Here is a 57,671-nt window from a genome sequence, read left to right on the forward strand (position 1 = left end):
CCGATGCCTATCAGCACCACGCCGCCGAGCACTTCAGCCCATTTACCGATAGCCGCACCTAGAAAACGGCCAAGTAGCATGCCGGTGGTCGCCATAATGGTAGTTGCTGCGCCGATCGTTAACGCCATCGCCACAATATTCACCTGCAAGAATGCGAGACCTACGCCTACGGCCATTGCGTCGAGGCTGGTGGCAATCGCCGTAGTGACGAGAAGCCAGAATCCGTGACGGCGCGGCACGTCACACTCTTCGACTTCCTCTTTTCGAACCCCTTCCATGATCATGCGAATACCCAGCACCAGCAGCAGCACGAAAGCGACCCAGTGGTCCCAGCTCATTATGAACTGACTAGCGGCAAGTCCGATACCCCAACCGATAATCGGGGTTATCGCTTCGATAACGCCAAAAATGAGGCCGGTACGCAATGCTTCTTTGAGCGGCGGGCGATGCAGTGCGGCGCCTTTGCCTATTGCAGCGGCAAATGCGTCCATCGACATACCAAACGCTAGAATCAGAATTGCATAAGTGTTCATAAAACAGACCAATTAAGCCCAGGTTGATGAAAAAAGGCTATTAGTGAAAAGAGGCGGCTATACTGCCACAAAAGTTTAAATAAAAAAACCATATTTTTCATGCACTTATAGCAAGTGGTAAGATACATAGCACAGGCTATACTTGGGCAAAACATCCGCATTAGTGATGAATTTTAACCAGCAAGCTAGTCAAAACATTCAGTAATTAGAGAAAGTTAGCCAAGAAGCACGTAATCCCGATTATTTGTGGGGAATAACGGGAAAAGCGGGATATCCACGATACCCCTAATCTTTGTACAGATACAAAAGACAAATAAAAATGCGCCCTGGTTACTGACAAAACGCATTTTCAAAGAGTGGGTGCCGATTTGTACTGCTAATGACGAGAGAGCGGAATAAAGGAAGAGAAGGTGCCTTTGACGATTTGTTGCATCTGTTGTTGCGGGATTTCGAACTCGACAAACTCTCCGGGCTTTCTTGCCATTCCCGGCAACATGTTGCGTTTCATATGCTGGCTTTCTGACAAATCGACCTCACCGTTCGGCATAATCGTGACCTGTCCTTTCGGGCCTCTATAATGCACAAAGTGACTTCTCACCAAATAATGATGGCCTTCCTGGTTTTTCATCGGTACCTCCACCGCGCTCGTGGTCTCTCTCACCTTTATCTTTCCTCGATCTCCTTTGCCAATAAGATGTTCGAGTATCTCTTCTTCAAACGGCGTATTTGCAGCGCGGACAAGCCGTGACTCTCCGGCAACATAATTTTTGTTCAAACCAAATGAGTCTAAATAGGAAAATGCGTACTCCTTTTCCATGGGTGACGGCGCGGGTGCCTCGGCATATACCGTGGTCGGCTTTATTAACGTGAAAGCGACATGCAGGATCTTGCTAATGAAATGATTACTGGTGGTTGAAAAAGAGGGCAGAGGACGTTGCGCGTTAGTTGCGCTTTTTAGCGTAAAAATATTTGTTAGCATTAAAGCTGCTCCTGATGATAAATAATAATTAATAACAATGGGTTACGCTTATTATCTTATCAGGCGCTATTACATTAATCAGAGAGCAGCATTACAAATTCGCTTACTGGACAGGCAGCTATCGTCGATTCCAGAAGTTCAGCAACGGGGTCACGGTAATTCCGTGGATCAACACGCTGGCGGTGATAATAGTCAGCGCATAGTTGGTCATGGTGTCCGCTTCTTTACCCTGCATGCCGTGCATATAGGCATAGGCGATGTAGTTTAAACTGCCAATTCCACGAATGCCGAGCCAGCCGAACAGCAAACGTTGCTGTTTGGAATAGGGTGAACCCATGGTTGAAATATAGACTGCCAGAGGACGCACGATACAAAAGAGAATAAAGGCCAGAATCAGCGCCGACGGATCCCAGTGCAGCGCCAGAGTAATACCCAGCACAATAACAATCGCCGCCGCGAACAGTCTTTCAAGCGTATCGCCAAAAGAAAGCGCGTCACCAATCACTAATCCCACCACTTTTAACGGGCTGCGTTCTTCAATCGAATGACGCAAATGTGGGTTTATCATCATCTCGGCAGGCGGATTATCATCTTCTTCTTCGTCAGTCGGATTTCTTCTTTGCACCTTGATTTCAGCACTGCGTAACCCGACGCCAGCCGCGAAAGCTGCCAAAAATCCGGAAGAATCCACCGCCAGCGCGAGAGAATAACTGAGGCAGATCAGTGCCAACGCAATAAAATCACTGGGTGCATCTTCCCCCTGCACGTGTCGCCAATGGGTCGAAATCAGGCCGACAATTCGACCAAGACCATAGCCGATGCCGAGACCGGCAAACAGCGCCCAGATGACGTCGACGGAAAACCAATGCAACAATTCTCCGCCTGAAACGACACCGTCGGCGTTGTACCACAATAAGGCCAGCATCAGCAGCGGCAACGCCGTGCCGTCGTTTAATCCGGCCTCGCTCGAGAGTGAAAGACGCAGCGAGTCATCGTCACGCGAATCATTAACCGCAATCAGGCTGGCTAATACGGGATCGGTGGGAGCGATAATGGCCGCCAATGCCAAAGAGATTGGCCACGAGAGTCCGGCAAAATAGTGGGCAATGAGCATTAAGCCGCCCACGGTCAATACCATCGCGGGCACGGCAAGCCTAAATCCTATTCGCCAAATGCTGGCCCTTAAAGGAACGCGTATTTTCAAGCCGGTAATAAACAGCGAGGTTGCAATCGCAAATTCGGTAATGTGACTGACTAGCTCGGAGTGGGCGGTAATATCCAGACGCAGTAAGTCAAAGCCCCAAGGCCCGCAAAGTACGCCAACCAGCAGATAAATACCGAAGATAGGGATCGGCGTGCGGTTTATCCAGCCGAATGATAATGACATTAATAGCAGCAAACCCCCGGCTGCGGCGGTCCATGCGAGATAACTCATAATTCCCCTAGGTAAAAAATAAAAAAAGCGATCTTATTTATCCCATTATAGTTCAGCAAAAAAAATACCCGCGCGAGGCGGGTAAGTCGCTTTTATGACATCAAAAAATATCAGTAAGCGCTAAGACAGGGGAAACTAACGTTAAAAATTAGCACAAGATTGTGATTACACGAGAGTAGAAGGGAAAATTTCAGTGAACTGGGATTATTCTTACCCGCGCCATTCTGGAATCCCCGCATTCAACGGCTACGCTTTAATAACAGGAATTTAGCGTTATTAACGCTGGCTCTGCATAACAAAAAGATCGCAAAACAAATGATCAAACGCGTTTCAACCTTTATGTAGCTTTCAACTTTTATGTAGCAATGTCGAGTGGTGAACAGGATGAGCAATGAAACTTGCACAATAATATTCAATGGCAACAGGTTAACAGGTGAAAGTGGGAAACCGCTGATCGATTTTCTTGACCAGCAGGGTGAGAAGCTGCCACACGTGTGCTATCACGAAGCGCTTCAGCCACTGCAAACCTGCGACGTTTGCTGGGTGACGCATCAAGACGAGCTGGTGCGAGGGTGCACACTCGAAACTTACGAAGGCATGATTATCTCCAGTCTCGATAATCATTCGAAAGCCGCGCAGGAAGAGGGGATGGATCGCATCCTTAATCGCCACGAACTTTACTGTACGGTGTGTGAACATAATACCGGCGACTGCACGCTGCACAACGCGGTCGCGGATATGCACATCCCGATTCAATATTACCCTTACGAGCCTAAGCCCTCGGCTAAAGATTTTTCCAACCCGTTTTATACCTACGATCCCGATCAGTGCATTCTCTGTGGTCGCTGTGTCGAGGCCTGTCAAAATGTTGAAGTTAATGAAACGTTATCGATAGATTACACCAGCGAGCACCCACGCGTGCTGTGGGACGGCGGCGAGCAAATTGCCGGTTCCAGCTGCGTTAGCTGCGGTCACTGCGTCACAGTGTGTCCGTGCAATGCGCTGCTCGAGAAAACCATGCAACCAGATGCGGGGCCTTTCACCTCCACGCCGCCGGACCTGAAACGTCCGATGATCAACTTTGTAAAATCTCTCGAGAACTCCATCGGCATGGGGCCGATTACCGGCATTTCGATCATGGACATGGCGATGCGCCAGCATGAGATCAAAAAAACCAAAACCGTTTGCACCTATTGTGGAGTCGGTTGCACTTTCGAAATGTGGACCCGCGATCGTCATATCCTCAAAATTCAGCCCGTGGCCGACGCGCCGGTCAACGGCATCTCAACCTGCATCAAAGGCAAATTCGGCTGGGATTTCGTGAATAGCGAAAAACGATTGACCACGCCGCTCATCCGCGAAAACGGACGTTTTCGTCCGGCAAGTTGGGACGAGGCACTGTCGCTGGTGGCGAGAAAGCTGACGGAAATAGCCGATCGTGACGGTGGCGATAGCATCGGTTTTATTGGATCAAGCAAAGCCAGCAATGAAGAAGCCTATCTGACACAAAAAATTGCCCGACTGATTTTCGGCACCAACAACGTCGATAATTCATCGCGTTATTGTCAAAATCCCGCCACTGAAGGACTGTTTCGCACCGTAGGCTATGGTGGCGACGCGGGCAGCATCAGCGATCTTTATCAATCGGAACTGATTGTCATTGTCGGCAGTAACTTGGCCGAAAATCATCCGGTTATCGCGACTCGCATCAAACAGGCGCACAAACATAACGGCCAGAAACTGCTGGTAGTCGACCCGCGTCAGCATGAAATGGCCGAGCGCGCCGACTGTTATCTGCGTATTCGCCCCGGTTCTGACATGGTGTGGGCCTCGGCGATGTCGCGTTACATGTTTGAGGCCGGCTATGCCGACGAGACATTTCTTGCCGAACGCGTCAACGACGTCGAGAGTTATCGCCAAAGTCTTGCGCCTTTCACGCTGGAATTTGCCAGCGACTGCACGGGATTATCCGTCGAAGCGTTACGCACCGCCGCTGAGATGATTGGTCAGGCCAAAAGTATGTGCATTCTCTGGGCGATGGGCATTACCCAGCACAGCCACGGCGCAGACACCAGCACCTCGTTGTCGAATTTGCTGCTGGTAACCGGCAACTATGGCCGTCCGGGCACAGGAGGATATCCGATGCGCGGACATAATAATGTGCAGGGTGCCAGCGATTTTGGCTGCCTGAGCAATATGTATCCGGGTTATGAAAAAGTGACCGATCCCGCCATGCGCGAAAAATGGGCGGCGGCGTGGGGCGTTGCGCCAGAACATCTTTCGGATAAGGCCGGAGCCGATAACTTCTTGATGGTGAAAGAGGCGCACGAGGGCAAGGTCAAGGCGATGTATGTGATTGGTGAAGAAACTGCCTTTGCCGATGCCGACTCCACGACCGTTCACGAAGCGTTTACCCGCCTCGACTTTATGGTGGTGCAGGATATTTTCATGAGTCGCACCGCCGAATATGCCGACGTGGTGCTGCCAGGCTGTCCGAGCGTGGAAAAAGAGGGCACCTTTGTTAATACCGAACGCCGCATTCAGCGTTTTTACGAAGTCATGCCGCCGTTGGGCGACAGCCTTCCCGACTGGCGAATTTTGACTGACCTCGCCGCGCGACTGGGCCATCCGTGGTATTACACTCATCCTTCACAAATTATGGACGAAGCAGCGGGTATCGCTAAAGCATTCGCGGGCGTCAGCTATCCGCGCCTTAGCAGCTGGCAGTCGCAGCAGTGGCCGGTAAATGCCGACGGCACCAGTACGCCGCTGCTTTATACCGATAAATTTAAATTCCCCGACGGTAAGGCCAAGCTGCACGCGCTGGAATGGAATCCGCCGCAGGAACAGCCCGATGATGAATATAATCTCACCTTGAATAACGGGCGCATGCTGGAACACTTCCAGTCGACCAATCAGACCGGGCCTGGCGGACGCATTTTATCAATTTCGCCTTACTGGTTTGTCGAAATCAGCCCTGAGTTGGCGGCTGAACGTCGATTAAACGAAGGGGATTGGGTGACGCTAACCTCACGCCGCGGATCGGTCGAGGTGCCGGTGGTAATTACCGATCGCGTAGCAGGAAAAGTGCTGTTTATTCCGATCCATTACGGCGAAAACGGGGTGAATCCGCTCACTGGCGATCATCACGATCCAGACGTGAATACCCCGGCCTATAAAGAGCTGGCGGTAAAAATGCGCAAAAGCGGGCAGGAGAATAAAGGCTCGCCGCTGCCGGCACATAACTTCCGTTACGGTAAACGAACGCCGCTTTCTCACGTGCCGGTGGAAGACAAATGGCAGCAGGAAGGTTACACCCTGCCGCCCGAACACACCCAGCATCCGGAGAAATTTTAATGGCCGAGAAGATGCGTTACGACGTCCCGCCCACTCAGACGGAGCCCGATGCCAACGAGGCGCTGGGCACGCTGATTGAAAACTTACACAAACACGGTTTTTTGCGACTGGCGAACGATCTGGTGTGCGCCAACACCCAAATTGCCAAAGTACTGGTCGATGGCCTGTCGCAGCCCGGTTCGCAAACGACGGTGCAAAATATTTCGCTGTTATTGATGGCGCTTTCACGCGTGCCGCCGGAGCGTTTTAATCAATTATTAATGGCGCTGACTGACGGGGCTAATGCGCTAAGCGAAGCGTCGCAGGATAAGCCGCAGGGCAAAGCGCCGGGCATTCGCGGGGCGATAAAAATCTTGCAGGATGACAAGCTGTGGGAGGCGATTTCTCCCTTATTGGCCGGCATGAAATCATTTTCAGCAGGCATGGCGCAAGAGGCTGACAAACCGATTACCCGTTATAGCGGCAAGAAAACGCAGGAAGAGAATTAACGGCGAACGCTGTAGAAGGATAGGAAGAGAGCGGGAGAGGAGATAAAAAGAAGGGGAGTTTGCGTCGCGTCGCAGGCTCCCCTTTTTCATTTATATCTCGGCTTTTACTGCCTAAAAGTCGCTGATTGTTTAGTCAGCGTGGACGGCATCAACGGCGATAAACATATGGCCGTGCTCGTTTTTCAGGTGACCGTTGATATTAACCAGCGTGTTAGGTTTAACCTTGTGGCCGCGCCATTTGTCATGCGGGATCATCAAATCGATGCTGCCGGTTTTATCTCTAAACTGATAGGTGTTGTCACCGGTTTTTTTGATGATGTTACCTTCCAGTGAAACCCAGGCATTTTCGCGCTGTGGTTTTGAAGTCAGCATGCGAACATTGCTGCCAATACGGGCATCGTCGGCACCTTTAACGCCAGCATCCTGTTTGTGCGGCGGCGGTGGCGCGGCTGAAGGATCAAATCCGCCGTCGGTAGGCGGCGCAGCAACGGCCGAGAGACTGAACATTGCGCCAATCAGTGCGAGTGTAGCCTTTTTCATCTTTGTCATCCTTTTACAAATGGGTCTAATTACAAAGGGGTCTAAATCAGGCCGGGCCTGATAATGGTCAGCGTCAAACTGCCATGCCAACATCATTTCAAACCGCCCGAAGGTAACAACAATTTTAGGTCAGTATGTGACATTTGGCTATTATCCGAGGATTAATAAGGACTTTCGTGCAACCGAGTTCACAGTTGCGAGAAATTATTTTGCGGAGTTCAAAAATTGAAACATCATTACCGACAAAATGTCGGGTAAAATGTCGGGTAAAATGTCGGGTAAAATGTCGGGTAAAATGTCGGGTAAAATGTCGGGTAAGTCTGAGGATCGATTAACCAAAACGGCCATTATGCTTTGCGCTCTATTGCAGGATAATCCCCACATTACTCACGCACAGCTTGCAGAGCATCTTGCGGTAAATGTCAGAACTATTGAACGTAACTTAAAATTGCTGCAAGAAAAAAACAGGATTCTTCGGCACGGCTCGGCCAGAAAAGGGCATTGGCAGGTGTTATAAAACGTTTGCTCCAGCCCAATAATCGAGCCGGAGCAGGTTAATTCGTTATCCTTATCAATAAATTACCACTTCACCGCGCTTTGCTGCCACGCCAAAACTCTGTCACGCACGGCGAATAATAGGGTGATAAGCGAAGAAAATAGCAGTGCCATCACAATTAGCGCGCCGTACATATTGGCGTAGGCCGCCCAGCCCTGCGCCCACTGCAAATACCAGCCCAATCCTGACTTCACCCCCATCATTTCGGCCGCCACCAGCACTGAAAACGACGCGCCCAAACCCATAAACAGCCCCACGAAAACGTGCGGTAAAGAGGCCGGAATGGCGACGCGCAGGATGAGAAACAGATTGCTGGCACCCAGCGTTCTGGCAACATCGTAATAACGCGAATCAACACTCGATACGCCAGACCACGTCAATACGGTGACCGGGAACCACGTCGCCAGCGCGATGAGAAAGATTGCCGCCGAGAAGCTCGAAGGGAAAAAATAGAGCGATAAAGGCAGCAGCGCGGTAGAAGGCACCGGGCCTAAAAAGCGCAAGATAGGATGCACCCAATAGCCTAATCCTCGCGACCAGCCGATAGCCACGCCGGTAACAAAGCCACTTAAACTGCCGAAAAGGAAGCCCAGCGCCAACAGTCGCAGCGAATTAAGCACGCTGTCGCCAAGGCGATACCAATCGGTGGCATAAGCTTCAACCAACGCGCGCGGCGGGGCAAAAAATGGCGCGGGCAATAGCGCCAGTTTGGCGGTCGCCGTTTCCCAAATACCGATCAACACGGCCAGCGCGATAAGCCAGCGGGCCGAACGTTGCAGAGGAGAAATCAGCAGCCGCCACTGTAAAACGCGACCCAGCAACGCACCGACAGTAAAGACAGCGGCAACGACCGCAAATAGCCGATGTGTTTCACCGACAAACCTTGGCGGCGCGAAGCCAACCTGTTGGTCCGGCCAAAAAATCATTAATGCAACCAGCGCCCACCAGGCGAGTAGGGCGATAATCAAGGTCGGCGTGATCCCCTGTTTCTGCCGTAGAACGGCCGGATTAAGCCTGTCGAGAGTTTCACTGGACATGGGAATTCCTTATCAGCTCATTTTCATGTGGTCATGCGACGCGGGTTGAAGGTTTGAGACAAGCAGGTTTGGAACATAGTGGTCGGCGAACTTTTGCGCGTCGGTATCAGGGCGAATAACGTTGATTAACTTAAGTTCGTTGACGTAGGTCGCCACCTCGCTACGCAACTGATCGCCAGTTGAATGGTGATTGTGGGTGTGCTCTTTAAGCATCGCGGTAATGTCTTCAATCGGCACATTGCCCGGCACATAAGGCGCGAATATCTTTGCCGTTTCGGCAGGATGATCGGCGGTCCACTGCTGGGCATCGACAATAGCCTGCGTAATCGCCTTCGCCACCGCCGGATTGTCACGTACCAGCGAGCCGCGTAACCCGAGCACGCAGCAGGTCATCATGTGATATTCGCCGTTAAGATTGTTGTCGACCTCAACCAGATCGTAGCGTTTTTTAATGAGCCACCCCTGTGGATCATCACTTGCGATGGCCTGCACTTCGCCTTTACGCAGCGCTTCGCCAAACAGATCGGCGGGATATTGCACCCAGTTAACCTGTTTGTCTGGGTCGATTCCCTGCTTAGCCAATTGAATAGCAAAGAAATTACGCAGCGGACTGGCCTGATCGCTGACTGCGACGCTTTTTCCCACTAAATCGCGCACGCTGTTGATGCCGGACGTTTTAGGCGTCAGCAGTCGCATACAGCCGCCGTGCGTACCTACGGTGAGGTCGACATCAAAACCCTGTTCTAGCGGTTTCAACCAGCGCAAGGCCATACCAATGCCGCCGTCGGCCTGCCCTGTAGCTATCGCCTGAAGCAAAGAATCGGTAGGACCACTAAAATTGACCGGCTCTACGTTCAGCCCATATTTCTTAAAGAATCCCTGCTTTAAGGCCACGGAAATCGGTGCCTGACAGACCGCCGTTTGCCCCCATGCCAGCTTGACGGTGGTTAACTTTCCTTCATTGGTTACCGGACCTTCGGCCCATGCTGGAAGTGAAGAGGTCAGGCCAATTCCTGCGCCAATTAATCCTATCCGTTGAATAAACGAACGCCGTGAAGAGTCGGTAAATCCTGCCATTTTGCCATTCCTTATTTTTCTATTTGTAAAGTTTTGTTAGTTGTTTACTGTGGCAAAAATAGGCGTCAAGTTGAAATAACAAAAGTGCATGACTAAATGCGCGGCAAGCTTATTCATTTTCAAGGTTAGCTTTGCTGTTATTGAGCATTTACCTTTGTGCAGAAACGCGGAATATTTTATTCCATATTCACGATGGAAGAGGTAAGCCATGCTTTCAGGCGAAGCAAATAATTACTCGAATAAAGCTGACTCAAGAGAAGCTAATTCCAATAAAGCTAACACCAACAGTGCTACAAGCTCGGTAGGAAGTGGCGTTACAAATAATAATGCAAAACCGACGACGGGATTAGCGCTTACCATTGATCAAGTCAGTCATGCTTTTTATTTGGAGGGCAAAACGCTGGCAGTATTAGATAATGTCTCGTTAAAGGTTGAGCCCGGCGAGTTTGTTGCTCTATTGGGGCCTTCAGGTTGTGGAAAATCGACCCTGCTGCGCTTGGTCGCGGGTCTGGAAAACCCCAGCGTGGGCACTATTTTTGAAGACGATCGCCCGTTGCGGTCGCCCGATCCGAGCCGCGTAGTGGTGTTTCAAGACCCGACCCTTTACCCGTGGCGCAGCGTGTGGGGCAATGTCTCGCTTGGCCTGCAAACGCGAGGGAAACTGACCCCAGAGGGCAAGCAACATATTGATAATACGCTAAATAAAGTCGGCCTGAGTCAGTTCGCCAATGCTTGGCCGCATCAGCTTTCAGGCGGGATGGCGCAGCGTACCGCGTTGGCCCGCGCGTTGGTCAATCATCCGCGACTGCTTATTCTCGATGAGCCATTGGGCAAGCTTGATTCATTAACCCGAATTCGTATGCAGCAAGAGTTGGTGTCGCTTTGGCGCGAGCAGAAATTTACCGCGCTGATGGTGACTCACGATGTTGAAGAGGCGCTGCTGATGGCAAATCGAGTGGTGATATTTAGCCCACGTCCGGCGCGTATTATTGAAACTATCGACGTGCCATTACCTTATCCGCGCCGTCGCGACGATCCGCGATTAGTCGAATTACGTACCCAGGCGCTGCAATTATTAGGTGCCGACGTTCCCGTAGCCTGATGAAATATGGAGCTCAACATGACAATTCATAACAGTATTACCGAACTGGTCGGCAGCACGCCGTTATTACGCCTTAATCGCTTTAGCCAAACCTATCATTTAAACGTCGATCTCTTGGCCAAGCTCGAATATTTCAATCCCAATCACAGTATTAAAGACCGTATTGCGCTCGCCATGATTGAAGAGGCAGAACGCTCGGGGAAATTAAAACCCGGCGTCACCTTGGTGGATACCACCAGCGGCAATACGGGAATTGGTCTGGCCGCCATTGCAGCGGCGAAAGGCTATAAGTTTCGGGTTTATTTACACGACAAACTCAGCGAAGAGCGTTTTGCCGTGTTAAGCGCCTTTGGCGCAGAAATCATTCCGTTTAGTCAGGTCCCCGGATTCGACAAGATTCTCGAAGAGAGCGACGGCGATTTCGTGGCCGCCGCAAAATGGCTGGCGGATAATGTCATCCGTAAAGAACCGAACATCTATTTTACCTATCAGCTTGAAAATCCGGCCAATCCATTGGCGCATTATCAAAGTACCGGTCCAGAAATCTGGCAGCAAACGGCGGGACAGGTCGATATTGTTATCGCTTCAGTGGGTACGGGCGGCACTTTATCTGGGGCGGGGAAATTTCTTAAGCAGTTGAAACCCGGCATTAAACTGATCGCCGTCGAGCCGGGAGTGCATTCGATTCCGGATCGCGACAACCCTGAGGCCAAAGAGATAACCGGCGTTCACGCTTTTAGTACCGTTCTCCCCGAGCGCGTGCCGTTAACGCTGGATCGCGAGTTGTTTGACGAAGCGTTTGCGGTTGAAAGCTGGCAGGCGGTGCAGGTTGCGCGTGAGGTCGCCACAACGGACGGGATTCTGGTCGGCGAATCCTCTGGGGCCGTGCTATTTGCGGCCCGTGAAATCGCGCGGCGACCAGAAAATCAGGGCAAGCGTATTGTGACGATTTTGGCTGACAGCGGTCTGACCTATCTTTCAACCGGTTTATACAATCCGCATCTCAGCATTGAGCAAATCAAAATCACCGCGCTGTTGAAAAGTCAGGTGACCGCGTAATAAAACTCTCCAAAATAACCTTGTCTAGCAGAGGATTAAGCTGTCTTGCGAGCTATATAAGCCTTGCAGACAGCTTGCCTGGATTTTACTTTTTATCTAAGGACCAGGTCGCGCTGCTGACATTGACGGCCACCGGCAATAAACCCACCTGCTTGAATTTATCGGCCAACACCTGCTGCTCTTTAAACACCTCTGGCGTCATTCGCTCCGCGCCAAACGGCATTCTCGCCAACGCCTTCGCCCAGATAGCCTTATCCAAACCGGTCGATTTAGACAAAATTCCGGCGGTTTCATCACTATGTGCATTGGCCCAATCGCTGGTGGTTTTCAGCTCGTCGACCAGCTTTTCGGCCGTTTGCGGATAGGTTTCGGCAAATTTACGGCTCGCCAGGAAGAAGGTGTAATGTGGCACCAATCCTTCGGCGTTGGTGACTTCGCGCGCCTTGGCGTTGCTCTCGACTTCGGACAGGAACGGGTCCCAAATCGCCCACGCGTCAATTGCGCCGCGCTGGAAGGCGGCACGCGCATCACTCGGCGTCAGGTAAACCGGCGTGATATCTTTATACGTCAGCCCGGCCTTTTCCAGCGCGGCGACCAGCAGATAGTTAACGTCTGAACCTTTGTTAAGTGCAACGCGCTTGCCTTTAAGGTCAGCCACGGTTTTTACCGTTGAGTTTTCAGGCACTACAATCGCCTCTGTTTTCGGACTGGCAGGGGAATGGGCCAAATAAACCAAATCAGCCTGCGCCGCCTGCGCAATCACCGGCGGCGCGTCGCCCGTGGCGGCCAAATCGATACTGCCCACGTTGAGTCCTTCGAGCATTTGTGGACCCGCGGTGAACTCAACCCAATGCACGTCGATACCCTGTTTTTTGAAATCGGCGTCCAGCGTGCCACGATATTTCAGCAAGGCAAAAATATTGGCTTTTTGGTAACCAATGTTGACCACTTTTGGCGCGGTCTCGGCAAACGCCGCCGGAAGAGAACCCATTAATACGGCGGTGGTGACCGCGCTAAGAAGCAATTTTTTCATTTTTATATTCCTAAATGACATGGTGTGCGCAAAACATAACAAAACTTGTAATAAGCGCTTAATAGATAAAATTCATAACTTAGATGGAAGTGAAGCAGGTTGATAAAGTTAATCCGCCCAGACCGCGTCGCGCACCTTAATAGCACGAGGGATTAAGCCGAGAGCAAAAAAGCGATCGGCGATAGCCTGCTGGCAGCGAATAATTGCCAAGTCCATTCGTTGAGTTTGATGACTACGCCGCGTCAGCGCATGAGTAAGGGAGTCGGTGGCTAACCCGAGTTCGGCAGAAAGCAGGCCGGCGGCCTCGTGGCGATTGGCGTCAATATAGCGGCCGGTTTGAACCAGCGCGGCCAAAAGCTGATGCAGCAGGTCGGCAGAATGGTGGGCAAAATCGCGATGCGCGAGGTAAAATTGATGGTTATTTACCCGCCCACTGCCATTGGCGATCACCCGCAACTCGCCGCAGCGCTCGGCGTCGCTAAGCAGCGGATCCCACATCATCCAGGCATCGACCGCGTGATGATCGCTGGGCGTTAAAGGATATTTTGGTGGCGAATAAACGATGCGGACATCATCAAGCGTCAGTCCGGCCTCATCCAGAATCTGCACCAGCAAATAGTGAACGTTGGAGCCTTTATTGACCGCGATACGTTTACCACGAAGGTCAGCGAGACTGTGAATCGGGCTCTCTTTGGTAACCAGCAGCGCGACACTTTGCGGCGCGGCAGGCTCCCAAGCTACATAAAGCAGCCGATTATCATTGGCTTGCGCAAATAAAGGCGGCACCTCACCGGTCGTACCAAAATCAATCTCGCCATTGCCCAGCGCATGCAGTAACTGCGGGCCCGCCGGAAATTCGCTCCACAGCACGCTGATACCGCTGCCGGCAAACTGCGCCTCCAGCGACTGTCTGGCTTTGAGAATGCCTAAATTGCCGAATTTTTGGTAACCAATGCGCAGTTCGCGCTCGCGCGGCGGCCCGTTTTGCGGCAGGCGGTGAACCGATGACGTGCCGTTACGGCGAGGTTTTATCATGCCAAGATGAGCCAAATGGGTGCGCAGCGTATTACGACTGACATCCAGCAGGGCGGCGGCCTGTAGCTGGTTGTTGCCGCTCAGCTCGAACGCATTACGCACCAGTGCATCGGTAATCCGTTGATAAAGCGCTTTTTCTCCGCATTGCAGCCGCTGGCGGATAAAATCGTCCAGCGCCTCTTCGCCCAAAGGCAACGCTTCGTTACCGATTGGCGTTAGCCGCAACTGGCGCGGCGTAATGAGGGTTTCTCGGCTCAGCAACACGGCATTGTGCAGGGTGTTTTCCAACTCACGGATATTACCGGGCCACGAATAGTCCATTAAGGTCGCGAGCGTCTCGTTACTCAGTTGCAACTGTGGACGCCCCAATCGTCGGCCATAGAGCCGCAAAAAATGTTCTGCCAGCAGCGGAATATCTTCACGGCGCTGGCGCAGCGGCGGCAGCGTGACCGCGGCTACGTTAAGACGATAATAGAGATCTTCACGAAATCGGCGTTCACGAATGGCCTGCGCCAAATCCACATGGGTCGCGGCAATCACTCGGACATTCACCTTCACGGCCTTGTGCGATCCCACCCGCGTCACTTCGCGCTCCTGCAATACGCGCAACAGCTTGACCTGCAAAGGTAAACTCAACTCGCCAATTTCATCTAACAGCAGCGTGCCGCCTTCTGCGGCTTCAAACCAACCCTGATGTCTCTCCCGCGCACCAGTAAATGCCCCTTTTTCATGGCCGAAAAGCTCAGATTCGGCCAAACTTTCAGTCAGCGCGCCACAGTTTACCGCCAGAAAAGGCTGCTGCTGGCGTGGGCTGTGATGATGAAGATAGCGCGCGACCAGCTCTTTCCCGGTGCCGGTTTCGCCAATAATTAAAACCGTCGCATCGGTGGGGGCGAGCTGGTCAAGCACGCTTTGAAAGGCGATCGACGCAGGATCAATAAGGGTTGGGCCGTGCTGTTGCATCTCGATTACTCCAGTCGATTTAGAAATAAACCATACCGGCCTGCTGATGATTCTACGAGTGGGAAAAAAACCAGATTTGTTGCAAATGCAGCAGAGGTGGCGCAGTCGTTGTTGCTATTGCAGCAGCCAGAAATCGAAATATTATTTTAAGTGTATGAAAATTAAGGATAAATAAAATGTTCAAAGCTGGCATGCTTCCTGCTAACTTCTATATAACCGAAGTTTGATAATCTTTTTATAAAATAAAGATATAGTTATATAGGAAAGTGATAATGAGCGAGTTAGAACAGGACAACATCAACGTTTTCTGGTTTTTGCCGACCCACGGCGACGGCCGCTATTTAGGCACCACTGAAGGTGGGCGTCCGGTAGATTTACCTTATTTACAACAGGTTGCATTGGCAGCGGATAACCTTGGTTATTACGGCGTACTGATCCCAACGGGCAAAAGTTGCGAGGATTCCTGGCTTATCGCCTCCGCGCTGGCACCCATTACCCGAAAACTGCGCTATTTGGTTGCCGTGCGTCCGGGCCTGCAACCGCCGACGCTGGCGGCGCGCATGGCGGCCACGCTGGATCGCCTTTCGGAAGGGCGTTTACTTATCAACGTTGTGACCGGCGGGGATCCGGTCGAGAACAAAGGCGACGGCATTTTCTTGAATCACGCCGACCGTTATAAGGTCACCCGCGAATTCCTCGATGTCTATTCACGCCTAATGAAGGGCGAAAAAGTCGATTATCACGGGGAACATATTCGTGTCGAAGGAGCAGAGGTTCTGTTCCCACCGGTGCAGCAAGAGGGCCCGCCGCTCTACTTTGGTGGCTCCTCCGACGAGGCCATCGACGTCGCCGCCAACCAGATTGATACTTATCTGACTTGGGGCGAGCCGGTGGAACAGGTTGCCGAAAAATTGGCCGTGGTGCGCCAGCGGGCCGAAGCGCGAGGCCGCACGCTGGATTACGGCATCCGTTTGCACGTGATTGTTCGTGAAACCGAAGAAGAAGCGTGGGCCGCCGCCGATCGTCTTATCGCCCATCTGGATGAAGAAACCATCGCCGCCGCGCAGAAAATTTTTGCGCGCATGGACTCGGCGGGACAGGCGCGAATGAGCGCGCTCCACGGCGGAAATCGCGACAGTTTGCGTATTGGCCCAAATTTATGGGCAGGCGTTGGGCTAGTGCGCGGCGGCGCGGGCACGGCGCTGGTCGGCAATCCACAGCAGGTTGCAGAGCGAATTCGCGAATATCAGGCGCTCGGCATCAAGAACTTTATTTTCTCGGGTTACCCGCATCTTGAAGAGGCGCACCGTTTCGCTGAATTGGTCATGCCACTCTTACCCCTGGCGAGCCATGCTGAAAAGCGTCAGCGAACGGTCAATACCGGACCCTTTGGCGAGACGATTGGCGGCGATCGTCGTCCGCAAAAAGCGTCGTCAAAATCGTGAGGAGCAAGCCATGAGTCAACCTTCGTCTACTCATCCGCGCCACATTGTTATCGTTGGCGGTGGATTTTCGGGCACGGCGCTGGCAATAAATCTGGCGCGTCTCGGCGGTGAAAACCTGAAGGTTACCGTAATCGAACCGCGCGAACAGCTTGGGCGCGGCGTGGCTTATGGCACTGAAGATCCCGCGCATCGTATTAATGTGCCCGCAGAGCGGATGTTTCTTTCCAAGGCCGAAGAGGGGGATTTCGACCGCTGGTTCCGCGCTACGCCCGCTTTCGTTCAGGATACTGAGGCACGTTGGCACGACGGTAAACTTTATCCGCAGCGGGGTGAGTTTGGCGCTTATCTGGCCGAAAAGTATCAGCGCGCCAAACAGGTTTCGAAGGTGCAGCTGAACCACGTTTGCGACCTTGCCGTCGCGCTGGAAAACGGAGAAGTCGTCACCGCGAAAGGTGAACGTTATCAGGCCGATGAACTGGTACTGGCGATCAGTCATCCTCCGCCAGCCTTACCTTCGGCGCTTCATCCCTTGCAAAATCATGCAGGGTTGATTGCCAATCCGTGGCGGGCTGGCGCGCTTGAAAGCGTCGAGAATCATCATCGTGTAGCGATTATCGGTAGCGGACTGACAATGTCAGACGTTGTGGCCTCGCTGCATCGGCTCGGGCATCGCGGTGAAATTATGGCGTTTTCACGACGCGGACTGCTACCGCGCCCCAATCTGAGCGGCCAGTTTGCGGCGTATCCGCTCAACTATTCACGTCCACAGGTCAACACGGTTCGCGGCTGGCTGCGCCGTATTCGCCAGGAAGTGGCACAGGCCGCGACGCAAAACCTGCCGTGGCAGCTGGTACTCGACGATATCCGTTTCAACGGCCAGCGGCTCTGGCAGCAATTTCCCCTTAAAGAACAACGGCGTTTTCTTCGCCATCTTCGCCCATGGTGGGACGTTCATCGTTATCGCATTGCGCCGCAGGTCAGCGCCGTGATTGAACAGTGGCAGCGGGAGGGGCGTTTACAGGTCAACGCGGCGCGGCTGTTAAATGTCTCGGCAGCGGGCGAGCAAATGGTGTTAACGCTGCAACCGCGCGGCGGGCCATTGCCTTCCCTTGCTCAGCCATTTTCTGCTCGGCAGCAGCTGACTGTGGACAAAATCATTGTGACGACAGGTCCCGCGCACGGGGCATTGATTGCGCAAGATGCCTTGTTATCGCAGCTTGCTCGCGACGGAATGATTCAGGCTGACCCTCTTGCCTTGGGTATCTGGGTTAATGCGCAATCACAAACTTTAAATCACGAGGGCGCGGCCAACGCACATCTGTGGGTCGTCGGTCCATCGGCGCGCGGCCAATTTGGCGAATTAATGGGGCTGCCGCAGGTGGCCGAACACGCCGAGTTTGTTGCCCGGCAATTGCTTGGTCTATCTGACCTTAAGGCGCATGAGCGATGTCCAGTTTCACAAAAAGTCACCTGATTTTTATCTGATTTTTTTCCTGATCTTCCTGATCAAGAACCTGAATTTACCTTAAAAGGGCTGAGGAAGCGCAAAACGCGCCTTCAGCTCGCGGAGAGAGCTATGTCTTTAACACGAGAAATTCGCTTAAACGCTTTTGATATGAACTGTGTCGGCCATCAGTCACCGGGACTTTGGGCGCATCCGCGCGATCGCTCATGGCAGTATAAAGATCTGGAATACTGGACGGATTTGGCACGTTTACTTGAGCGCGGCAAGTTCGACGGCTTGTTTATTGCCGACGTGCTTGGCGTATATGACGTGCTCGACGGCAATAACGATGCTGCAATTCGTAACGCGACGCAGGTGCCGGTCAACGATCCGCTGGCGCTTATTACTCCGATGGCGCTGGTGACCGAGCATTTAGGTTTTGGCCTGACCGCCTCGCTCTCTTTTGAACATCCTTATCCTTTCGCCCGCCGTCTTTCAACGCTGGATCACCTGACCAAAGGGCGAATTGGTTGGAATATCGTGACCTCTTATCTTGAAAGCGGCGCGCGGAATATCGGCCATCAAGCGCAAACCGGCCACGATGCCCGTTACGACTATGCCGACGAATATTTGCAAGTGGTGTACAAACTGCTGGAAGGCAGTTGGGAAGAGGGCGCGATCCTGCGTGATCGTGAGCGGCGCATCTTCTCGGACCCTTCTAAAATTCATCCGATAAATCATGAGGGTACTTTCTTTCAGGTGCCGGGAATTCATCTCAGTGAGCCTTCTCCCCAACGCACGCCCGTGCTGTATCAGGCCGGTGCGTCAAGCCGTGGCAAACAGTTTGCGGCCGAACATGCCGAGTGCGTATTTGTCGCCGCGCCGTCCAAGGTGTTGTTGAAAAAAACGGTGGCCGATATTCGTCGTCGCGCTGCCGAAGCCGGGCGCGATCCGCGTAGCGTACTGATCTTTAACCTGCAAACGGTGATTGTAGGCGAAACCGATTTGGCGGCGCAGGCCAAATGGCAGGAGTATAAAAGTTATGTCAGCTACGAGGGCGCGCTGGCGCTGATTTCTGGCTGGACCGGCATTGATTTTGGGCAATATCAGCCGGATCAGGTGCTTAAAAATCTGCATACCAACGCTATCCAGTCAGCCGTTGAAACTTTCTCCACTGCCGATCCGAATCGCCAGTGGACGGTGCAGGGGCTGGCCGATTGGGTCGGAATCGGCGGCTTTGGCCCGCTTTTGGTGGGCAGTGCCGAAACGGTAGCCGATGAGCTGCAAAGCTGGGTCGAAGAAACCGACGTCGACGGCTTCAATCTGGCCTACGCCGTTACGCATGAAACATTTACCGACGTGGTGGACCTGCTGGTGCCCGAGTTGCAAAAGCGCGGCGCTTATAAGCAGGATTATCAACAGGGTACGCTGCGTGAAAAACTGTTTAATCAGGGCGCGCGTTTGCAAACTCCGCACCCGGCCGCAGGTTACCGCCGTCAATCTCGTAAAGAGACGGAGGGGGTAAAATGAGCACAATTAACATCGACGATGGCGTTACGTCGCCGTCGTCCCATTCAACACCTATTCGATCCGTCGGCGATGTCGCCAAACTGATCAACAGCAACACCAGCAAAAACAGTTACGCGCGTTTTATCGTATTTCTGGCCCTTGGCGGCGTATTTTTGGACGCCTATGACCTGACAACGCTCTCTTACGGCATCGACGACGTGGTCAAAGAGTTTGGCTTAACGCCCACGCTAACGGGATTGGTCACCTCATCCATCATGCTCGGAACCATTGTCGGCAATCTGTTAGGCGGCTGGTTAACCGATAAATATGGCCGCTATTCCGTTTTTATGGCCGACATGCTGTTCTTCGTGGTCTCGGCCATAGCCGCCGGTTTTGCGCCAAACGTGTGGGTGCTGATTGGCGCGCGCTTCTTGATGGGCGTTGGCGTCGGCATCGATTTGCCCGTGGCGATGGCGTATCTGGCTGAATTTTCTAAGTTTACCGGTAAAGCAAATAAAGCGTCGCGCCTCGCCGCCTGGTGTCCGATGTGGTACGCGGCGTCGTCGGTGTGCTTCTTTATTATCTTCGGGCTCTATTTCTTGCTGCCGAAAGATCATCTCGACTGGCTGTGGCGCGCCTCGCTGCTGTTTGGCGCAGTGCCTGCATTATTGATCATCGCGGTACGCAGCAAGTTTATGAATGAATCGCCACTGTGGGCGGCGAATCAGGGAGATTTGGCCGGTGCGGCGCGTATTTTGCGCAAATCTTACGGCATCGAGGCCCATGAAGATCAATCACAGGGTAAACCCGCCAACAACGTCGTGCCGAAAGTCAGTTTCCGCGTGCTGTTTCAAAAGCCTTATCGTGAGCGCACCATTGTGGCAGGGGTTATGAATGTCTGTATTTCTTTTGAATACACGGCGATAGCGTTCTTCCTGCCCTCTATTCTGGCGCAGTTTCTCGGCGCGGGCGTGTTCGAAACTATCTCGGCTTCACTCGGACTTAACGCGCTGTTTGCCTTTACCGGAGGATTACTCGGGATGCGATTAGCGTGGAAATTCCAGTCACGCCACGTCGCCATCGCGGGTTTCGCCTTGCAGTTTATTGCGCTGGTGGCGCTGGCGCTGATTGGTCATCCGACGGCATTGATTGGCATCGTGTTCGCCATCGCCATGCTAGGGCTTTGGCTATTCGCCGAAGGTTTTGGCCCGGGCGCGCAGCTGATGATCTATCCGGCACTCTCTTATCCTACCCACATTCGCGCCACCGGCGTCGGTTTTAGTCGTTCGCTGTCAGGGATCGGCAGTGCTATGGCGCTGTTTATTCTGCCTATTCTTCAAGCCTCATTTGGCACTAACATGTTTTGGATTGTCTCGCTCAGCGGCATTATTCCTATCATTTTCCTGCTGGTGGTTCGCTTTGAGCCTACCCGTCACGATATTGACGACCAACCGAATCAAGGAGAACAACATGTCTAAACACTTTTCTGCTCAACAAGCGGCAGTGGATTATGCCGAGTTGGCCGCGCGTTTTCGTCCCGTTTTCGCCCGTATCGCCGAAGGCACCGTCGAACGTGAAATCAGTCGTCTTCTGCCGGTAGAACCAATTCGCCTGCTTAAAGAGGCCGGATTTGGCGCGCTGCGAATTCCGGTTAACGAGGGCGGATTCGGCGCCAGCTTGCCGCAGTTGTTCCAGTTGCTTACGGAATTGGCCGAAGCGGATTCCAATTTACCGCAGGCCCTGCGTGCGCATTTCGCTTTTATAGAAGACCGTCTCAATCAGCCTGACAGCCCTGAAAGAAGAGCCTGGTTTCGACGTTTTATCGACGGCGAGATAGTAGGAAGTGGCTGGACCGAAATTGGTAACCTTAAACTGGGTGAAGTCATCACCCGAGTTACGCCTGCAGAAAGTGGTTGGAACGTAAACGGCAGCAAGTTTTACAGCACGGGCGCGCTGTACGCAGACTGGATAGACGTTTACGCCCAGCGCGATGACAACGGACGCGACGTCATCGCGCTGGTCAGCACCCATCAACCCGGCGTTGAACGCGACGACGACTGGGACGGCTTTGGTCAACGCCTCACGGGCAGTGGCTCCACCCGCTTCAAGCAGGCGCAGGTTGAAGCCGAGCACCTCTATGATTTCAGTGACCGTTTTAGATATCAGACCGCTTTCTATCAGCACGTTTTACTTTCGACGCTGGCCGGAATTGGTCGGGCCATAACCCGCGATGCGGCACAGGGCGTGGCCCAGCGTAAACGTATTTACAGCCACGGCAATGCCCGACTGGTCAGTCAGGATGTTCAGGTTTTGCAGGTGGTCGGACAGATTTCCAGTTGGTCCTACGCCGTAGAGGCCACGGTGCAGCAGGCCACGCATTCGTTACAGCGCGCTTTCGAGGTGCATGCCAGCGGCGACGAGGCATTAATCAAACAGGCCAACGTGCTGGCAGAAGTTGATGCCGCCAAGGCGCAGGTGATTGCCAGTGATTGGGTGACGCGCGCCGCCACCGAATTATTCAACGCGCTGGGTGCTTCCGATACCCGCACCAGCAAGGCGCTGGATCGACATTGGCGAAACGCTCGCACCGTCGCTTCGCATAATCCTGTCATTTACAAAACGCGTAACGTCGGCGATTGGGAGGCTAACGGCAACGAACCGACCTATATTTGGCAAATTGGCAACGGCGAATAGAAAAGTCAGGTCTATAAATCGTTATAAAACAGGCTCGTGCTGAGATAAAGCACGAGCCTGTTTATTCTTTATAGGCAACCCATCAAAGACGACCCATCAAAGACAACCCATTTCATCATTCAAGCTGATTACAGACCCGCATTCTCGCGAATAAACTGTCGTGCTTTGAGCGCGTATTCAAACGGATTGGCGAGAGCGGGATCTTGCTCGGCTTCGACCACCATCCAGCCGTGGTAATCGCTTTTTTCCAGCAGCGCGAAAATAGGCGCAAAATCCAGATCGCCGTCTCCGGGCACGGTAAACATGCCTTTACGCACGCCATCCATAAATGAACTGTTGTTGGCAATAACCTGTTTCAACACCTCGGTTCGACAATCTTTTAAATGCACGTGACGAATGCGAGCGAGATGTTTCTCCAGCACGTTAACCACGGCCTGCTGGTTTAATTCAGAAGCGTAAACGTGGCCGGTATCAAACAGCAAATAGACGTTTTGGTTGACCAATTCTAGAAAGTGGTCAATTTCTGCGGGCGTTTGAATGCCGGTTCCCATGTGATGATGCAGGCAAACGGACATCCCTTTTTCAGCCGCAAGCTCGGCGAGCAGATTGTAGCCTTCAGCCACGCGCTGCCATTGCAGGTCGTCAAAAATAACTTTTTGGCCATAGACAGGGAGAGCCAGCCCCTGAATGCTGCCGCTTTGTTCAGAGCAGCCAATTACCTTGGCACCCATGCTGTGCAAGAACGTCAAGGTCTCGTTGAACTCTCTGATAGTCTGCTCTTTTTTACCCTCGGCAAAAAAGGTGCTGAACCACGCATTACAGATTTCAAGTCCACGCACCGCGAGCGCAGGTTTCAGCAACGCGGGATCGCGCGGATATTTGCTTCCCACCTCGCTGCCCGTAAAACCGGCCAGCGCCATTTCGCTAATACATTGCTGGAAGCTATTTTCAGCGCCCAGCTCAGGCATGTCATCATTGGTCCAACCAATTGGCGCTATAGCCAGTTTTACCCGCTCGCTGTTCATCGGCCTGTCCTTGTCGAATGATTACTTTTGGCTGTTCAAATACGTGGTGATGCCGTGGATTACCAGTGCATGATCATCTTGAGACGGCAAGCCACTCACGCTGACCGCGCCAAAAACGGCACCGGATTGGTTTAACAGCGGGAAGCTGCCGCCGTGATCGCAAAATTCTGCCTGATTGATAAAAGTCTGCTGTTCCATTCGCTGACCCGATTTTTCATAGTTCAAACCGGCATATAAAGAGGAGTGCCCGAGACGCAATACGGTGTTTCTCTTACGCTTCATCCATTCCAGATTGTCGGCGGCAGAACCTTCCAGAGCCGAAAGAAACAGCGTCTGTCCAAAGGCATAAACCTCAATCGCCACCGGCGCCTTCGCTTCAGATGCTTTCTGATGAATAGCGCTGCCGATAGTCCAGGCGGCATTGAAATCGAAATTAATATTATTAAAACGATAATCGCGTTCTTGCTGTAGCAACTCTTCAATGGTTGGCAAATGACTCATGATGACTACTCCTTAAATGGAATCCTGGAATGAAACAGAGAATGAATTGAAAGCTACCAAGAGGCTATGCTAAAGGAATAAAAGTTTCAATATTTGGTTAAAATGAAATTAAATTACCTTTTTGTGGTTTATTTCTCTGATTTCTAAGGTTAAATTTAATGGTTTTTAACCTGATTGCAGAGGCTGACCTTAAACAATAATCCTGTTTTGTGATTATCATCACGAGAGGTTGATCTTTATTTGTAATGTTATAACATAACAAAATGTGAGGTTGTGTTTGTATTACTTATGAGGTTAGGCCATGTCAGCATCACTAATTCCCGCTTTCCTTCGCCCGCGCGACAAACGTTTGCCGGTCACCGTGTTATCAGGTTTTTTAGGCGCCGGAAAAACCACGCTGTTAAATCATATTTTGAACAATCGCCAAGGTCTGCGGGTGGCCGTGATTGTGAATGATATGTCGGAAGTCAATATCGATGCCGCGCTGGTGCGGGATGGCGGGGCCGAGCTTTCGAGAACTGATGAAAAGCTGGTCGAGATGAGCAACGGCTGCATTTGCTGCACGCTACGCGAAGATTTGCTGATTGAGGTCGACAGATTGGCAAAGGCGGGACGATTCGATCATCTAGTGATTGAATCGACAGGCATTTCCGAGCCTCTGCCGGTTGCCGAAACCTTTACCTTTGCCGATGATGAAGGGCAAAGTTTGTCTGAAATCGCGCGGCTGGACACCATGGTTACCGTCGTTGATGGCTTTAACTTTCTGCGTGATTACGAGTCAAATATTCTGCTTCAAGAGCGCGGTGAATCACTGGGTGAGTTAGACGAACGCACAGTGGTTGACCTGCTTATCGAACAAATTGAATTTTGTGACGTGTTGGTCCTCAACAAAACTGACCTGATTACTCGCGCGCAGCAGGAAAAACTGCACGCTATTTTGCGCAGCCTAAATCCACGAGCGAAAATTGAATATTCCACTTTTGGGCAGGTTGATTTAAATAAAGTGTTAAATACTGGACTGTTCGATTTTGATCAGGCTTCGCAGGCGCCCGGCTGGTTAAAAGAGCTCAGAGGCGAACACCTGCCCGAAACCGACGAATATGGCATCTCCAGCTTTGTTTATCGCGCTCGTCGGCCTTTTCATCCACAGCGTTTTGCCAACGTAATAGACAGTGATTTGAAAGGCATTGTGCGCTCTAAAGGCTTCTTCTGGCTCGCCACGCGGCCTACTTTTGCGGGTTCATGGTCTCAGGCGGGCGGCGTGTCGCGACAGGGTAAAGCCGGTAGCTGGTGGGCCAGCGTGCCTAAAGATCGTTGGCCGCAAGATGAAGAGACGCTGGCTTTTATCCTTGATTACTGGATTGACGGCATTGGCGATGCACGGCAAGAGCTGGTCTTTATCGGCATTGAGATGAATGAGGCTGAGTTGCGCCAGCAGCTCGATGCCTGCTTGCTAACCGATGAGGAGATGGCGCAGGGGCCAGAAGTTTGGGCGAAATATTTCGACCCTATTGCCAGCTGGGACGATGAATGAACCGTTCCGTAAGCAGCACAAACCTTTCGTCTAAAACGCCGTTGACCATTCTGAACGGCTTTCTCGGCGCAGGAAAAACTACCTTGCTGAAAAGCCTGCTGTACAAGCTTCACGCCACCTCATTACGGGTGGCGGTAATCGTTAATGATATGAGCGAGTTAGACGTTGATGGCGTCATCATTGCCAACACCGAGTTAGTAAGCAAGCAGCAGCTCAACTTTGTCAGCATCTCAGCCACCAATATCAGCAGTGAAGAGGGCATCGCCAGACTGGAGGTGGCGATAGAAAAACTGCTTGGCGAATTCAAACCTGACCTCTTACTGCTTGAAACCTCTGGCAGCAGCCATCCCGCGCCGCTGCTGCGCTATTTTCAGCATCATCGACGTGTCGCGTTGACCGGTTTTCTCACCTTGGCCGACGCTGTGATGTTAAAAGAAGATTATCAAAGCGGCGAAACGTTAATCGAGGGTTTTAAACAGCATTTGGCGCGCGGCACGCGAGGCATTGAAACTTTGCTGGCCGAACAAATCATGTTGTCGAGCAAGGTGTTACTGACTAAAGCCGATCGTTTACCGGCCAACGCGGTGCAGGCGATCGCGGGTCAACTGCATCAGCTGAATCCCTATATCGATATTATCGCCACCCAATGGGGTGAAATTGACGTTTCATTAATCCCCTCACTGCCTGCCTATAATTTTCAGTTAGTCAGCACGCTGCTGGATGAAATTGTTCAACGTGATGCAAAGCATCGGGCGGAGTTTCACGGGGCATTTCAGTTACAAAGCGAAGTCATCGACGATCAGCGGCCGTTTCATCCGCAACGGCTGTGGGATACCTGCCAGCAGTATCTCGGAAAAGGAGTGCATCGCAGCAAGGGATTTTTCTGGATGGCCAGTCGCGATGACCTTGCGCTGTTATGGAATCAGGTAGCAGGCAGTATTAACCTCGAGTTCGTCAGCTACTGGAAGGCCGGAGTGTTAAAACATCAGGATAACGGACTGATCGCTGAAGAACGGCAGGCGCTCGAAAAACAGTTAGCGGGGCAAAGTTCGCGCTTCGGCGATCGGCGCTGTCGCATTACCGTCATCGGCGAAGGAGAAGAGGTTGAACATTTCACTTCAGCGCTTAAACTCTGTTTTTGTACCGAAAGTGAAATTGCCGATTGGCTTAATGGCGGCGAGTTCAACGATCCCTGGCCGCAGCGCGTGGCGCGATTGAAATCGACACATTAAAAAAATTAAGGGCGCTGAATTAGCGCCCCCATTTTGACAGTAGTTTCAGTTTTCGTTAACAGGTTTGCCACGCAAGGTGATTACGACGCGCGTTTGATGCCTATTTCCTGTTGAGGCAAGGCGTTGCGGTTGGCAATCTCTTGAGCCGCCTTAAAAATTTCCAGCAGATCTTCTTCATCAATATCCACGATTTCCCCACGGCGGGTTAAAGCAGCATGAATATCTTGTTGCGTGATTGCGTTTGGCTGAACAGGCTCTGAAATATTAATGGCCGGTTTTGCAGGTTGAGCATGAACGGCGTGTGGATAGCGACGTTTGAACGCATTGTTGAACATCAGCGCGAAAGCAGTGAGCAGCAGCGAGTTAATCAGCACCGGATAGAGCACGAAACCATACCCAAGTTGGGTAATGACGGGGCCGCCAAGTACCGCCGTAATGGCTACCGCGCCACTCGGCGGGTGGACACAGCGCAGCGGGAACATTAAAGCAATCGAAACGGCAACGGCGACCCCGGCAGCTAAGCTACTGTCGGGAATGAGGTGCGCGCAGCTCACCCCGACCAAAGAAGCGACCAGATTTCCGCCTACTATTGACCAAGGCTGAGCAAGCGGACTTGCAGGAATGGCAAACAGCAATACGGCCGATGCGCCCATGGGAGCAAGCAGCCAGGGAATAGATTCCCCAAAAGCATAGCGACAGACGAGTTCAGTGATTATCAGGCCTAAAGCAGCACCGACACAACTCACTAAACGTTCACGGCGATTGGCGAGGAGGGGTTGCGGCCAGAAACGCGCGCAGCCACGAAGCAGTTGGTTTAATAGAGAATTCATAAAAATGCAGGCTAGTTCACAGGCAGAGTTACAGGCCAAATTGCAGGCCAAGTTAAACGTTATTTATATCACATTCGTGAATTTTAGGCGCTCTCAGCGTATTAACCTAAGAAAAAGTGAAGCTAAAGATTTTGCATAAAGTGAAATGAAGAAAATATTCTGACCTAAACGGCGTGATTTATTTAAAAGCCGTAACCTTTCAGCCATTCGCGCGGCAAAACGCTAATTCTTTGTCTATCCTTTAGTTTTGCTCTTTCAAAGGGCGCTTTTGTTACTTTACTCCTCTTAAAAGGTGGTTTTATGAAGAATCTTTCAGCAGCACTTCTGGTCGTCGCAACGCTTACCGCGCTGGTAGGTTGCCAACATCGCAGTTCTGCTATTAAAGCAGACGGTCGTCCGCATGCGCCAAGCGGTCAGTCTTCTCCGGGCGGACCACTGGGTAAAGGTCCTGTTGGTCAGCCGCAGGCATAAAAATTCTAACCCCGACCACGGCGTCGGGGTTTTTCATCCCCTCTTTATTGCACGTCTCTCTGCACCAAATCCAACCAAATTATTCTTTTCTTGCCCATCTTTGGTGCGACTCCCGTCACTCTGTAACTAAAGTTTCATTGCCGCATTGTATACATCGATTGTATACAAGGGCTTCGGGCCAAAGCGCCTATTTATTCAATCTGGTACGAAAATTGCTTTTCTCCTGTATGACTTAAAGGAGAGAACAATGAAAGCAATCGTGATTGGTGGCGGTATTGGCGGAACCTGTGCGGCGATCGCGCTGAAACGTTTTGGGATCGAGACTGAGGTTTACGAGGCGGTCAAAGAGATCAAGCCGGTGGGCGCTGCCATTTCAATCTGGCCGAACGGTGTTAAGTGCCTGAATTACTTGGGAATGAAAGAGGCGCTGCGCGAGCTGGGTGGGCAGATGCGTTACATGGCATACAACGATTTTGCACAGGGAACCACGCTCACGCGCTTTAGCATGGCCCCTTTGGTCCAAAGCGTGGGCGAGCAGCCTTATCCGGTAGCGCGCGCAGAGCTGCAAGCCTTGCTGCTCGACACTTACGGGCGCAGCGACGTGCAATTTGGCAAGCGCGTCAGCCACGTTGAAGAGTCGGCGGAGTGCGTCACCGCCTGGTTTGAAGACGGCACCTCGGCCAGCGGCGACTTGCTGATTGCGGCCGACGGCACCCATTCCGTTATTCGCCAGCACGTGCTCGGCTACGCCACGGAACGCCGTTATGCGGGCTATGTAAACTGGAACGGGCTGGTCGAAATCGACGAATCCATCGCGCCTGCCGACCAGTGGACCACCTTTGTCGGCGAAGGAAAACGCGTCTCGTTGATGCCGGTTAGCGGCAATCGTTTCTACTTCTTCTTTGACGTGCCGCTGCCAAAAGGTCTGGAGCAAGACCGCAGTACGGTTCGCGATGACTTAACGCAATACTTCGCTGGCTGGGCCGATCCCGTACAAAAATTGATTGCGCAGATCAATCCCGAAACCACAAATCGCGTTGAAATTCATGATATTGAGCCATTTATGCAGTTGGTGAAAGGTCGAATTGCCCTGCTCGGTGACTCAGCTCACAGCACCACGCCTGATATTGGTCAGGGAGGTTGCGCGGCAATGGAAGACGCGGTGGTGCTGGCAAAAATGCTGCAAACCAATTCGCTCGGCATTGAAGACGCGCTGTTACGCTATCAGGAAAGACGCGCGCCACGGGTTAAAGATTTAGTGCTAAAGGCGCGTAAACGTTGTGACGTGACTCACGGCAAGGAAATGGCGCTCACCGAGCAGTGGTATGAATCGCTCAAGCACGAAACGGGCGAACGGATCCTTGATGGAATGTGTGAAACGATTTTGGGTGGCCCGCTCGAATAGTTAGCCGATAATCCTATGGAATGAATGCGCATCGCCTGCCATGCTTAGGGCTTATTCAAGGAGAACGCGATGCGCAAATTTATATTTTCCATCTTTTCCAGTCCAGAATCTTTATTACAGGTTATGAGTAAGCGTGACGTCGAAGAGGCAATTCAAGACGGTGAACGGATTATTATTGATGAGGACGGTATCACCTCGGTCAACGTTAATAGCAAAGAGGTAAAAGATGATTTCGCCCGCCATGTTCAAGCGCTGAGGAGGGTTTAACATGGGAACGGCGGTCTTTATGGTCCTGATGGTTTGCGGCTATTGGTATACCAGTCGTGATCTCTCTACCCGCTTCAAATATAAGCGCACCTTCGGGTGGGACGTCTATTTTCTGGTCGCGTTATACGGCTGTATCTTTGTATTACAAGGATTAGTAGCCACGGCGTTAATTTGGTTAGTGCTGCTTATAATTTCTACTATTGCCAATGTGACCTCGTTTTCGCTGGCTAATAATTATCATCATCTACAGATGGATTTCATTAACTGGAGTTTTCTGGGCATTCAGGCACCGGTAGTTATCATGCTTTCGCTGGCGGTACTGTTTTGCCTCTACCGATCCAACTGGGCCGGTAGTTCAAGGCTTAATGGCGCGGGCAGGAAAGAGCTGTATAAAAGCCTGACCCATTCAAACGGCGTTGAGGGCATTCTGTTTCAATGCATGGAAGAAGGGCACTTGGCGTGGATAACGCTGAAATCGCGACGCATTTATATTGGCATGGTTCATACCGCCGCCTTTGAAAATACCTCGACGGCCAACGTAGTGTTAATTCCGATGCTCAGCGGTTATCGCGATGGTAAAAATATGAGCCTCCGAATCGAGCATAATTACAGCGCCTGGTATGCGAATCATGATATTACCTTAGACTCTTCGCCGCGTACGGCCTTTGATTTCCGCAAGGTGATCATGGTCGATCAAATAGAAAGCCTCTCTTTATTTGATGCCGCCAGCGCGACGGCATTGTCTTTAAGTAATGAAGAGATAGAAGCGGAGGACTTTTAAAAAGGAGGTTGTCGATAGGTGTCGATAAAGACAACCTCCTGATAGGACAGATATTAACCCAGCCATTTCCACGCTTTGACTTCCGGCAAATCGTCGCCGTATTTGCGTACGTAATGATAGTGCTCTTCAAGCTTGTCATTAAAAAGCAGTACGGCTTCCGCCGCTTTCTCTTTCATTCCCGGCACTTTTTCAATCGCGGAAAGCGCCAGATGATAACGGTCCAGCTCGTTCAATACGGTCATATCAAAAGGCGTGGTGGTCGTACCTTCCTCATTAAAACCATGTACATGGATTTGCTGATGATTAGTCCGCTTATAGGTTAAACGATGAATCAGGGCAGGGTAGCCGTGATAGGCGAAAATAATCGGTTTATCGCGGGTAAACAGTTTATCAAAGTCAGCGTCGGTGTGGCCGTGAGGATGCTGATCGTTTGACTGCAACGCCATTAAATCAACCACGTTAATGACCCGCACCTTCAACTCAGGAACATGTTCGCGCAGTAAACTGACCGCCGCCAGCGTTTCCAAAGTTGGCACGTCGCCCGCGCAGGCCATGACCACGTCCGGCTCTGAAACTTCCGTTTCATTACCTGCCCATTCCCAAATGCCGAGTCCGGCCTCGCAATGTTTCACCGCCTGTTCCATGTTCAACCACTGCGGTTCGGGCTGTTTGCCGGCAATAATGACGTTGATTCGATCATAAGTCTTGAGGCAGTGATCGCCCACCCACAGCAGGGTATTGGCATCAGGTGGCAGATAGATGCGCACAATGTCGGCCTTTTTATTGGCCACCACGTCCATAAAGCCCGGGTCCTGATGACTGTAACCATTGTGATCCTGACGCCAAACGTGAGAAGAAAGCAGGTAATTCAGCGAAGAAACAGGCGCGCGCCATTCCAGTTTTCTACTGACTTTCAACCATTTGGCATGCTGGTTAAACATGGAATCGATAATGTGAACAAAGGCCTCATAGCAAGAGAACAAGCCGTGACGACCCGTTAGAAGATAGCCTTCCAGCCAGCCCTGACACAGGTGCTCGCTCAATACTTCAAGCACCCGACCATCCGAGGCCAGAGATTCATCGTAGCTGCGAATTTCCTGCATGGTCATACGGTTAGTGGCATCGAACACGTTGCTTAATCGGTTCGATGCCGTTTCGTCAGGACCAAACAGACGGAAGTTTTTCTCCTGATCATTTAGCCGAAAAACGTCGCGAAGATATTCGCCAAGCACCGCGGTTGAGCCCGCCTCATTGTTGCCCGGCTGGTCAACCTGTTGAGCATAGTCATTGATATTTGGCAGGTTGAGTTCTTTTCGCAGCTTGCCACCGTTGACGTGCGGATTAGCGCCAAGACGGCGTTCACCTTCGGGTGCCAGCGCTTTCAACTCGGGAAGCAAGCTACCATTTTCATCGAACAGTTCATTGGGATGGTAACTTTGCAGCCAATTTTGCAAGATTTCACGATGCCCATCGTCGTCGCGACAGTTGGCTACCGGCACCTGATGCGATCGCCAAAAACCTTCGGTTTTCTTGCCATCGACCTCTTTCGGGCCGGTCCAACCTTTAGGACTGCGCAGCACGATGAGCGGCCAGTGCGGCACCTGATGGGCTTCGGATTCATCCGATCGCGCTTTTTGTTGAATAGCTTTAATCGTTGATAATGCCAAATCAACGGCCTCGGCCATATCGCGGTGCATGGCGGCCGGTTCAGATCCCTCAACAAAAATAGGCTGATAACCGTAGCCGCTAAACAACTGTTTAAGATCGTCGTCGCTGCTGCGCGCCAGCAGCGTTGGGTTGGCAATTTTATAGCCATTGAGATGCAAAATTGGCAGAACTGCACCGTCGCGCTGGGGATTAATAAATTTATTCGCATGCCAGCTGGCGGCTAATGGGCCAGTTTCCGCCTCGCCATCGCCAATAACGCAGGTGGCGATAAGGTCTGGATTATCAAATACTGCGCCGTAGGCATGCACCAGCGAATAACCTAATTCGCCGCCTTCGTGAATCGATCCGGGCGTTTGCGCGGCGGCGTGGCTCGGAATCCCTCCCGGAAATGAAAACTGGCGAAACAGTTTTTTCATCCCCTCGCCGTCAGCCGTGATATCCGGATAAATTTCGCTGTAGGTGCCTTCGAGCCAGGTATTGGCGACCATTCCCGGTCCTCCGTGACCCGGCCCGCAGATATAAATCATATTCAGATCATGAGCTTTGATAATTCGATTTAAATGTACATAGATAAAATTCAGGCCCGGAACGGTGCCCCAATGTCCAAGCAAGCGCGGTTTGATATCTTCAGGTTTGAGCGGCTCTCGCAGCAGCGGATTATCCATCAGATAAACCTGCCCGACAGAGAGATAATTTGCCGCGCGCCAATAGCGTTCCATTAGCGCCAGCTGCTGGTCATCAACAGGATGTTTTTGCGTTGTCTGGTTCATAAAAAAAGGGTCTCCTTCAAACGTGGTGCGGATGCTCTGTATCGTTTCTGAAAAAGCATCGGCCTGTGTAAAAGATAGCGAGTCAGTCATAAATTTATTAACTAAGCCTAGCTGTCATTGACACTTTTTGCTCAGGTCGAAAGGCTTAAGCTGCTGATATACTGGTAAGAGAATCTTTCAAAAACAGGGAGCTAAAGATGTCCGAAGGCAACATTTTTAAAGTAGGGAATGCCGTAATTAGTAAAGTTTATGAAACCTCTTTAGGGTTTGAGGCCACGACGCTGTTTCCGAAATGGCAGCACGCGCCGCAAAAAGTTTATCTCAGCGTTCACAGCTGGTTGGTCAAAGATGAAGGCAAAATTTACCTCATCGATACCGGAATCGGGAAAGACAAGCCGCGCGCTTCGGCCTTATTTAACCAGCAAAATCATCCATTTCTTGAAGAATTAGCCAAACACGGCGTGACGCCAGAACAGGTGGATTATGTATTAATCACCCACATTCACACTGACCATGTAGGCTGGAATACCGTGCTTAAAGACGGCGAATGGAAAGCGACGTTTCCTAATGCGCGCTATATCATTCCTGAAGAGAGTTATCAGTTTCAGTTATCGGAAAAGGGCAAGGCAACCTCCGCGCAGCCCTGTTTTAAAGACAGCGTTTTGCCTCTCGTTGAAGCAGGTTTGGTTGATTTTATTCCTGCGGCGGGTGGTTTATTTGACGGGAAATTTGAATATTTCCCTACGCCGGGTCACTGCACGGGCCATATGTCGATTCGTTTAAACTCCGAACAGCAATCCGCGCTGTTTGCCGGCGACGTCATGCACGCGTTAGAACAAATAACAGACCCGCAGATGGGGTCAATGTTCTGCGAAGATAAACCCCAAGCAGATCTCACCCGTATCGAAATACTGAATCAGGTCGCTGAAAGTAATGCGCTTTATTTCAGCTCGCATTTTGGCGGCAGCTCGGTAGGGCGCATCAGTAAAAATGACGAGGGATATGTCTGGCATCCGGTAAATAACTAATTTATGTCAGGGAGAGTTAGCATGCTGGAAATATGGGGCAGGAAAACGTCTTCTAACGTACAGGCGTTAATGTGGTGCGTCGGAGAGTTGGGTTTAGATTATCGGCGCTATGATATCGGTCATCGGTTTGGCGGCAATGATACTCCTGAATTTCTCGCAATAAATCCAAATGGCACAGTTCCCGTGCTTCGCGATGCAGAGGGTGAAGCGATGTGGGAAACCGGCGCGATATTACGTTATTTGGCTGCGAGTTATGGCAATGAAAACTTCTGGCCGACAGAGGCTCGACAGCGAATAAAGGTTGACCAATGGGCCGAATGGTCCAAATTAAATATTGCCGCTAATTTTACCGCGCCGGTATTTTGGCGCGTAGTACGAACAGCAGCCAAAGATAGGGATGAGCAGGCCATTAGGCAGGCGCTTCATACGCTGCACAAGAATTTGTTCATAGCCAATCGCCAACTTGAACAGCAGCAATATATTGCCGGTGAGGCATTTACGCTGGCAGATATCCAGTTTGGACATCTTCTGTACCGCTATTTTGATATCGCCATTGAGCGCGAAAGCCTGCCAGCCATCGAACGTTATTATCAGCGACTTCAACAACGCGAGGCGTTTTTGAACACGTGATGGTCTCTTATGAAGAGTTGCGGGCACTTTAGTAATCGGGATAAAACGGTAGAAGGTTTTGCAGTAGATCGGATAAACTTAAGTTCGATATATATTTGAATATATAGCGAAGGGTGAAGTGTAACCCAAGTTATCTAAAAGGAGATAGTGCGTGTATTTATATATGTTTTACGTGGGTGGGAATGCCGGAAAATCCAATATTGAGGTTCATGATATTCAGTTCGTCGCCGCCGAACAGCCTGAACATGCTTGGCCAGCCTTGCGAGAAGCCTGGTTTGGTGATGCAGATAAAATCCATGTTGATGGCTACGCAAGAATTATGTGGGCCGACGGTTATGCCGTTTCATTATCTTCCACGCCACCCGCGCACAATAAAAAACTGTTTTTTGTTAATGCCGGCGCCTATGATCCTTCCTCACTTGCCGAACTCCATGCCTTTGATTTGTTTGTCGTTGAAGATGCCAAAGAAGCGAAAAAGCGCGCAATGGAAACCTTGTTAAAAGGCGTTTTCCATCAGCATAAAGATAATCTTAAAGACGTTGACGACTGCATTCTGCTCGATAAAGTGGGCGATCTTTATATTCATCTGACCCCAAGCAGTAGCGGCAAGCGATTTACTCCAGAATGGCAGGGCTATCAACCTATTGGTATTTGAATTATCAACTAATAAAGCCGCCATTATCAGATGCCTAAGATAAAAGTCCGGAAACAGTACTCTTCCGGACTCTCTTCACCTATTTACTGCTGCGCGGCTATCACATCTACTACAACCAGAGGCTCTTTGCCGCTGTTGGTCAGACCATGAGATTGACCTTTACGCACGATGGTAATATCGCCCGCTTTAACCGGATAATCTTTACCATCGGCCTCTTTGAAGGTACCGGTACCAGATACGATAATATAAGCATCTTCATTGTCTTTATGCTGATGATAACCAATCGAGTCGCCTGGCTTAATGGTCAACCAGCTCAGTTCTTTAATCGCCTCATCGGCTTTTGCCTTGTCGCGAGTAAAACCAAAGGCCACGTCAACAGAACCTTTGCCGCCGCCAAGACTCTTTTTCTCGACCTGTTGCTGCTGTTCTTTGGTAATAACCTGCGCATTCGCCCATGAAGCGGGTAATAAAACGGCCAGACACAACAAAGTTTTGGTTAGCTTTTGCATAGAATTTATCCAAGTATGGTTTTGAAAATCGTCATTATTGATTTTTATTATGGGTGTACGGATTAGATGCGTTCACCAAAATAACCCGCGCCTCTTTATGCCAGAAAAATGTTGATAAATCATTGCTAAAAAGTGAGATACATTTAAAAAAGATATAACGTGAAAGTGACACAAAAGAAAAAAGCACCGCACTGATTACGTCAATGCGGTGCTTTACGCTAAATATTATCGTCTAAACATGGGTCTATAGATTGGCCTATAGCGATTACCCCGGATAAATACCGCGGTCTTTACGCGCCATTAATATACGTTCACAGGCCACAATATAAGCCGCCGTGCGCAGTGAGCAATCTTTATCCGCTGCTTTTTCCCACACGTGAACCATGGCTTCGGTCATGATTTTATCCATGCGCGCATTAATTTCATCTTCGCTCCAGAAGAAACTCGCCATGTCCTGTACCCACTCGAAATAACTGACCGTTACACCGCCCGCGTTACACACTACGTCAGGAACGATCATTACGCCGCGCGCGGTGAGAATATCATCGGCTTCAGGATAAGTTGGGCCGTTTGCACCTTCCAGCACTAATTTACAGCTCAACAGTTCTGCGCGTTCGCGGGTTATTTGGCCTTCGAGCGCCGCCGGGATCAAAATATCCATTGGCGTAGTCCAGAACGCTTCACTTTCTATTTCCTGCGCGCCCGGGAATCCGGCAATCTGTTTATGTTCAATCTGCCAGGCCGATAGAGCAGCCATATCAATGCCGCTGTCATTAAATAGGGTCGCCGTATGGTCCTGAATCACCACTATGCGTGCGCCGATTTCTGCAAATAGGCGTGCTGCTTCACTGCCTACGTTGCCGAAACCTTGTACCGCCACGCGCGCACCTTCGGTTTCGATTCCCGCACGACGCGCGACTTCACGACCCGTAACAAAAACGCCGCGACCGGTGGCTTTTTCACGCCCCAGCGAGCCGCCGAGATGAATCGGTTTGCCCGTTACTACGCCGGTAATCGTGGTGCCTTGGTTCATGGAGTAGGTGTCCATCATCCACGCCATAACTTTACTGTTGGTGCCGACATCGGGGGCAGGAATGTCTTTCTGCGGGCCGATAATCACGCCGATTTCGCTGGTGTAACGGCGAGTGAGGCGTTCCAGTTCACCTTCGGAAAGAGCAAAAGGATCGACGCGAATACCGCCTTTTGCGCCGCCATAAGGCAGGTTGACCGCCGCACATTTAATGGTCATCCACGCGGACAACGCCATGACTTCATTAAGGTCTACACCCGGATGGTAACGAATCCCGCCTTTGCCCGGACCGCGCGAGAGATTGTGCTGTACGCGATACCCTTCAAAATGGCGAATCGTGCCGTCATCCATTTGCAGCGGAATATCAACAATCAACGCACGTTTAGGATGACGAAGGGTATCAATCCAGCGCGAAAGGTCGCCGAGATAGGGCGCGACGCGGTCGATCTGGCGCAGATAAGTGGTCCAGGGAGAGGTAATGCTGTCTGAGACGTAGGATAACTTTTCCATAAAAAAGCCTTATTTTAATAAAGTCATTTATTTGGTGAAGCAGAGGAAGAGAAGAGCATTTAACTGTTCGATGCTGATTTTATCAGCTTTTAGAAAAAGGGTTAGAGGGGGGCAAAGCGCAGCGCACCGTTTTGGGGCAACCAGGCCTAGATTAAATGAATAATTAATCATAAAATAGCGCCGCATATGGGTGCATTTTTATTCAAAATGTATTCAAATTAGTGCATAAAAATAATTTTTCCTCTAATATTCAGAACTTTGAATTAGGTCATAAAGTGAATGAAATGCTGTTTATTCGTGTTGACTTTGTTAATAGGCGACGCCAGCATGCTCCCTCATCCCGCCGCTCCATGACTTTCACTGCAAGGCTAAAGGAAATGCAATGACATTTAGAAACACGGAACGGCAGCGTCCGCCTGCCAAAGACCCTGAAAACACGCAAAAACTCCAGCGAGGCCTGAGCGAAAGGCACATCCAGATGATCGCTTTGGGCGGCGCAATCGGCACCGGCCTGTTTATGGGCGCAGGGAAAAATATCGCCGTTTCCGGAACTAGCATCCTGATTATCTATTTGCTGGTGGGCTTCTTCATGTACATGACCATGCGGGCCATGGGTGAAGTTTTGCTCTCGAAACTGGACTACAAATCTTTCGCCGATTTTGTTGCCGATTATATGGGCCCGCGCGCCAGCTTTTTCCTTGGCTGGTCCTATTGGCTCAGCTGGGTAGTGACCTGCATCGCAGACGTGGTGGTCTGCGGCGGCTATATGCAGTATTGGTTTCCAGAAATGTCGGCGTGGATCCCGGCGCTGATCACCTTAGGCGTGCTTTGCCTGTTTAACCTGTTGTCGGTGAAGATGTTTGGCGAGGCGGAATTCTGGTTCGCGTTGATTAAAGTCGTCACCATTATTGCGTTGATTTTAACGGGCGGCTGGATGGTGGCAACGGGCTGGACCTCACCCGACGGCGTGCGCGCGTCGGTGCATAACCTCACCGATCCGGGCGTATTTATGCCTCACGGCATTGCCGGTTTCCTGGCGGGTTTCCAAATCGCGATTTTCTCTTACACCGGTATTGAGCTGTTAGGCACCATGACGGCTGAAACCAAAGATCCGCAGCGGATTTTACCGAAAGCCATTAACGCCATTCCATTGCGAATCATTATTTTCTACATGCTCTCAATGATTGTCATTATTGCCGTCACCTCGTGGGCCGCTATCTCGCCTGACGTCAGCCCGTTTGTGCTGCTGTTTGCCAAAGCTGGCCTGCCTGCCGCCGCGGCCGTGATCAATTTTGTGGCGCTAACGTCTGCGATGTCTTCGGCAAATAGCGGCGTCTATTCCAGTACGCGCATGCTTTACGGTTTGTCGATAGAAAAACACGCACACTGGCAGTTCCGTATTCTTTCTAAAACGTCATCGATTCCGGTACGCAGCCTGTTCTTCTCCTGCTTCTGCATGCTGAGTGGCACGCTGTTGCTGTTCTTGGTGCCTAACGTAATGACATTGTTCACTATTGTCTCTACGCTGGCGGCTATTTTGGTGATTTACAGCTGGGCGATGATCCTCTTTGCGTATTTGATTTATCGCAAAAAGCGTCCTGAGCTGCACGCGCAGTCAGTCTTCAAGATGCCGGCAGGGATTGCGATGTCGTGGCTGACGCTGGCATTTTTCGCCTTCACCTTGTTTATCATGCTGTTTGACCCCGATACGCTGGCTGCGTTAGCCGTGTCGCCGCTGTGGTTCATTATGCTGTTTGTTTTCTGGAAAATTAAACAGCGTAAAGAGCAGCTTAAAACCGTGGATTTGCGGGTTTAAAGCACTGTTTTGATTGCCGCCTTGCCCTTGAGCAGGGCGGCAGTCAAATTTTCAAACGGCTCGCCGTCTCTTCTGCACTCTCTACTCACAGTGCGTCGTTTCCAACTTTGCTTTTCACTAGCACAAATCGCCGGTAATTAAATGACCGTATAATGGATATTATCCCTAAATATCGGCTATTTAACCCGTGAGGATTCATGCACAACTTGTCGAAAATGGGCGCATTAACCCTGCTTACCGTTGCCTGTCTGACCATTATGGTCGGCTGCGTCATCGTGCCCGGTTTGCCGTCTATCGCCCGCCAACTGGGCGTTGAAAAAGCCTCGGGCTGGTTAGTGACCTTGCCGTCACTCGGCGTAGTGATTTTCGGGCCACTCGCAGGACGAATGATTGATAAAGCAGGCTTATATCGCTCCCTTTGTTGGGGCCTGTTTTTATATGGTTTACTCGGCGTGGGCGGGGCATTTTTACACGGCTATTGGGCGGTATTTGCCGACAGAATCTTGCTGGGCGGCGCAACGGCGCTGGTAATGTCGACCGGTACGGGCCTGATTTCGAGTTTCTACCACGGCGAGCAGCGGATGGGGATGATTGCGAAACAGGGAATGTCGATAGAACTGGGCGGCGTGGTGTTTCTGTTTATCGGTGGTTTATTGGCTACCGTGGGCTGGCGCTGGCCATTTAGCCTCTACCTGTTTGCGTGGATTTTATTAGCGATGGTGATCGCCTTTATTCCGCGACAAGAGGCGCAGATCCAGAGCGCGCAGGAGGGCGAAGAGAAAGCGGCCACGCCGATGGCAGCGCTGAGACTGAGCTATTTTGCCGCGCTGTTTTCGATGATTGTGTTCTTTACGGCGGTGATTATGCTGCCGCTGCATTTCCAAAAAATAGGCGTTTCGGAAGCGCAAACCGGTTACTTTCTGTCGTTCGTTTCACTGGTCGCCGTTTTTGCGGCATGGATGATGCCCAAGCTGGTCAAGCGGCTTTCCGCTTTCGGTACGCTTTCCGTCGCCTTTCTGTTTTACGGCGTGGCGCATCTGCTGTTCGCTTTTGCGCCTTCAATGGCGCTGTTGGTTGTTGGCGCTATCGCGTTGGGCTCAGGCTTTGGCTTCTCCGTGCCGCTGGTCAATCATATGGTTGTCGAGCTTTCAAGCCCCGCGCGGCGCGGTCGTAATCTTGCTCGTCTATCAATGGCGATATTTCTGGGCCAATTTCTTTCCGCTTTTATGGGCTATTTGCCCGGCAACAGTTCGACGATTTTTATCGCCACTGCGGCCATGGCGCTGGTGGTTTTCGCCATTGTCTTCGGGTTAAAAGATAGCCCGGCAAAAGGCCATCTTAAACCTGAGTCTCGCGGATAAAATCAATAAAAGCCCTGAGCGGCGTCGGAATTAAACGGCGGTCGGGGTAATACAGATAGGGGCCGGAGAAGTTCGGCCACCACTGCTCCAGAATCGCCTCGAGTTCGCCGTTTTCAATCGAGGGTTTGAGCCACTCCTCGAATAGCTGGATCACGCCGCCGCCTGCAATCGCCGTAGCGACAGCCAAGTCCACCGCCGCGCCAATGCTGACAACCAGAGGCCCGTTTGGTTGAATTTTGACGACTTCACCTTCGCGCTCGAACTCCCATTCAGGTATTACACCACTGGCAAAACGCCCACGAATACAACGATGATTCAGCAGCTCGCGCGGGTGCTGCGGACGCCCCTGCAAATCGAGATAAGCAGGCGCGGCCGCCACGGCAAAACGCTGTTGTCTCGCGCCGATAGGCAGGGCGATGACATCCTGCTCCAGTCGCTCGTCGTAACGAATTCCGGCGTCGCAACCTTCCCGGAACACATCCTGCACATTACTTTCTGCCACCACTTCCAGCGTAATATCTGGATAACGTTGCAAAAAGGCGGGAACAATCGACGGCAAAACCAACCGCGCGGCGCTGACCGGCACGTTAAGCCGCAACGTGCCCGACGGCGTATCGCGAAAACGGTTAACCACGTCAAGCGCGGCGTCGACCTCCGTCATTGCGGGCAGCAGCCGTTCCATCAGCGCGCGGCCCACCTCCGTTAACACGACGGTGCGTGTGGTGCGATGAAATAACCGCACGCCCAGCTGCTGCTCGGCCCGACGCACGGCATCACTCATTTTTGACGGATTACTGCCGGTCACCCGCGCCGCCTCGCGAAATCCTCCTGCCTGAGCCACTGCCACTACGGCGTGAAGTAGCGCGATATCCATTGGCATTGTCCGCCACCTCGTACAGTTTGTCGTCATTTGGCCTAATAGTTGCACAGTCAGCTTAGGGATACAATCGAACAACATTTACTCAGGAGGTGTTCCATGTCACTCGCAACTCAGACCTATCTTCTCGGCGATCGTCACGTTCCGCGTCTTGGCTATGGCGCAATGCAGCTCGCCGGGCCGGGCGTTTTTGGTCCACCCGCTGACGGGGCGCGCGCCATTCAGGTTTTGCACGATGCGTTCGAAGCTGGCGTTCGACACATTGATACCAGTGATTTTTACGGGCCGCACATCACTAATCAGCTAATCAAAAAAGCGCTGCATCCTTATCATCAGGATCTCTGCATTGTGACCAAAGTGGGAGCGTTTCGAGATAGCAAAGGCGCTTGGCTGCCGGCTTTCAGCGCTGCCGATCTCAGACGTGCGGTGGAAGATAATCTGCGTAATCTGGGCCTTGAGGTACTGGAAGTGGTGAACCTGCGCAGCATGTATGGCGTGCATCAACCGGCGGAAGGTTCGCTCGATGCACCGCTCGACGCGCTAGTAAAAATGCAGCAGGAAGGGCTTATTCGTCACATCGGATTAAGCAACGTGACGGCAAAACAGGTCGCCGACGCGCAGCAAGTAACCCCGATTGTCTGCGTGCAAAACTTCTACAACGTGGCCAATCGGCAGGATGAAGCGCTGATGGAAAGCTTGGCTGCACAGGGAATCGCCTGGGTGCCGTTCTTCCCGCTGGGAGGCTTTAGTCCGTTGCAAAATCAGCAGCTCGATGAGGTCGCGCATTCGCTAAACGCCACGCCAATGCAGGTCGCGCTTGCCTGGCTGCTCCAGCGTTCGCCAAATATTTTGCTGATTCCAGGGACCGGCTCGCCGCAGCATTTACAGGAAAATCTGGCGAGCGCCCAGCTGGAAATTACGGCCGACGCGTTAGCCAAACTCGATACGCTGAGGAGCTAATTGCTGGTGAATCAAGTCGCTGCCAGAAAATCGCGATAACACAAAATGACGGTCGGTCAGCCTGATCCTCTGCTAGCTTAACTCTTGTTATTATTTGTTATTAATAGAAAAGTGCTGCGCAAAAGTAGCCTCAAGAGGAGACAGCAAGTGAAATACAGTTGGCAACGTGAAGGCCTGACCGCCGATCAACAAGCAGAACTTGTACTTAACGAGATGACCCAAGAGGAGAAATTTGCCTGGCTTTCAGCGCCGATGGCTATTCCACTGGGCGACGAACCACTGCCAGAAGGCGCGATCGGTTCGGCGGCGTATTATCCTGCCATCCCGCGTCTTGGCATTCCCTCTATTCAACAAAGTGATGCCAGTTTAGGCGTGACGGCGCTTGGCAACGTGCGTCCGGGCGATAATGCAACGTCGCTCGCCTCAAGCCTGTCGTTGGCCGCCTCGTTTAATCCACAGCTGGCTGAGCTGACCGGAAAAATGGTCGGCAGCGAGGCTTTTGCCAAAGGATTTAACGTCCAGCTGGCGGGCGGAGCCAATCTGGTGCGTGAACCGCGCGGCGGGCGCAACTTTGAATATCTCTCGGAAGATCCGCTGCTTACCGGCATTATGGCCGGACATTCTGTGCGCGGCATCCAGTCACAGCACGTGGTGTCGACGGTGAAACACTTTGCCGTCAACGCGCAAGAAACGGGCCGCGTGGTGGTCAGTTCCGACATCGACGAGCCTGCTCTACGCGAGTCCGATTTACTGGCTTTTGAAATCGCCATCGCGCTGGGCCAGCCGGGTTCCGTGATGCCGGGTTATAACTTGCTTAACGGCGAATGGGTTTCAGAAAACGACTTTTTATTGAATAAAGTGCTCAAGGGCGACTGGAAATATCCGGGCTGGGTGATGTCGGATTGGGGCGCGACCCACTCGGCGGAAAAGGCAGCGTTGGCCGGTTTGGACGTGCAGTCCGGGTCTAATCTGGATGAAAAAGTGTGGTTCGACGCGCCTTTAAAGCAGGCGGTAGCGGAAGGAAAAGTGCCGCAAAGTCGTATCGACGACATGGTAAAACGTATCTTGCGCAGCCTGTTTGCCGTGGGGGCAATAGCCCATCCGGCGACGCCAAAAGGTGACATTGATTATACCGCCCATCGCCTGATTGCCCAGCGTGAGGCCGAGCAGGGCATTGTGCTGCTTAAAAATGACCGCGCGATGTTGCCATTAAAACGCGGCGCTAAAAAGCTGCTGGTCGTTGGTGCTCATGCCGACAGGGGCGTGTTGGCCGGTGGCGGTTCATCGGCAGTGACGCCCGTTGGCAGCCTGCGCTTGCCCGGCATCGATTTCATGGGCATCGAAACGCAAAAGGTTTATCAGCCTTCCTCGCCGCTGTGGGCCATTCGGGCAGAATCGACCGCCGCAGAGGTGGTTTACGCCAGCGGTGAAGATATTGATGAAGCGGTAGCCTTGGCGCGCGACGCCGAGGCGGTAGTTCTTTTTGTTGAGGAATGGCGCTCAGAGGCGTTGGATGCACAAGGTCTGGCGTTAAGTAGTGAACAAAATCAGCTGGTTGCCGCTATTGCCGCGGAAAATAGCCAGACCGTCGTGGTGCTCGAAACCGGCGGTCCGGTGACTATGCCGTGGCTCGATAGCGTGCCTGCCGTGCTCGAAGCCTGGTATCCGGGGTCGGGCGGCGGTGAGGCTATCGCTGGTGTACTGTTTGGGCGCGTGAATCCTTCCGGTCACCTGCCGGTGACTTTCCCAGCCGATGAAAGCCAGTTACCGCAGCCGAAACAAGTGGATCCTGAAACTACCACGTCACTGCCGGGAAGCCCGGTTAAAGGTGGGATCATTCACGTCGATTATAACGTCGAAGGCTCCGACGTCGGCTATCGCTGGTATTCCCGTACCGATCAGAAACCACTGTTTCCGTTTGGCTTTGGCCTTTCCTATACCTCATTCGACCATGAAGATTTGCACGTTGAACAGCACGGCGATGAGATTACTGCCCGCGTGACGGTGACCAACACCGGCAATCGCGCAGGCGCGGAAGTGGTGCAGCTTTATGTTCAACGTGAGCCGGGTCAGTCGGAAGAGGGACATTTTGCGCCGCGCTTGGCGGCCTTTGCGCGGGTTGAATTGGCAGCGGGCGAATCGCAACAAGTCACGCTGATTCTCGAACCGCGAGTGATCGCCAGTTGGAATAGTGTTAACGCCGAATGGGTGATTGCAAAGGGAGATTATCAGCTGCGCGCCGCGAAACATGCAGAAGATCAGGGGATTGAAGCGACAACAACACTTGAGGAGCGTCGCTTCGGATACGGCCTTTAAACTCGATAAATAAAAAGCCCGCGCTGCATAACAGCGCGGGCTAGAGTCTCTTGAATGATCGCCCAAACTTAGCGGTTAAAGACGAAATTCAATCTTGTGATGAAAGCTTAAACCGCTAAACGACGGATAATGGCGTCGGTGAATTCCTGGGTGGTCGCAGAACCTTTCAGGTCGCCGGTGCGCACGTTGTCTTCGTTAAGCGTTTCGTAGATTGCGGTACGCAGACGGGTCGCCAAATCACCCAGACTCACGTGGTCCAGCATCATTGCAGCAGCCAGCAGCAGGGAGATTGGGTTAGCCAGATTTTTACCGGCGATATCCGGCGCAGTGCCGTGAACGGCTTCGAAAATAGCAACATCTTTACCGATATTCGCACCTGGAGCCATGCCCAGACCGCCAACCAGACCTGCGATTTGGTCAGACAGAATGTCACCAAACAGGTTGGTACACAGCAGCATGTCGAAACGCCACGGGTTCAGCACCAGCTGCATTGCACAAGCGTCGACAATCATGTCGTCAACTTCAACGCGGCCTTCGTATTCTTTCGCCACTTCACGCGCGGCTTCAAGGAAGATACCGGTCAACGCTTTGAGAATGTTGGCTTTATGGACGATGGTGATTTTTTTGCGGTTATTTTTAATCGCATATTCGAAAGCGTAGCGCGCAATGCGCTTGCTGCCTTCACGGGTGTTCATGCCGGTAGAAACGGCCACCGCTTTCGGGTCATCGCCGACAGGAATGTAGTACTCGTGAGAGACATAGAAGCCGCCCAGATTTTCGCGGAACAGGACTAAATCGATATCTTCGAAACGGCCCGGAACCAGAGTGCGGGCAGGGCGCACGTTGGCATAAAGCTCAAACTCTTCGCGCAGGCGAACGTTTGAAGAGCGGAAACCGCCACCGATTGGGGTCGCCAACGGACCTTTCAGCGCCAGACGATTTTTACGGATGCTGTCCAGCGTGCTCTGCGGCAGCGGATCGCCCGAGGCTTCTACGCCTGCAACGCCAGCCTGCTGAATATCCCACTCGAACGGCTGACCCAACGCATCAAGAATTTTGACAGTTGCTTCAACGACTTCCGGTCCGATACCGTCGCCTGGGATCAGCGTGGCGGGAATTTTTTGGTCTAGTTGGGCCATAGTGCTTTTTCTCTTTTAAGTAAACGGGAAAACTCATCAGGTTACAACAGGATAGCGCTACCGTTCAGAACGTTATTCAGAAACCTGAATTGAAACTACGCTTTTACTGAGCTTCTAACATAGCCGACTGTGCGCCTTCATGCGTTAGCCCAAGATGCTAAAGTTCAAAACGTCCGCCGTCACCTTTTAATTTCCACTTTCAAGAAAAATTTCAGTCAGATGCTAGGCTTAAGTTAATAGGCAAACTTTTTGTCCTACACGCTTCACAAATTCAGGAAATTTTTTTGACAGAAGGAATAGTGCGTGACTGATAAAAATCAAAGGGCGGATAAAAATTACCCTAGCGAACCTCGGGATAGCCATGGTTTCTGCGATACGGGCGATTACGCCGTGGTTGGAGAAGGACGCACCGTAACACTTCTTGCCCCTGACGGTTCGGCAGACTGGTGGTGCGTACCGCACCTCGACTCACCTCCTTTGTTCGATCGCCTGCTTGACGCCGAGAAAGGCGGTTACTTCCAGCTGGTGCCCAGCGAACCTTATCGCATGACGCGGCAATATCTCGAAAACAGCAATGTTTTAGAAACGATTTATGAAACCGCCAAGGGTAAAATTCGCGTTACCGAATCTGTTAACAGCACGCTGGCTGGCCGATTGCCGTGGAACGAATTAGCGCGGCGCATTGAAGGTTTGGAAGGCTCCGTGACGGTTAATCTTAAACTGCGCGTCGGCACGGCGGGCGACACGCGTATGCCGTGGTTACACGACTCGGCGCACGGCGTTGTTTGGCACGTAGGCAAGCTGCATTTAATGCTGCGCCTTAACGAAGAAATTGAGCTTTCTTCATGCTGCGACGAAGGGGCCGAGGCGACCTTTACCGTTAAAGCCGACGAGCGTTACATTGCGGCGCTGCTGGTTACCGAAAATAAACCGCTGGCGGTGCCGTCACTAGACAGGATCGATAAGCATATCGACACCAGCGACATGGCTTGGAAAGGCTGGGTTGAAAGCCTGAGTTATGACGGCAAATACAAAGAGCACGTGCTGCGCTCGGCGTTGGCGCTGAAGTTTCTTTGGTATTCGCCAACCGGTGCGCTGGCCGCCGCGGCAACGACCAGCCTGCCAGAAGGTACCGGTAGCGGCAAAAATTATGACTATCGTTACGCCTGGGTGCGTGACGCCTGCATGATTATTAAATCCTTCCTCTACACGGGCGCGCTGGATGACTGTCAGGCGGCGTTTTCATGGTTAACCGAGGCGCTGAGTGCCAACGGCTGTGAGATGAAAACCTGTTTCCGTTTAGACGGTACGGCCGTTCCTGAAGAAACCATGATTCCGGTTCAGGGTTATCGCGGTGAGCAGCCGGTAAGGCGCGGTAACAATGCCGCCGAGCAGTTACAACTCAGCAACTACGGTGACTTGCTTGACACCGCCGTGCTGTTTACCGAGGCCGGACACGTTCTGGATCTCGAAACTTCGCGTTTGCTGGGCCAGCTGACTAATCACTGTGCCGATATCTGGCGTCAAAAGGACTCGGGCATTTGGGAGCTGCCAGAGTTGCAGCATTATACCCAGTCTAAAATGGCCTGCTGGATGGCACTTAATCAGGCGGTCAAACTGACTGACGGTAAGCACATTGAGCCAACGTGGGTCGGACGCTGGGAGCGCGAACGCGATCGTATCCGCGATTGGATCGAAACTAATTGCTGGTCAGAAGCGCGCCAAAGTTACACCTTTTGGGCCGGTTCAGAAAAACTCGACGCTTCTATTGCCCTGATGCACATGTATGGCGAAGAAGTGTCGCCAAAAAGAATGCTGAGCACCTTGAAAGCTATCCGCGAGGAGCTTGGGGCTGAACCCAACATGATTTATCGCTACTCCGACGTCGATAAAGAAGAGAACACCTTTATTGCCTGCGCCTTCTGGATGGCCTCCGCTCTGGCGACTCTCGGCCATGAGGAAGAGGGCGATGCCATGCTCCAATCGTTGCTTGAGACCCTAAGCGGCGGAAAAAGCGCAGGCATCATGGGCGAAATGTATAACGTTCGACAGAAGAAATGCTGTGGCAACCTGCCTCAGGGGTTGAGCCATCTCACCGTTATTTGCGCGGCGCATTTGGTCTCTGTACACAGTAAAAATTGAATACGTAAAGACAGTAAAGTGAATACGTAAAAATAGTTAAGTGGATACATAAAAATAGTTAAGTTAATGGGCCCTGACATCGCGTTCAGGGCCGTTTTCAAAAGCTGACGTTTAGCTTGGCCCAGCCTGTGCGCCCGGGTTCGTTAAGCGGCGTAAACGCGGAGTAACCAAACGCGCTATTACCGGCCAAATTAAGATGTTCGCTGTAGGCGCGGTCAAACAGGTTGTCGATTCCCACGCTTAGCTGGGTTTGCTTGTTCACCTGATAGGCGGCATTAACCGACACCACGTAAAATGCGGCACTTTTCTCGAAATCTTTTCCTACCACGTTGCCCTGATTTATCGCGAGCCGTTTCTGACTGTTGACCATTCTGAGTAAGCCGCTGGTGCTCCACTGTTTGTGTTTCCAGGTCAGGCCGACACGCGTTTCGAAAGGGGGCATTTGCGGCAGTGGACGTGTCGTCGACTTATTTTCGCCCCACGCATAGGCCAGACTGATATCCGCAGACAGCGCTTCGCTTAACAGATAACTCAGGCCCGCTTCAGCGCCTGCTATAAGTGCATCAATATTTTCGGCTCGGCTGAGTCGCGGATTTTTCGCATCATAATCGAAAAGAATAAAGTCCTGTACCTGACCTAAATAAGCGGAAATCCAGCCGGTGAAATTTTTGTCAGCCTCCTTTTGATTAAAGTTTGGCGCGCCAGAAAAGATGGCCCCGAAATCGAGCTGCGTGGTTTTCTCTGTTCTGAGGGTCTCAAAAGCGCTTGAATGGCCGTCGGCACCAAAGGAGGGCGAAAAGAGTTCCCAGTAATCAGGAAAGCGCTCGGTAAAACCAAGCCCGGCATACAGCATTAAAGGCAGGTTTTCGACATTATGCTCAAGGCGCAGAAAAGCGGCGGGCAGCACGTGTTGCCTGTCGCGAGCGCCACGGCTGGCGCTGTTTTTTGCGCTGGCATGGTCAAGTCGAGCGCCACTCACAAGCTTGTTAGTGGCGGAAGCATTCCATGTTAATTCGCTAAATATCCCGATATCTTGAAAGCGGGCATCCTGTTGCCAGCCAGCGGGTTTTCTACTTCTATGAGCACTGTTTTGTGTATCTACGCCGCTTTCGACATTCACGCCTGAAGCCTGCCAGCTTGCCGCCACGCGCCCGCCATAGGTGGTGCGGTCAAGCCGCATGCTCATCGGCATCGGCATCGGCATCGGCATCGGCATCGGCATCGACATAATCGGCATAACTTGCATCAATGGCATTGTCGCAGAATGGGCGGACGGTTTCGCCAGCGGTGTATTCATAGTCTGCGAGGAGGGAAGCGGCCTCAGGCTATAGTTATCCATGACGTGATCGGCATGATTGTGATAGACGCTGGCTTCAAGCTTGTCGAAAATGCCGCCGATATTGGATTGCTCAACGCGCAACCCTACGCTTTCGCGTTTGAACTGTGCGCCGTCCATGCCTCTGCCCGCATAGCGCGCCTTGCCGTCGCCACTTCCGGCGGTTAATTCGAATAGGGTATCGCTGGTGGGCGTCCAGCCAAGCGCAAGGTCACCGTTCCATTTGTCCCATCGCGAAGGCACGCGCAGGCCGTGGCCATCTTTGTAGTCGTCGGCGCGTGATTTATTGCCGATGAGGCGTAAATAACCGCTTTCATTACCCAGCGCAAGGTCGGCGTTGGCGTCAGCTCTTTTATTCGAGGCAGTGAGTAAACTGGCCGTACCCTGCACGCCAGCCTGTGAAAAATGGGGCGGCTCGCGCTCAAACCTCACGGTTCCTGCCGAATTTCCGGGGCCCCAAAGCACGGTTTGCGGGCCTTTGATAATGCTCAACAGGTCATAACTTTCGGGAGAAATATAGGAGGAGGGGGCATCCATTCGCGAAGGGCAGGCGCCGAGCATTTCACCGCGATCGGTAAGGATGCGCAGCCGCGAGCCGAACATGCCGCGAAATACCGGATCGCCATTGGTGCCGCCGTTACGTATTTGTGAAAACCCTGCCAGCGTTTTGAGATAGTCCGAGCCGTCGCTGGCGGGAACAGGCTGGCGTGGCGTCTTTGGGGAAGTAATAATCTCCAGAGGCGAGACGGAGGGTGACGGAATAATGATGATCTGATCATCGTTAATCTGCCGGGGTTTACTTTTTTCAGTATTCATACTGGCGTAGGTTTGGGGTGAAAATAATAGTGTCGTCAGCAAAGTTAAAATATATAAACAATAGCGCTTCATGACGCTTCCCTATATAAAGGTAGACATTGAAATGGGCGGGGGTAATGAAAACTGCGGCAAGTCTAGCGAATTTTTTCTTGCGACGTAAAAGGCTTTTTTACTAATTAGGAGTGTTTGCAGAAAAGACGGGAATTGACTTGGCTTGTTAAAAATAGTTAATCAGAAATAGCCGGCTTATGAGTTATTAGAAATAAATATAATTCGCAGTGTTGTTTTTATTTAATAGGTTTAAAGAAATTTAAATCTTTAAAATAAAAACGGTTCATCCTTTTGAAGGACAAACCGTTTAGGTTACTAGCAAAATGGCCAGCAAGATTTTTTTAGTGGGCCGGACTTGCCAGCTTCTCTCTGGCACCGGTCTGCTTACGCAGCACAGCGACATCTTTCGCCGTCACTTCGCTGGCCTGATTGCCCCACGAATTACGCACGTAGTTCAGGATATCGGCAATCTGCTGGTCGTCCATTTTCCAGTCGAAAGACGGCATGCCCGCGGCGGTTTGACGATCGGCGGTATGTGGCGCACGCGCGCCGTTCAACATTGCGGTGATCATATTGGTCGGGTTATTCAGCATCGAACCATTGCCTGCAAACGCCGGAACCATTCCCGCAATGCCTTCGCCTTTCTCGCCGTGACAGGCCGAACAGTTAACCTCGAAGGTCAGCGCACCTTTATTACGCGCCGATTCGTCCATCGCAAAGGCTTTCGGCGCTGGCGTACCGGAAGCTGGAAGGCTCTTCAGGTAAGCCGCGACGGCCTGCAAATCGCTGTCGGTGAAATACTGCATCGAGTGTTCGACCGCTTCCGCCATCGGACCCGCCGCCACGCTTTTGCCATCGGAGCCGGTTTTCAGGTATTGCGCAATCTCGTCGTTGCTCCACGAGCCGATACCGGCGTGCGGATTTGGTGTGATGTCTGGCGCGTACCAGTCACCCAGATTGCCGCCCTGCAAATATTGGCTGCTGATTTCGCCGCCGAGCGCGTTACGCGCCGAGTGGCAGACGCTACAGTGCGCCGGACCGTCGACGATATATTTGCCGCGATTAATGGTTTCCAACGCACTGGCGTCAGCAACTTTGGCCGTTTTCAACGTTTCCGGTTTGAAGCCGTTATTATCGAAGAACAGTAAATTCCAGCCCGCCATCGCCAGGCGAATGTTGTACGGGAAGTTCATGCCGCCATTTTCGTCGACCTTGTTGCTGACCGGTTTCATGGTCGACATATAGGCCCACAGGTCGTGCATGTCCCGATCGCTCATCTTGGCGTAGGCGGTGTACGGCATCGCCGGATAAAGGAAGCCGTGATCGCCACGGCCAAGGCGCACCGCGTTGAAGAAGTCGCGCTCGGTCATGTTGCCGATACCGGTTTCGCGGTCCGGGCTGATGTTCGAGGTCTGCAATTCGCCAAACGGCGTGTTGATTTTATAGCCGCCCGCAAAGATCTGCTCGTGGCAGGCGGCGCAGTCGCCAAGACGCATCGCGTATTCGCCGCGCTTGATGGCCGCCGCGTCGGTGCTGTGGAAATCTGCCAGCTTGACGGTATTGTCGGCCACCTCGGAACGCGAGCTGTCCATCACCATCCAGAGCCTGCCGAATACCCCAATCCCTGCCAGCACGGCCAGCGCCGCGAGGCTATAACCGATTTTCTTTTTTGCGCTCATGATTATGCCTTCACCAGAGGGGCCGGATTTTTAATGTAAGTCTGATGGATTGCCTGCGCCGCGCGGATAGCCAATGCGCCCACGGTAATCGTCGGGTTGTAGCCGCCGTTGTTCGGGAACGCGGAAGCGCCGACCACGAACACGTTGTGCACGTCCCAGCTTTGCAGATAGGTGTTCAGCGCCGACGTCGTTGGATCGGTGCCCATTACTGCGCCGCCGATAGTATGCGAGCTGTCCTGCGCATACGGGTTCCAGCTTTGATCGGTCTGGTTTTCGAAGGTGATATCTTTCCCGCCGGTCGCTTTCATGATGGTCTTGGCTTTGTCCATGATGTAGCGCGACATGTTGATATCGTTCTGGTTCCAGTCAAAGGTCATACGCAGCAGAGGCTGGCCGTGCCTGTCTTTATAGACCGGGTCGAGGTCCAGATACGCTTCGCGCACGGGCATTGAGGTCCCCTGACAGAAGATGGTTGCGGCGGTTTGATAATCGCGCGCGTAGCCTTTCTTCCAGTCGCTGCCCCAGCGTTTGGTGCCCGGGCGTAAGCTGTTCATGTGCTGAATAGGGCGGCCGTCGGTGGAGAAGCCCATGATGCCCGCGCCGCCGATGAAATCGAGATTGCTATGGTCGAAGTTGTCGCCGTTAAAGTCATCGATCTGTACCGCCAGCGCGCCGCCGCCGATGAACGGGTTCATAAATTCGCCGTCGAAGAAGCCGGTAACGGTGCCGCAGGTTTGATAGTTATAGTTGCGACCAATAGTGCCTTTGCCGGTTTTCGGGTCATACGGCTCGCCGATTTTCGACAACAGCATCATGCGCACGTTGTCCATCTGGTACGCCGTGATGCAGACCACGTCGGCAGGCTGGAAGCCTTCTTTCCCGTCACGCGTGATAAAACGCACGCCCTTGGCGGTCTTGCCATCGTCGTGCTTGATGACCTGCAACACTTCGGTTTCGGTCAGCACGGTGAAGTTCGGACGACGCATCAGCGCAGGGATGATACAGGCCTGCGGTGAAGATTTACTGAAGTTGCCGCAGCCGTGGAAGTCACAGAAACCGCAGTAGGTACACGGACCCATCGTCACGCCGAGCGGGTTGACGTAAGCCTGCGAAATGTTACCCGCCGGAATGGTAAACGGGTGGTAGCCCATCTGCTCGGTGGTATTACGATATTTACGCATCCAGTTGGTGTCTTTCAACGGCGGCGTCGGGTATTCACGACTGCGCGGGCCTTCGAACACGTTACCGTTTGGCTGCGGTTTGCCGTTCAGATTCCCGGCGATACCCGAGGTTCCCGCGATGCGCTCGAAGCGGTCGTAAAACGGCTCCATCTCGGCGTAGGTGACGCCCCAGTCCTGCAACTGCATGCCTTTCATCTTGGCGGCGCCGTAGCGTTCACGGGTTTGGGTGGCGACTTCGAAATCCCACGGCGTAAAGCGCCATGACATGCCGGCCCAGTGAGTGCCCGCGCCGCCGACGTTCCAGCCAAACTGGAAGGCCGACCAGTCGCGAACGGGTGCCGCATCCTGGCTGCTGTTGTTACGGAAAGTGGTAGTTTCGACGCTCATCGGCTGCAAAATTTCACGGCGGGTGTGCCAGCGCAATTCGTCCGGATCGACAGCAACCGGGAAATCCGTTGAAGTATCGCGCCACGCGCCGCGCTCGATAGCGACAACGTTCAGGCCTGCACGGGTTAATTCCTCGGCCATGACGGAGCCCGCCCAGCCTAATCCGACAATCACGACGTCGGCTTTATTTCTTATCTCTGACATTTACTCTGCTCCGACAATCAAACTTTTGGAATTAGGCTTACTGGAATCAATTTCAAATTTTCGCCGCGACGGTCAATATATTGGCGATAGTCATAGCGCGCGCCCGGGAAGCCGATCATCTTCCAGCCCGCCATGGTCTTATTACCGCCATAAAGTGGGTCAGCCAAATAACTTTCGCGGACGTTTTGCAGCATTAATTCGAAGAAGGCCTGACTGTTGACGTCGGCACCCAGATTGATTTTTCCAGCTTCCATATCGGTAAGGAAAGCGTCGAGCTGTTCGGCCGTCAGCGTGTGCAGCGAGGCCTTGTGATTCACCTGCGACCAGGCTTCCAGCGCTCTTAAACCGGTCATGTAACGCTCGCGCGGCGAGGTCAGAAACTGCGGCGCGCCCATGATTTTTTCTTCGTTTTCAGGACGCAGCGGACCGACCAGATAGAGCGCTGAACCCGCGCCGTAATTACCGGCGAGCTGATCGTCGATAAACTCGATCGCGCCTTCCTGACTGGCTGAAGGGCCGTGTTCGTCGGCGGGGATCAGTCGGTCACAGATTGCCGTCAGATTCTTGCGATCTGTTTCATTGGTCAATACTCGATAACCGCCTTGCATCGCGGGAACGGGCAGGCCATCGGCATTAAGTTTGGTTTCAAGCGGAACATTGTGCAGCTCTTTGGCACCCAGTTTTGGCGCAACGGTTAACGTGGCGACCAAAGAACTGAGGGAAAAGAGCGCTTCTCTTCTATTCATGTTTATTTCCTTCAATAACACGATATTTATTGCCAGCACTATATTGAAATCGTTTATTCGGAAATAAACGAATACCCTGGTGATCGGCAATAAGATGCCAACCCTGTTAAAAACACGGTAAATTTTTTTAGGCGTAACTATGTATTAACGCAATATTAATCACGTCACTTATTTATGCGATGTATTGACTCATCGCCGTCTAATAAAGAAAGCCTGTCGACGATTTAGCAGGAAGAGAGTTGAGGTAATATCAGGACATGAATAATCTTCACTTAAGTCTACTAACTCGCCTGCTACTTTCCTTGCCGTGGCAGCAGGCGATTTGTGTCGGTTCTTTATTCTCTAAGAACTTTTTAAATGAGAACGTCGTACCTTGAGTTCTCCCTTTCGCCAATCACCCTGTTCGTCGATTTCATTATCGATCAGTCGGTTTAGCGCTTCGGTCATTAATTTCCCCAGCTGCTGGCTAAAAGTCGTTAATTGCCAAGTGGCTGAATCGGCTTCGTCAATATCATCAAAGCCAACAATAGCCATACTGTGCTGCATATCCAGACTGCGCAGCGCTTCGAGCGCGCCAAGCGCCAAAATATCGTTTTCGCAGAACATCGCCTCAACCCTCTCTTCGGGCGGGGTGGTTTGCAAATAGTTCAGCAGCGTGTCGTAAGCCAGTTTGCGGTCGTAATGACCTGCAATCAGCAGCGTCTCGAGCTGAAAACCGGCTTCGTTTAACCTTTCGCAATAACCTTCAAGTCGCATTAACTGCGAGGTTTCACTATCAGGGCCTTTCAGGTAACCAAACCGCTGATAACCTTCGGCTAAAAGCAATGCCGCAATCTCGCGGCCTGCATTAAAGCCGTCGACGTTTACCACTTCTATCTCTCGCTCGTCGCTGTTGTTGCGACAAACCTGAACAAAAGGGATGTGGTGCATCGTATGCGCCACGGCAAACAGTTCGTCGGTCAGGATGTTGCCTAAAAACAGTATCCCATCGACCTGCAACTGATCCGCCATCGCCATCACGGCCTGATAGTTTTCACCTTCAGTAATATTCAACAGCAGGGCCATGTAGCCGCGTGCCTGTAACTCTTTCGTCGCTGCATCGAGCATTTTCATTGAATGCGGATTTTTTAGTTCATCGATTGCAACGCCAACAATGTGTGTACTTTTTTTGGTCAAGCTTCGTGCCAGCAAATTCGGCCGATAACCTAGCTCGGCCGCGGCGGCCAACACTTTCTTTTGTGCTTTATCAGAAACGGAAGCGCCCGGAGTAAAAGCTCTCGATACCGTCCATTTCGATACGCCAGCCCGCTTTGCCACGTCGCTGGCGGTCGCTTTAAGCTGTTTTGCCGCAGTAGAATCTTTCGTCATAAGCCCGCATTTTTAATCAATATTTAATGGAAAACCTTACAGGCTTCCATTGAACGTTAAACGCCGACGAAAAGAAACTCTCTCTATAAAAAACCGCTGACAAACTTTGCGCTTTCGTCGACCAGCAGAAGAAATGTAGAGAAAAATAAAAACCGTATTAAATCAATGTTGAGATTATGTTAACTCTTGCACCCGATTGCAAACAGTTTTTGCACCCGATTGCAAAAAACCACACCGTGTGTAAGTGTGAGGTTGATTAAGTTATTTATAATCAGAAAGATAGAGGGTGGATTATTCGTGCTTTAAGGTTTTTATCCACCAAAGCAGGCAGCTGAACAGACTGCTGTGGTGGCATTTAATGCGAGGCAAAAAGCTAAGCAAAAGAGAAGGGGAGATTATTGTGCAAAAGCTTTTAACGTTTCGCCTTATCGTGACGAGGCCTCACATTTACCTCGGTAATTTGCGTCTCTTCCGAAGCGGAAACCACTAAACGCACCGCGTTCGCGACGGACTCGGGCTTGCTGTATTCCAGCGGATCAATCTCGTCAGCTGAATTTTGTAATAAATTACCGGCTTTTTCACGGCTTTTTCTGTTCATCGGCGTGTCCGTCGGGCCGGGTGAAACGGTCGCGACGCGCACGCCATTTTTGCTTTCTTCGCCGCGTAGGGCATGCGCCAAGGCGTTAAGCGCAAACTTGCTGGCGGAATAAACGGTGTGGCCGGGCAGCGCCAGCGTTCCAGAACCTGAATTAATAAATACGATTTGCCCGTGTTGCTCGCGCAAAGCCGGTAAAGCCAGCCGAGTCAATTCGGCAGGGGCAAAGAGATTAATTGAAAACTGTTTTTGCCAAACATCGGGCGTAGCGTTCTCTAGGGTTGTTTGTTCTGAGATAGCGGCGGCGTGAATCAGCACGTTTATTTTTGCCAGCGAAGAGATAAACGCGCGCTGCGCTGCGAAATCCAGTAAATCAATTTCCACCGCCTCGATATTTTGCCGCAAACTTAACTGCGCCAAACTCTCTTTATTACGACCCAACGCATATACCTGATGGTCTTTTGCCAAATCCTGCGCCACCGCCAGGCCAATTCCGCTCGTCCCTCCGGTAACCACCGCCACCGGCAAAGAAGATGTGCTCATGATGAACTCCCGTGAATAATGAAGAGTGAAAAAACCAATGTTGAGTGACGTTATCAGGGTTAAATCTTTCTAACGAGCAACATATCTGCATAAGCTTTCTGTCGACGTGGATAAGTGGCCTCAGCGCAAAAAATTACCGCCAGCCGTTATGCATTTTCGAGAGTTTCTTAGCACTATTTCTTGCTAGTGAAGATGTATTTCCTATGCAATGCTCTGACATATAACGATAAATCTTCGCTTATATCGACGAGCGAGGATTTTAAACGCCGTTGATTTTCAAGTTTAGTCATCTAGTTAGTTCACTATAGGGATTTAACCATGCTCAAGAACGTGTTTCGTATTACTGCCGCTGCGGCGTTGATGACTTCTGTTTCTGTTTATGCGGCCGACACGTTGCGCGTCGCGGCCGATCCGGTGCCGCATGCTGAAATATTGGCCTATGTGCATAAAATCGATCCCGATCTGGATTTAAAGATTATAGAAATTCCTAACGGCGTAAATTCAAATGAGCTGCTGGCACACGGTGATATTGATGCAAACTACTTCCAGCATCGCCCTTATTTGGCGACGCAGGAAAAGGCGCTTGGCGTTAAGTTTGCCGTCGCGGCCGAGGTTCACATCGAGCCATTGGGCGTTTATTCGAGCAAATATAAGTCTTTCAGCCAGGTGCCGCAAAATGCCAAGGTGGCAATCCCCAATAATGAAACTAACCTGAGTCGCGGGCTTTATTTATTGCAGGATCAGGGGCTGATTACTTTGAAACCCGATATTAAAGGCTTGGCGACGCCGCTGGATATTGTCGGCAATCCAAAGCATCTCAAGATTCTCGAAATCGAATCCCCACAGATTCCTCGCGCCTTACCTGACGTAGATCTGGCGATTATTAACGGTAACTACGCGCTTGAGGCAGGGCTGGATCCGGCGAAAGATGCGTTGGGACTGGAAAAGGCTAAAGGTAATCCGTATGCCAATATTCTGGTGACCACCCAGAAACTGGCGCAAGATCCGCGTATTTTGCGCTT

The 57,671-nt window shown here is 51.9% G+C and carries 46 protein-coding genes and 1 pseudogene (2 of these 47 only partly in view); 25 read left to right on the top strand and 22 right to left on the bottom strand.

Going from position 1 to position 57,671, the window contains the following annotated elements:
- From mntP to SC206_RS20325, 3 genes are all read right to left on the bottom strand, one after another.
- Positions 1-533 carry the 5' portion of a manganese efflux pump MntP gene (gene mntP / locus SC206_RS20315; protein ID WP_332740213.1) on the bottom strand. It extends 40 nt beyond the left edge of the window, so only the first 533 of its 573 coding nucleotides appear in the window; it begins with the start codon at positions 531-533; the stop codon falls past the left edge of the window.
- A gap of 376 nt (positions 534-909) precedes the next feature.
- The gene (locus SC206_RS20320) at positions 910-1,512 is read right to left on the bottom strand and encodes a hypothetical protein (RefSeq protein WP_332740215.1); all 603 of its coding nucleotides are present in this window, start codon (positions 1,510-1,512) and stop codon (positions 910-912) included.
- 118 nt (positions 1,513-1,630) lie between these two features.
- A complete protein-coding gene (locus SC206_RS20325; RefSeq protein ID WP_332740217.1) occupies positions 1,631-2,947 on the bottom strand; it encodes a cation:proton antiporter in 1,317 nt (438 codons plus the stop codon).
- 384 nt (positions 2,948-3,331) lie between these two features.
- Here SC206_RS20325 and fdhF point away from each other — a divergent pair, with 384 nt between their 5' ends.
- Together fdhF and SC206_RS20335 are read left to right on the top strand one after the other, a co-directional pair.
- Entirely contained in the window at positions 3,332-6,304 is a 2,973-nt protein-coding gene (gene fdhF / locus SC206_RS20330; protein ID WP_332740219.1) for a formate dehydrogenase subunit alpha, read from the top strand.
- The gene (locus SC206_RS20335; protein WP_332740221.1) at positions 6,304-6,792 is read left to right on the top strand and encodes a DUF1641 domain-containing protein; all 489 of its coding nucleotides are present in this window, start codon (positions 6,304-6,306) and stop codon (positions 6,790-6,792) included. Before fdhF ends, SC206_RS20335 begins: the two co-directional genes overlap by 1 nt.
- Before the next feature lie 129 nt (positions 6,793-6,921).
- On the opposite strand, the gene SC206_RS20340 is transcribed toward SC206_RS20335, so the two are convergent.
- Positions 6,922-7,332 carry a YgiW/YdeI family stress tolerance OB fold protein gene (locus SC206_RS20340; protein ID WP_332740223.1) on the bottom strand — a complete coding sequence of 137 codons (411 nt, stop codon included), beginning with the start codon at positions 7,330-7,332 and terminating at the stop codon, positions 6,922-6,924.
- A 259-nt stretch (positions 7,333-7,591) separates the two neighbouring features.
- On the opposite strand from SC206_RS20340, the gene SC206_RS20345 reads away from it, so the two are divergent.
- Positions 7,592-7,849 carry an HTH domain-containing protein gene (locus SC206_RS20345; RefSeq protein ID WP_332740226.1) on the top strand — a complete coding sequence of 86 codons (258 nt, stop codon included), beginning with the start codon at positions 7,592-7,594 and terminating at the stop codon, positions 7,847-7,849.
- A gap of 62 nt (positions 7,850-7,911) precedes the next feature.
- Here SC206_RS20345 and SC206_RS20350 read toward each other — a convergent pair whose 3' ends face one another.
- Complete coding sequence (locus tag SC206_RS20350) at positions 7,912-8,925, bottom strand: ABC transporter permease (protein WP_332740228.1); 1,014 nt, start codon at positions 8,923-8,925, stop codon at positions 7,912-7,914.
- Positions 8,926-8,937: 12 nt separating this feature from the next.
- Entirely contained in the window at positions 8,938-10,002 is a 1,065-nt protein-coding gene (locus SC206_RS20355) for an ABC transporter substrate-binding protein (RefSeq protein ID WP_332740230.1), read from the bottom strand.
- A 208-nt stretch (positions 10,003-10,210) separates the two neighbouring features.
- On the opposite strand from SC206_RS20355, the gene SC206_RS20360 reads away from it, so the two are divergent.
- Both SC206_RS20360 and SC206_RS20365 read left to right on the top strand, forming a co-directional pair.
- Positions 10,211-11,104 (top strand): ABC transporter ATP-binding protein, encoded by an 894-nt coding sequence (locus SC206_RS20360; protein WP_332740232.1) that lies wholly within the window; start codon positions 10,211-10,213, stop codon positions 11,102-11,104.
- An 18-nt stretch (positions 11,105-11,122) separates the two neighbouring features.
- Entirely contained in the window at positions 11,123-12,163 is a 1,041-nt protein-coding gene (locus tag SC206_RS20365; RefSeq protein WP_332740235.1) for a PLP-dependent cysteine synthase family protein, read from the top strand.
- Between the two features lie 85 nt (positions 12,164-12,248).
- Here SC206_RS20365 and SC206_RS20370 read toward each other — a convergent pair whose 3' ends face one another.
- Positions 12,249-13,217, bottom strand: a complete 969-nt coding sequence (locus SC206_RS20370) for a sulfonate ABC transporter substrate-binding protein (protein ID WP_442976147.1) — start codon at positions 13,215-13,217, stop codon at positions 12,249-12,251.
- An 87-nt stretch (positions 13,218-13,304) separates the two neighbouring features.
- Positions 13,305-15,194 (bottom strand): sigma-54-dependent Fis family transcriptional regulator, encoded by a 1,890-nt coding sequence (locus tag SC206_RS20375; protein ID WP_332740237.1) that lies wholly within the window; start codon positions 15,192-15,194, stop codon positions 13,305-13,307.
- A 272-nt stretch (positions 15,195-15,466) separates the two neighbouring features.
- Between SC206_RS20375 and ssuD the strand changes: the two genes are divergently transcribed.
- The 5 genes from ssuD to SC206_RS20400 all read left to right on the top strand — a co-directional run bounded on the left by ssuD (position 15,467) and on the right by SC206_RS20400 (position 22,286).
- On the top strand, positions 15,467-16,639 hold the full coding sequence (gene ssuD, locus SC206_RS20380; RefSeq protein WP_332740239.1) for an FMNH2-dependent alkanesulfonate monooxygenase: 1,173 nt from the start codon (positions 15,467-15,469) through the stop codon (positions 16,637-16,639).
- A 10-nt stretch (positions 16,640-16,649) separates the two neighbouring features.
- Positions 16,650-18,113, top strand: coding sequence for an FAD/NAD(P)-binding protein (locus tag SC206_RS20385; RefSeq protein WP_332740241.1), 1,464 nt, complete (start codon positions 16,650-16,652; stop codon positions 18,111-18,113).
- A 102-nt stretch (positions 18,114-18,215) separates the two neighbouring features.
- The gene (locus SC206_RS20390) at positions 18,216-19,613 is read left to right on the top strand and encodes an LLM class flavin-dependent oxidoreductase (protein WP_332740243.1); all 1,398 of its coding nucleotides are present in this window, start codon (positions 18,216-18,218) and stop codon (positions 19,611-19,613) included.
- Positions 19,610-21,070: an MFS transporter gene (locus SC206_RS20395; RefSeq protein WP_332740245.1), complete on the top strand. Its 1,461-nt coding sequence runs from the start codon at positions 19,610-19,612 to the stop codon at positions 21,068-21,070. The genes SC206_RS20390 and SC206_RS20395 overlap by 4 nt, the downstream gene beginning before the upstream one ends.
- The gene (locus tag SC206_RS20400) at positions 21,063-22,286 is read left to right on the top strand and encodes an acyl-CoA dehydrogenase family protein (protein WP_332740247.1); all 1,224 of its coding nucleotides are present in this window, start codon (positions 21,063-21,065) and stop codon (positions 22,284-22,286) included. The genes SC206_RS20395 and SC206_RS20400 overlap by 8 nt, the downstream gene beginning before the upstream one ends.
- Positions 22,287-22,414: 128 nt before the next feature.
- Here the strand turns inward: SC206_RS20400 and iolE are convergent, their stop codons facing one another.
- A complete protein-coding gene (iolE, locus tag SC206_RS20405; RefSeq protein WP_332740249.1) occupies positions 22,415-23,311 on the bottom strand; it encodes a myo-inosose-2 dehydratase in 897 nt (298 codons plus the stop codon).
- A 21-nt stretch (positions 23,312-23,332) separates the two neighbouring features.
- Positions 23,333-23,812 (bottom strand): heme-degrading domain-containing protein, encoded by a 480-nt coding sequence (locus SC206_RS20410; RefSeq protein ID WP_332740251.1) that lies wholly within the window; start codon positions 23,810-23,812, stop codon positions 23,333-23,335.
- Between the two features lie 301 nt (positions 23,813-24,113).
- Here SC206_RS20410 and zigA point away from each other — a divergent pair, with 301 nt between their 5' ends.
- Together zigA and SC206_RS20420 are read left to right on the top strand one after the other, a co-directional pair.
- The gene (gene zigA / locus SC206_RS20415; RefSeq protein ID WP_332740253.1) at positions 24,114-25,346 is read left to right on the top strand and encodes a zinc metallochaperone GTPase ZigA; all 1,233 of its coding nucleotides are present in this window, start codon (positions 24,114-24,116) and stop codon (positions 25,344-25,346) included.
- On the top strand, positions 25,343-26,578 hold the full coding sequence (locus SC206_RS20420) for a CobW family GTP-binding protein (RefSeq protein WP_332740255.1): 1,236 nt from the start codon (positions 25,343-25,345) through the stop codon (positions 26,576-26,578). Before zigA ends, SC206_RS20420 begins: the two co-directional genes overlap by 4 nt.
- Before the next feature lie 80 nt (positions 26,579-26,658).
- Here the strand turns inward: SC206_RS20420 and SC206_RS20425 are convergent, their stop codons facing one another.
- The gene (locus SC206_RS20425) at positions 26,659-27,408 is read right to left on the bottom strand and encodes an HPP family protein (RefSeq protein WP_332740257.1); all 750 of its coding nucleotides are present in this window, start codon (positions 27,406-27,408) and stop codon (positions 26,659-26,661) included.
- Positions 27,409-27,708: 300 nt separating this feature from the next.
- Between SC206_RS20425 and SC206_RS20430 the strand changes: the two genes are divergently transcribed.
- The 4 genes from SC206_RS20430 to SC206_RS20445 all read left to right on the top strand — a co-directional run bounded on the left by SC206_RS20430 (position 27,709) and on the right by SC206_RS20445 (position 30,332).
- Positions 27,709-27,879 (top strand): hypothetical protein, encoded by a 171-nt coding sequence (locus tag SC206_RS20430; protein ID WP_332740259.1) that lies wholly within the window; start codon positions 27,709-27,711, stop codon positions 27,877-27,879.
- 247 nt (positions 27,880-28,126) lie between these two features.
- A complete protein-coding gene (gene hpxO / locus SC206_RS20435) occupies positions 28,127-29,284 on the top strand; it encodes an FAD-dependent urate hydroxylase HpxO (RefSeq protein WP_332740261.1) in 1,158 nt (385 codons plus the stop codon).
- A 69-nt stretch (positions 29,285-29,353) separates the two neighbouring features.
- Positions 29,354-29,551, top strand: coding sequence for a hypothetical protein (locus SC206_RS20440; protein WP_332740263.1), 198 nt, complete (start codon positions 29,354-29,356; stop codon positions 29,549-29,551).
- Position 29,552: 1 nt separating this feature from the next.
- Positions 29,553-30,332 carry a hypothetical protein gene (locus tag SC206_RS20445; protein ID WP_332740265.1) on the top strand — a complete coding sequence of 260 codons (780 nt, stop codon included), beginning with the start codon at positions 29,553-29,555 and terminating at the stop codon, positions 30,330-30,332.
- 53 nt (positions 30,333-30,385) lie between these two features.
- On the opposite strand, the gene SC206_RS20450 is transcribed toward SC206_RS20445, so the two are convergent.
- Entirely contained in the window at positions 30,386-32,770 is a 2,385-nt protein-coding gene (locus tag SC206_RS20450) for a phosphoketolase family protein (protein WP_332740267.1), read from the bottom strand.
- Between the two features lie 197 nt (positions 32,771-32,967).
- Between SC206_RS20450 and SC206_RS20455 the strand changes: the two genes are divergently transcribed.
- The 3 genes and pseudogenes from SC206_RS20455 to SC206_RS20465 all read left to right on the top strand — a co-directional run bounded on the left by SC206_RS20455 (position 32,968) and on the right by SC206_RS20465 (position 35,083).
- Complete coding sequence (locus SC206_RS20455; protein ID WP_332740269.1) at positions 32,968-33,798, top strand: MBL fold metallo-hydrolase; 831 nt, start codon at positions 32,968-32,970, stop codon at positions 33,796-33,798.
- A gap of 21 nt (positions 33,799-33,819) precedes the next feature.
- Positions 33,820-34,460: pseudogene (locus tag SC206_RS20460) on the top strand (glutathione S-transferase family protein).
- Positions 34,461-34,579: 119 nt separating this feature from the next.
- Entirely contained in the window at positions 34,580-35,083 is a 504-nt protein-coding gene (locus tag SC206_RS20465; RefSeq protein WP_332740272.1) for a DUF1543 domain-containing protein, read from the top strand.
- Positions 35,084-35,166: 83 nt separating this feature from the next.
- On the opposite strand, the gene SC206_RS20470 is transcribed toward SC206_RS20465, so the two are convergent.
- Both SC206_RS20470 and SC206_RS20475 read right to left on the bottom strand, forming a co-directional pair.
- Positions 35,167-35,592 (bottom strand): cupin domain-containing protein, encoded by a 426-nt coding sequence (locus tag SC206_RS20470; RefSeq protein WP_332740274.1) that lies wholly within the window; start codon positions 35,590-35,592, stop codon positions 35,167-35,169.
- A 265-nt stretch (positions 35,593-35,857) separates the two neighbouring features.
- Positions 35,858-37,132, bottom strand: a complete 1,275-nt coding sequence (locus tag SC206_RS20475; protein WP_332740276.1) for a Glu/Leu/Phe/Val family dehydrogenase — start codon at positions 37,130-37,132, stop codon at positions 35,858-35,860.
- 382 nt (positions 37,133-37,514) lie between these two features.
- Between SC206_RS20475 and SC206_RS20480 the strand changes: the two genes are divergently transcribed.
- Together SC206_RS20480 and SC206_RS20485 are read left to right on the top strand one after the other, a co-directional pair.
- Complete coding sequence (locus SC206_RS20480) at positions 37,515-38,948, top strand: amino acid permease (protein ID WP_332740278.1); 1,434 nt, start codon at positions 37,515-37,517, stop codon at positions 38,946-38,948.
- 197 nt (positions 38,949-39,145) lie between these two features.
- The gene (locus SC206_RS20485; protein ID WP_332740280.1) at positions 39,146-40,309 is read left to right on the top strand and encodes an MFS transporter; all 1,164 of its coding nucleotides are present in this window, start codon (positions 39,146-39,148) and stop codon (positions 40,307-40,309) included.
- Here SC206_RS20485 and SC206_RS20490 read toward each other — a convergent pair.
- A complete protein-coding gene (locus tag SC206_RS20490) occupies positions 40,287-41,189 on the bottom strand; it encodes a LysR family transcriptional regulator (RefSeq protein ID WP_332740282.1) in 903 nt (300 codons plus the stop codon). The two genes, SC206_RS20485 and SC206_RS20490, sit on opposite strands and share 23 nt — an antisense overlap.
- 96 nt (positions 41,190-41,285) lie before the next feature.
- Between SC206_RS20490 and SC206_RS20495 the strand changes: the two genes are divergently transcribed.
- Positions 41,286-42,146: an oxidoreductase gene (locus tag SC206_RS20495; protein WP_332740284.1), complete on the top strand. Its 861-nt coding sequence runs from the start codon at positions 41,286-41,288 to the stop codon at positions 42,144-42,146.
- A gap of 147 nt (positions 42,147-42,293) precedes the next feature.
- Entirely contained in the window at positions 42,294-44,462 is a 2,169-nt protein-coding gene (locus tag SC206_RS20500) for a beta-glucosidase (protein ID WP_332740286.1), read from the top strand.
- Positions 44,463-44,569: 107 nt separating this feature from the next.
- Here SC206_RS20500 and SC206_RS20505 read toward each other — a convergent pair whose 3' ends face one another.
- Entirely contained in the window at positions 44,570-45,601 is a 1,032-nt protein-coding gene (locus tag SC206_RS20505; RefSeq protein WP_332740288.1) for an isocitrate/isopropylmalate dehydrogenase family protein, read from the bottom strand.
- 303 nt (positions 45,602-45,904) lie between these two features.
- Between SC206_RS20505 and SC206_RS20510 the strand changes: the two genes are divergently transcribed.
- Positions 45,905-47,743: a glycoside hydrolase family 15 protein gene (locus SC206_RS20510; RefSeq protein WP_332740290.1), complete on the top strand. Its 1,839-nt coding sequence runs from the start codon at positions 45,905-45,907 to the stop codon at positions 47,741-47,743.
- A 97-nt stretch (positions 47,744-47,840) separates the two neighbouring features.
- Here SC206_RS20510 and SC206_RS20515 read toward each other — a convergent pair whose 3' ends face one another.
- From SC206_RS20515 to SC206_RS20540, 6 genes are all read right to left on the bottom strand, one after another.
- A complete protein-coding gene (locus SC206_RS20515) occupies positions 47,841-49,967 on the bottom strand; it encodes a TonB-dependent receptor domain-containing protein (RefSeq protein WP_442976148.1) in 2,127 nt (708 codons plus the stop codon).
- Positions 49,968-50,287: 320 nt separating this feature from the next.
- The gene (locus SC206_RS20520; protein ID WP_332740294.1) at positions 50,288-51,625 is read right to left on the bottom strand and encodes a c-type cytochrome; all 1,338 of its coding nucleotides are present in this window, start codon (positions 51,623-51,625) and stop codon (positions 50,288-50,290) included.
- A gap of 2 nt (positions 51,626-51,627) precedes the next feature.
- Positions 51,628-53,397, bottom strand: coding sequence for a GMC family oxidoreductase (locus SC206_RS20525; protein ID WP_332740296.1), 1,770 nt, complete (start codon positions 53,395-53,397; stop codon positions 51,628-51,630).
- A gap of 17 nt (positions 53,398-53,414) precedes the next feature.
- Positions 53,415-54,143, bottom strand: a complete 729-nt coding sequence (locus SC206_RS20530) for a gluconate 2-dehydrogenase subunit 3 family protein (protein ID WP_332740298.1) — start codon at positions 54,141-54,143, stop codon at positions 53,415-53,417.
- A 342-nt stretch (positions 54,144-54,485) separates the two neighbouring features.
- A complete protein-coding gene (locus SC206_RS20535; RefSeq protein ID WP_332740300.1) occupies positions 54,486-55,511 on the bottom strand; it encodes a LacI family DNA-binding transcriptional regulator in 1,026 nt (341 codons plus the stop codon).
- 412 nt (positions 55,512-55,923) lie between these two features.
- Positions 55,924-56,649, bottom strand: coding sequence for an SDR family oxidoreductase (locus SC206_RS20540; RefSeq protein WP_332740302.1), 726 nt, complete (start codon positions 56,647-56,649; stop codon positions 55,924-55,926).
- A 318-nt stretch (positions 56,650-56,967) separates the two neighbouring features.
- Here SC206_RS20540 and SC206_RS20545 point away from each other — a divergent pair, with 318 nt between their 5' ends.
- On the top strand, positions 56,968-57,671 hold the 5' portion of the coding sequence (locus SC206_RS20545; protein ID WP_332740304.1) for a MetQ/NlpA family ABC transporter substrate-binding protein. The gene runs 91 nt beyond the window's last position; 704 of the gene's 795 nt are visible here — the first part of the coding sequence; it begins with the start codon at positions 56,968-56,970; its stop codon lies beyond the right edge, outside the window.

The sequence above is a fragment of the Rouxiella sp. T17 genome (assembly GCF_036663475.1).
GTDB lineage: Bacteria > Pseudomonadota > Gammaproteobacteria > Enterobacterales > Enterobacteriaceae > Rouxiella.

Coding starts and splice junctions, on each gene's coding strand:
- SC206_RS20320 (WP_332740215.1), bottom strand. CDS start 1,512: ATGCTAACAAATATTTTTACGCTAAAAAGCGCAACTAACGCGCAACGT.
- SC206_RS20325 (WP_332740217.1), bottom strand. CDS start 2,947: ATGAGTTATCTCGCATGGACCGCCGCAGCCGGGGGTTTGCTGCTATTA.
- fdhF (WP_332740219.1), top strand. CDS start 3,332: ATGAGCAATGAAACTTGCACAATAATATTCAATGGCAACAGGTTAACA.
- SC206_RS20335 (WP_332740221.1), top strand. CDS start 6,304: ATGGCCGAGAAGATGCGTTACGACGTCCCGCCCACTCAGACGGAGCCC.
- SC206_RS20340 (WP_332740223.1), bottom strand. CDS start 7,332: ATGAAAAAGGCTACACTCGCACTGATTGGCGCAATGTTCAGTCTCTCG.
- SC206_RS20345 (WP_332740226.1), top strand. CDS start 7,592: ATGTCGGGTAAAATGTCGGGTAAAATGTCGGGTAAAATGTCGGGTAAA.
- SC206_RS20350 (WP_332740228.1), bottom strand. CDS start 8,925: ATGTCCAGTGAAACTCTCGACAGGCTTAATCCGGCCGTTCTACGGCAG.
- SC206_RS20355 (WP_332740230.1), bottom strand. CDS start 10,002: ATGGCAGGATTTACCGACTCTTCACGGCGTTCGTTTATTCAACGGATA.
- SC206_RS20360 (WP_332740232.1), top strand. CDS start 10,211: ATGCTTTCAGGCGAAGCAAATAATTACTCGAATAAAGCTGACTCAAGA.
- SC206_RS20365 (WP_332740235.1), top strand. CDS start 11,123: ATGACAATTCATAACAGTATTACCGAACTGGTCGGCAGCACGCCGTTA.
- SC206_RS20370 (WP_442976147.1), bottom strand. CDS start 13,217: ATGTCATTTAGGAATATAAAAATGAAAAAATTGCTTCTTAGCGCGGTC.
- SC206_RS20375 (WP_332740237.1), bottom strand. CDS start 15,194: ATGCAACAGCACGGCCCAACCCTTATTGATCCTGCGTCGATCGCCTTT.
- ssuD (WP_332740239.1), top strand. CDS start 15,467: ATGAGCGAGTTAGAACAGGACAACATCAACGTTTTCTGGTTTTTGCCG.
- SC206_RS20385 (WP_332740241.1), top strand. CDS start 16,650: ATGAGTCAACCTTCGTCTACTCATCCGCGCCACATTGTTATCGTTGGC.
- SC206_RS20390 (WP_332740243.1), top strand. CDS start 18,216: ATGTCTTTAACACGAGAAATTCGCTTAAACGCTTTTGATATGAACTGT.
- SC206_RS20395 (WP_332740245.1), top strand. CDS start 19,610: ATGAGCACAATTAACATCGACGATGGCGTTACGTCGCCGTCGTCCCAT.
- SC206_RS20400 (WP_332740247.1), top strand. CDS start 21,063: ATGTCTAAACACTTTTCTGCTCAACAAGCGGCAGTGGATTATGCCGAG.
- iolE (WP_332740249.1), bottom strand. CDS start 23,311: ATGAACAGCGAGCGGGTAAAACTGGCTATAGCGCCAATTGGTTGGACC.
- SC206_RS20410 (WP_332740251.1), bottom strand. CDS start 23,812: ATGAGTCATTTGCCAACCATTGAAGAGTTGCTACAGCAAGAACGCGAT.
- zigA (WP_332740253.1), top strand. CDS start 24,114: ATGTCAGCATCACTAATTCCCGCTTTCCTTCGCCCGCGCGACAAACGT.
- SC206_RS20420 (WP_332740255.1), top strand. CDS start 25,343: ATGAACCGTTCCGTAAGCAGCACAAACCTTTCGTCTAAAACGCCGTTG.
- SC206_RS20425 (WP_332740257.1), bottom strand. CDS start 27,408: ATGAATTCTCTATTAAACCAACTGCTTCGTGGCTGCGCGCGTTTCTGG.
- SC206_RS20430 (WP_332740259.1), top strand. CDS start 27,709: ATGAAGAATCTTTCAGCAGCACTTCTGGTCGTCGCAACGCTTACCGCG.
- hpxO (WP_332740261.1), top strand. CDS start 28,127: ATGAAAGCAATCGTGATTGGTGGCGGTATTGGCGGAACCTGTGCGGCG.
- SC206_RS20440 (WP_332740263.1), top strand. CDS start 29,354: ATGCGCAAATTTATATTTTCCATCTTTTCCAGTCCAGAATCTTTATTA.
- SC206_RS20445 (WP_332740265.1), top strand. CDS start 29,553: ATGGGAACGGCGGTCTTTATGGTCCTGATGGTTTGCGGCTATTGGTAT.
- SC206_RS20450 (WP_332740267.1), bottom strand. CDS start 32,770: ATGAACCAGACAACGCAAAAACATCCTGTTGATGACCAGCAGCTGGCG.
- SC206_RS20455 (WP_332740269.1), top strand. CDS start 32,968: ATGTCCGAAGGCAACATTTTTAAAGTAGGGAATGCCGTAATTAGTAAA.
- SC206_RS20470 (WP_332740274.1), bottom strand. CDS start 35,592: ATGCAAAAGCTAACCAAAACTTTGTTGTGTCTGGCCGTTTTATTACCC.
- SC206_RS20475 (WP_332740276.1), bottom strand. CDS start 37,132: ATGGAAAAGTTATCCTACGTCTCAGACAGCATTACCTCTCCCTGGACC.
- SC206_RS20480 (WP_332740278.1), top strand. CDS start 37,515: ATGACATTTAGAAACACGGAACGGCAGCGTCCGCCTGCCAAAGACCCT.
- SC206_RS20485 (WP_332740280.1), top strand. CDS start 39,146: ATGCACAACTTGTCGAAAATGGGCGCATTAACCCTGCTTACCGTTGCC.
- SC206_RS20490 (WP_332740282.1), bottom strand. CDS start 41,189: ATGCCAATGGATATCGCGCTACTTCACGCCGTAGTGGCAGTGGCTCAG.
- SC206_RS20495 (WP_332740284.1), top strand. CDS start 41,286: ATGTCACTCGCAACTCAGACCTATCTTCTCGGCGATCGTCACGTTCCG.
- SC206_RS20505 (WP_332740288.1), bottom strand. CDS start 45,601: ATGGCCCAACTAGACCAAAAAATTCCCGCCACGCTGATCCCAGGCGAC.
- SC206_RS20515 (WP_442976148.1), bottom strand. CDS start 49,967: ATGAAGCGCTATTGTTTATATATTTTAACTTTGCTGACGACACTATTA.
- SC206_RS20520 (WP_332740294.1), bottom strand. CDS start 51,625: ATGAGCGCAAAAAAGAAAATCGGTTATAGCCTCGCGGCGCTGGCCGTG.
- SC206_RS20525 (WP_332740296.1), bottom strand. CDS start 53,397: ATGTCAGAGATAAGAAATAAAGCCGACGTCGTGATTGTCGGATTAGGC.
- SC206_RS20530 (WP_332740298.1), bottom strand. CDS start 54,143: ATGAATAGAAGAGAAGCGCTCTTTTCCCTCAGTTCTTTGGTCGCCACG.
- SC206_RS20535 (WP_332740300.1), bottom strand. CDS start 55,511: ATGACGAAAGATTCTACTGCGGCAAAACAGCTTAAAGCGACCGCCAGC.
- SC206_RS20540 (WP_332740302.1), bottom strand. CDS start 56,649: ATGAGCACATCTTCTTTGCCGGTGGCGGTGGTTACCGGAGGGACGAGC.